The organism is Synechococcus sp. A15-44, from assembly GCF_014280115.1.
In the GTDB taxonomy this organism is placed as follows: domain Bacteria; phylum Cyanobacteriota; class Cyanobacteriia; order PCC-6307; family Cyanobiaceae; genus Parasynechococcus.
Window position 1 is genome coordinate 820599 of record NZ_CP047938.1, and the last position, 55500, is coordinate 876098.

Consider the following 55500-nt stretch of genomic DNA (forward strand, 5'->3'; position numbering starts at 1 on the left):
TCAAGGTGCTTCAGACCAGCCACTTCGGTGATTCCTTTGGCGGAGAGGCCAGCCAGCACCATGGCAGCGGCTGCACGGAGGTCGGTGCCGGTGACGGGCGCCGCGCTCAGCTGAGCCACGCCTTCAACGATGGCTGTGCTGCCCTTGAGCCGAATCGATGCCCCCATGCGCTGCAGCTCGGCCACATGTTGCAGCCGGTTTTCGTAGATCTCCTCGCTGATCACGCTGGTGCCCTTCGCGGTGCACATCAGGGCCATGAACGGTGCCTGAAGATCGGTTGGAAACCCGGGAAACGGTTGGGTGGTGATGTCCACGGCCGTGATCTCGCCGGGGGTGATCGTCACGGCTCCCCCCTTGATCTCGATGGAGCAGCCGCAATCGCGAAGCTTTTGGATCACAGCGCTGAGATGCTCGGGAATCACGGGCTCCACCACCAGTGGTGAGCGGGTGATGGCGGCCGCCATCAGGAACGTTCCGGCTTCGATGCGATCCGGGATCACCGGATAATTGGTGCAACCACGGAGCCGCTCCACCCCTTGAACGGTGATCACCGGGCCGCCAGCGCCGCTCACCTGGGCGCCCATGCTGTTGAGCAGGTTGGCCAGGTCCTGCACTTCAGGTTCCTGAGCAGCGTTTTCGATGGTGGAGACCCCATCGGCCAGCACCGCTGCCATCAGAATGGTTTCGGTGGCGCCAACGCTGGGGCAGTCGAGCACGATCTGAGCGCCTGTCAGGCGTTTTTTGCTGCCGGGCACTGAGGCCGTGACAATTCCATGCTCCACGTTGACGATGGCGCCGAGGGCTTTCAGGCCGCGGATGTGTTCGACAACGGGACGAGCCCCGATGCGGCATCCCCCTGGAAGGGGGACTCGCGCGTGTCCCAGGCGTCCGAGCAGGGGGCCAATGCTGAAAAAACTGGCGCGAAGGCTGTTGACCAGCTCGTAGGGAGGGGCCGAGCCATTGAGCTCGGCGGCGGTGAGGCGAATGCGATCTGCGCCTCGGCTCACCTGAACCCCCAAAGCTTCAAGGATGGCGCTCATGCCATCGATGTCTGTGAGGGAGGGAATGTTGGTCAGTTCAATGGTCTCCTCACTCAGGAGGCTGGCTGTCATCAGCACCAGGGCAGAGTTTTTCGCGCCGCTGACGCGAAGCGTTCCCTTCAAGGCGTGTCCGCCGCTGACATTGAGGCGTTGCTTGAGACTCTCCTGAGACGCTTCTGCAACGGCCATCATCGATGAGCTGATCCCTTATGTCCGGATTTTGGCAACAGTCTTTGAGACCGTCTAGACGGCCGGCGTCCAAACTGGACAGTTTGTTTCGGGGCCGGGGCAGCCACGGATCGGCGATGCCCTATGTTCATTCGGTCGAACACGACACGCCAGCGGATGTGGCGGAATTGGTAGACGCGCTAGTTTCAGGTACTAGTGGTGGCAACATCGTGGGAGTTCAAGTCTCCCCATCCGCACTAACTTTGTCGGGTACCAGCTCTCGACAACCATGATCGTTCTCAAGATCTCCAACGCTTCGGAAGTCGTTGCTTCCAAGGTTGGGAAGTTTCTTGAGTTTCTCACCCCTGATTCCATCGACCATGCCACCGTCGAGGACCAGGTGATCAAAAAGATGATTGAAAATCTGGCAGCGGAAGGAATTAAAGGCGAAATCGCAGCCATCAATGGCCTCGAGCTCGACGGCGAAAATCTGAGCGTTCACAAGGGCCTGAACGTGCGCAAACACGCAGCGTTCTGAGTCGTTCTCTGGATTCCTCCTCTCCACTGATCAGCAGCCGACGCAATCCACTGGTCAAACGGTTGCGAACCCTGGCCACCCGTGCGGGGCGAGAGGTTGAGGGGCTGTTGCTTCTTGAGGGCACCCACCTGTTGCAGGAAGTTCTCAGGCAGGGCAACGCGCCCGAGGAAATCATCGCGACCGAAGCCTGGTTGCAAGGTCATTCGGCCCTGTCTGCACGTTGTTCTCAGGCGCGATGGCGGATCGTCACCGATGAGGTGTTGCGGGCTGCGCTCACAACGGTCACACCCGATGGTGTTGCCTGCCTGAGCCCCCTGGATCGACTGCCCACCGTCCCTCCAGAGCTGGATTTTCTCCTTGTGCTGGATCGGATTCAGGATCCTGGAAATCTGGGCACATTGCTGCGCACAGCCCTCGCGGCTGACGTCAACGCGGTTTGGATGGGGGCTGGTGTTGATCCCCTCGGCACGAAGGTGTTGCGGGCCTCTGCCGGTGCTCTGCTTCAGCTGCCGCATCAACGCTTTGGCCCGAGCGAAGCGATGGCGATTTCACAGCTTCAGCAGGAACTGAAGCAGCTGGTGGCCTTGGGTGTTCAAGTGGTGGCCACCCTTGTGCCCGATGCGAACAAGGCTGACCCCCCTGTTCCCTACTGGGATCTCGACTGGACGCTGCCGACGGCGCTGGTGCTGGGAACCGAGGGTGCAGGTCTGCATCCGGACCTGCAGGCCTGCTGCACCCATGCCGTCACGCTCCCCCACAGCGCACGGGTGGAATCCCTGAATGTGGCGTCTGCCGCTGTTCCTCTCCTTCTGGAGCGGCGAAGGGCGACAATGACCGCCACATCGCAGCAGTTCGGGTGAGCGACGCCAGCTTCGACTTCGACGTCATTGTTATTGGAGCCGGCTACGGCGGCTTCGACGCTGCCAAACATGCCGCCGAACACGGCCTGAAGACGGCGATCGTTGAATCCCGCGATATGGGTGGCACCTGTGTGAACAGGGGCTGTGTTCCCTCCAAGGCGCTGCTGGCCGCCAGTGGAAAAGTGCGGGAACTCGCGGACGACAAGCATCTCGCGAGCTTTGGAATTCATGCTGCTCCTGTGCGGTTCGAGCGGCAGAAGATCGCTGATCACGCCAATCAGCTGGTTCAGACCATTCGCACCAACCTCACCAAAACCCTTGAGCGGGCAGGGGTGACGATCCTCCGAGGCCACGGCCGTCTGGAGGGCAGCCAGAAGGTGGGGCTACGGGAGCCCAGTGGGCTGGACAGGGTGCTGACCGCCAAGGACGTGATCATCGCCACGGGGTCTGATCCCTTTGTGCCGCCAGGCATCGAAACCGATGGCCGCACGGTGTTCACCAGCGACGAAGCCATCAACCTGGAATGGCTGCCCCGTTGGATCGCCATCATCGGCAGCGGTTACATCGGCCTTGAATTCGCTGATGTGTACACCGCCCTCGGTTGCGAGGTGACGATGATCGAGGCCATGGACAAGGTGATGCCCACCTTTGATCCCGACATCGCCAAGATCGCTGGGCGCCATCTGATTGATGGTCGCGATATCGATGCGCGTTCCGGTCTGCTGGCTCGCAAGGTCACCCCGGGCTGTCCCGTGCAGATCGAACTGGCTGATTTCAACAGCCGTGAACTGGTGGAGACCCTTGAGGTGGATGCCGTTCTGGTGGCCACAGGGCGTGTTCCCAGCAGCAAGGGCCTCAACCTGGAGTCACTCAATGTGGAGACGAACCGTGGCTTCGTCCCGATCGACGACGCCATGCGCGTTCTGGTCAACGGCCAACCTGTTCCCCATCTCTGGGCCGTCGGCGATGTGACCGGCAAGCTGATGCTGGCCCACACGGCTGCTGCCCAAGGCACCGTTGCGGTGGACAACATCCTTGGCCATGGGCGCGAGATCGATTACCGCAGCATTCCGGCAGCCACCTTCACCCATCCCGAGATCAGCTCTGTTGGCCTGACCGAGGCGGATGCCAAAGCTTTGGCGGAGAAGGATGGCTTCCAGCTTGGTTCCGTTCGCAGCTACTTCAAGGCCAATTCCAAAGCTCTGGCTGAGCTGGACAGCGATGGCCTGATGAAGCTGCTGTTCAACAAAACCAGTGGTGAAGTGCTTGGAGCCCACATCTATGGACTTCACGCCGCCGACCTGATCCAGGAGGTGGCCAATGCCGTTGCCCGGCGCCAGAGCGTGCGTCAGCTCGCCACCGAAGTGCACACCCACCCGACCCTCAGCGAAGTGGTGGAGGTCGCTTACAAGCAAGCTGCTGCCCAGCTGGCCGCCTGATCCCGTCCCGCTTTTTTCATTCCAGTCTTTTCCCTTTTCCATGGAGATCCGCCGTCGTCCCCCCAACCCCAAGGTGCGGGTGGCCCATCTCGAATATGCAGTGCCCCACGAGGACGAGGAACCGCGTCACATCCTTGAGAAGATTGTCTGGGAAAAAGATCGTGAGATCGATGCCGCCCGCGACAAGGTTCCCCTCGACAACCTGAAGCAGCAGATTGCCAAGCTTCCCCCCACCAAGGATTTCCTGGGGGCGCTTCAAGCGGCCGCCACGAAACCTGCGGTGATCGCTGAGGTGAAAAAAGCGAGCCCCAGCAAAGGGGTGATCCGTGAGGATTTCGACCCGGTGGCGATCGCCAAGGCCTATGCCGCTGGCGGTGCAAGCTGCCTCTCGGTGCTCACCGACAAGACCTTCTTCCAGGGCGGCTTTGATGTTTTGGTGCAGGTGCGTGAGGCCGTTGACCTGCCTCTGCTCTGCAAGGAGTTTGTGCTGAGCCCCTACCAGCTGTTCCAGGCCAGGGCCGCCGGAGCCGATGCAGCCTTATTGATCGCAGCCATCCTCAGTGATCAGGATCTTCGTTATCTGCGCAAGGTGGCCGCAGCTCTGGGGCTCACCGTGCTGGTGGAAGTTCACGACGCGAAGGAAATGGAGCGAGTGCTTCAGCTCGGTGGATTTCCCTTGATCGGCATCAATAATCGCGACCTCACCACGTTTGAGACCAACCTGGCAACAACGGAAAAGCTGACGACAGAGTTTGCTGATCGACTCCAGGAGCAGAATGTGCTCCTCGTGAGTGAATCGGGGTTGTTTGAGCGCTCCGATCTCGATCGGGTTCAGAGTGCAGGAGCGGCTGCTGTGTTGGTGGGAGAGGCGTTGATGCGACAGGCCGACGTGGAAGCCGGCCTGCGCACGCTGCTTCAGGGCTGAGACAAGCTCAGCTCTTGCTCTCTCATGCGGCGGCGAGATTGGCGGCCACGAAATCCCAGTTCACCAACTTGTCGAGGTAGGTGCTGATGTAATCGGGGCGGCGATTCTGGTAGTCGAGGTAGTAAGCGTGCTCCCACACATCCATGGTGAGCAGGGCCTTCTGACCATGGGCCAGGGGCAGGTCGGCATTAGCGGTTTTCGTGATCTTCAGGCTGCCGTTGTCGAGCACCAGCCAGGCCCAGCCGCTGCCGAACTGCGTGGCACCAGCGGCCTTGAACTGCTCCACAAAAGCGTCGTAGCTGCCGAAGTCGGCATTGATCTTCTCAAGCAGGTCGCCACTGGGCTGGCCACCGCCACCGGGCTTCATGCACTGCCAGTAGAAGCTGTGGTTCCACACCTGGGCGGCATTGTTGAACACACCGGCTTTGCTGGCATCACCGGCAACGGCGCAGATGACCTCCTCCAGGCTCTTGCCGTCAAGATCGGTGCCTTCAATCGCCTTGTTCAGGTTGGTGACATAGGCGTTGTGGTGTTTGCCGTGATGGAACTCCAGCGTCGAGCTGGAGATGTGCGGCTCGAGGGCATCGAGGGCGTAAGGCAGGGCGGAAAGAGTATGGGCCATGGGAAGGTCATCCGGCGGCGGGATCCTAACGGCCCTTCACCTCCAGCAGCTCCACCTCGAAGATCAGGGTTGCATTGGGGGGAATCACACCACCGGCGCCACGGGTTCCGTAGGCCAGGTCGGAGGGGATTACCAATTTGCGCTTGCCGCCCACTTTCATGCCGGCAACACCTTCATCCCAACCCTTGATCACCCGACCAGCCCCGAGGGGGAAGCTGAAGGGGGTGTCCCGGTCGTAGCTGGCATCGAACTGCAATCCGTCCTCCAGGGTGCCGCGGTAGTGAACCACCACTGTTTGGCCAGGTGTGGCTTCTTCTCCGCTGCCCAGCTCGAGCTCGGTGATTTTCAGGCCACTGGCGGTGATGGTGGTGTCAGGGGCATCGAGGGGGCCGCCGAGGGCTGAGGCGTCGGCGAGAGTGGAATCGTTGGCCATGGCGAAAAGAGTCGGGTTCGGGTCGTCAGGGTCGAGTTCGAAGCTCGACGCCTTCTGGGGTTGCGAAGCCTCGCTGCGAACGGCAGCAGGCTGCGCCGGGGCTGCGGAAACGGTCGAGGGGGCCACGATCTGGCTGACCAGTGCGAGGAGCAGGCAGGCCACGCAGACCGTTGTGCTGATGATGATGTCGCGCACGGGAGGGCTTCTGTTGCGTCGATTCTGACCTCCGGTCCGCGGCGGCGGCGTTCATTCAGGCCGGTTCATCTGCCGCAGCTGTTGCTCGATCCGATCAATGCGGCCGCGCAGCTCATCCACTTCCTTCTGGCTGGGAACGCCGAAGTCCTGGAGCAGGTTGTCGCGGTTGCGTTCCAGGTTGCGCCCCATCTGCTGTTCCAGTTCAGGGGTTTCACCGCGGAGGGCCTTAAGCACGTCGTCCACCAGAGCCGACGCTTCATTCGGATCCAGCCGGCCACTGCTCACCCAGTTCTGGGTGACGCCGCGCAGACGGTCAGCAACGAGGGTGGTCGTGCCCAGGCCGCGGAGCAGCAGTTGCTGAAGAGGATTTGCGGCATCCATGGCGACAGGTGGGCGGGTCCGATCCAGGATGCCTTTGGCCGGGACTGCTGACCATGGGCAATCACCAACTGCAGGCCGGATCGCGGGCCCTGTTGGGCGGCGTCCTGGCTGGCGTGGCTCCATCCCTCGGCGGCCCCCTGCTGATGGTCCCCGCCCTGGCGCTGCTCTGGTCCGTGGTTGAGCGTCCCCGCTGGTCAGCGGTCTGGGGACTGCTGGCCGTTTTGATCAGCCACCGCTGGTTGCTGGCCCTGCATCCACTCACCTGGATGGGCGTTCCTGCCTGGCTCAGCCTGCCTGTGGCACTGGCCCTCTGGTTGGCCTGCGGGAGCCTTGCCGCTCTGCTCCTGGCCGGATGGTCTGTGCTTTCGCGGCGTCTGCCTCGCCGTTGGCCGCGTCCAGTGCGGCTGATGCTGCTGGCCGGGATCTGGGCCCTGGCAGAACTGGTGCTGTCGGGGTCGCCGTTGTTCTGGATCGGCGTCGGCGGCACAACCCTTCCCTGGGACCGCCCCCTGGCGGGATTGGCCCGCTGGTTCGGTTCCGGAGGGCTGACCTGGCTGCAGTTGTGCTGGGGCTGCTGCCTGCTGGCGCTGTTCGAGCAACCAGCAGCCTGGCGTCGCTGGGGCTTGCTCGGATTGGCCAGTGTGCTTCTGGCCCATGGCTTGGGCAGCTGGCTGTTGTTGGCGCCGCCGCCGCCGGTCGGCTCCGTTGCTCTGGGGGTCTGGCAACCCGCTGTTCCCACGCGAGAAAAGTTCGATCTGGAGCGTCAACAGGCGCTTCCCCAAGCTCTGGTGGAGGCGATGCGTCAGCTGGAGCACAACAATCCGGCTGCTGTGGTGGCTCCGGAAGGAGCGCTGCCGGCGCGTTTTCAGCTGCCGGTTGAGGCTCCAGCCATTCCTCTGATCAGTGGCGGATTTCGTTGGGTTCGGGGTCAGCAACGCAGTTCTCTGTTGCTGTATGAGCCCCCCGACTGGTTTCCCGTTCCTCTGGCTGACAAGCACCGTCTGGTGCCGATCGGGGAATGGATCCCGCCCCTGCCCGCCGGGCTGACGGCAGGACTGTCTGCGGTCGGTGGGTTGACCCCCGGTCCGGCTTCGAGAACGATGGCGGTGGTTGAACCCCCTGCGGCCGTTGCGATCTGCTACGAGATCGCCGATGGCGTGGCTCTGGCCCGTGCCGCTGCCGATGGCGCCGCCTGGCTCCTGGCCATTGCCAACCTCGACCCCTATCCGCTCCAGCTGCAGAAGCAGTTTCTGGCCCTGGCGCAGTTACGGGCGATCGAGACAGGACGGGATCTGCTGAGCGTGGGCAACACGGGCCCCACGGCGCTGATTTCGGCCAACGGGTCGGTGCAGTGGTTGCTTGCGCCTGAGGCTCCAGGCGTCGCTGAGGCCCTCGTTCAGGTGCGCCAGCGCATCACGCCCTATTCCCGTTGGATCAGCCCCCCACCCAGAACGGTGTCACCGTCGTAGAAGACCGCCGCCTGGCCTGGCGTGATCGAGAACTGCTCCTCCTCAAAGCTGAGGCGGCAACGGTGGGGCCGCTCCCGCTGCTGATCTGCCTCGGTGGCCGGGAGGGGTGAAAGCTCCGCACGCACCGGCGTACTGCGATAGCGCACTTGCACCTCAACGGTTCGCGGCGCATCGATCGGGGCAATCGACACCCAGTTCACCGCACCCACCACGCAGCTGTCTCGGCCGGCTTCGGCCCGGGGTGCGACGACCACTCGATTCATCGCAGCATCAAGGCGGATGACGTGAAGCGGTTCGCGCCAGGCCACACCGAGCCCTTTGCGTTGGCCGATGGTGAAGTGTTCGATGCCGTCGTGCTCGCCCACAACTGTTCCGTCCGAAAGGACGATTTCCCCCTGCCGCGGGGGCAGATAGGCATCCAGGAACGCCCGCATCGATCCGTGGTGGTCGGCCAGGCAAAGATCCTGGCTTTCCGGTTTTTCTGCGGTGCGCAGACCGTGGCGGGCGGCTTCAAGCCTTGTGTCGGGTTTGGTCAGTTCCCCCAAGGGAAAAACGATGCGCCCCAGAACCTCCTGGGGAAGGTCATAGAGGAAATAGCTCTGGTCCTTGCGGGTATCGAGGCCCCGCAACAGCTGATGGCGCCCTTGCTCGCCGCCATGGCGGATCCGTGCGTAGTGGCCGGTGGCGATGCGGGGCAGTTTGCGCTCCTGCATGGCCCAATCAAGCATCGGTCCGAATTTCACCGATCGATTGCACTGGGAGCAGGGCAATGGCGTGATCCCATCGCGATAACCATCCACCAGTCGTTGCACGATCTCCTGCTGGAACGTCTCCCGCGTGTCCACCACGTGGTGGGGAATGCCGAGCTGCTCACAGATGCCGGCTGCATCCACCAGCCCCTCGGCGCAACAGGCCCCTTTCCCGCTCATCAGCCAGAGGGTCAGGCCTTCCACCTGCCAGCCCGCCTCCACCAGCAGTGCCGCCGTCAGGGAACTGTCGACGCCTCCAGAAAGACCAACGGCCACGCGGTGCTCCCCTGGCCATTGCCGGAGGCGCTCAAGAGCAGCCTCTCCAGCGCGGGTTGTGGTGGATCCAACGGCCATGGGCGGCGCAGGGAGTTCTCTCCATAGTGAGGTCCCGGCAACCGCAACTGGTGTGGCCTCCCGCTGATTCCGATCATCTGCTTGTGGATGCCGCGTCCATGGCCGCCTTCGAACAGAGGTTGTTCGACAGCGGCATGCCTGTTGCGGCCTTGATGGAGAAAGTGGGGCTGGCCATGGCGGCCTGGCTGCTGGCGCGCCGGGATCTGCTGCGCCAGGGCGTGGTTGTCCTGGTGGGCCCCGGTCACAACGGTGGCGATGGTCTCGTTGTGGCTCGGGAGTTGCACCTGGCTGGCGTTGAGGTGTCCTTGTGGTGTCCCCTGCCGATTCGCAAGCCCCTCACCGCTGAACATCTGCGCCATGGCGAGTGGCTTGGTCTGCAGCGCCTGGCTCACGAGCCCGACCCCGGCGGAGCCGCACTGTGGCTTGATGCGGTGTTCGGGCTCGGCCAGAGTCGGCCCCTGCCTGAGTCCTTGGCGGATTTGTTCCGGCGTCGGCAGCAGCTGCAGCCTGGGTCGTTGATCAGTCTGGATCTGCCGTCTGGCCTTTGTTCCGACCAAGGAACTGTGCTGGGCGAGCAGGCAGCCTGTGCCTCGGTCACCCTCAGCGTTGGCTGGATCAAGCGCGGGTTGTGTCTGGACCCGGCCCGCCCCTGGGTGGGTGCGCTGGTGCGGGTCGATCTGGGCTTGCCGCCAGCGGCGGTGGGCAATGCCGCTGCGGTCTTGCCGCGCCGCCTGCCGGTGAGAGAGGCAAGCTCGGCCCCGTTACCGCCGCTGCCGCCCACAGCGATGAAGTACGAACGCGGCCGCTGCCTGGTGGTGGCGGGCAGTGATCGCTACCCCGGCGCAGCACATCTGGCGCTGCGGGGGGCCATGGCCAGTGGCTGCGGCTGCGTTCAGGCCGTTGTGCCGCCCCGTCTTCAATCCAGCTTGTGGCAGGTGTTGCCGGAGGTGATGCAACTGGAGGACGGGGTGATTCCAGAGCGGCTGGATGCGGTTTTGGTCGGTCCCGGTCTGGGGGAGTCCAGCCATTGGTGGAACCAGTGGTCGGAGCAGATGCTCAGCGTCGCCGGTTTGCTGGTGCTCGATGCCGATGGCATCAACGGTCTGGCGGCCAGTCCGCAGGGGTGGCGTTGGTTGTTGAAGCGGCGGGGGCCCACCTGGCTCACGCCCCATGCGGCCGAGTTCGCGCGGTTGTTTCCAGACTATGGAGCAGGTGACGCGCTGGAAAAGGCGATTTCCGCAGCCCGCTGCAGCGGTTGCTGCATTTTGCTGAAGGGGGCGCATTCGGTGCTGGCGGATTCATCGGGTGCAGCCGTGGTGCTGACCGGCACGACCCCTCGGGTGGCCCGCACCGGCCTGGGTGACGTGCTGGCCGGTTTTGCCACCGGTTGGGGTGCCCAGGCGGTGGCGGCACAGCAGCAGCCTGGGCTGGAAAGCTTCACTGCCGCTGCGGCTTTGCATGGTTTGGCGGCCGCTCGTGCTCGCTCCAGTGATGCTTCTGCGATTGCGGATTGTTTGAAAATCAATACAGCGCGGTGTCAGAAAAAGCAAACAACGATGTTCAACGAAGTCTGAACAAATGATTCGTTTTGATTGCCTCGGCGTGCAGGTCCCAAAAGAGCTTTTCTTGATTTTTAAATCTTTCGCAAATCTGAAATATTGCGGTTTGCTGTTCTGAATCTGAAGGGTTGCTGAAAACACTTCGACATTCTTTCTGTTCGTAGGAAAGTCAACTCACTTCCGCAGCACACAAGGTGTCCACAGCTTCCAAGCCGCTGGAGACGCAACGTCGGCGCAGCAGCGACCCCGTCAGTTGGTATCTCGCCACCATCGGCAGAATTCCACTGCTGACCCCAGCTGAAGAAATCGAGCTGGGCAATCAGGTGCAAGCGATGATGGCGCTCACCGAAGACGGTTCCCGTGAGTTCGAGGATGGAGAACTCACCACGGCACAGCGCCGTCTTCTGAGGATCGGTCGCCGCGCCAAAGAGCGGATGATGAAGGCCAATCTTCGTCTTGTGGTCAGCGTCGCCAAGAAATATCAAGGCAAGGGTCTGGAATTGCTCGATCTGATTCAGGAGGGCTCCCTGGGCCTCGAGCGTGCTGTTGAGAAATTTGATCCCACCCGTGGTTACAAGTTTTCAACCTATGCCTTCTGGTGGATCCGCCAGAGCATGACCCGGGCCATTGCCTGCCAGTCGCGCACGATTCGTCTTCCCGTTCATCTCAGTGAGCGGCTCACCACGATTCGCAAGGTCAGTCTTGATCTGGCCCACAAGCTCGGCGCCATGCCCAGCCGTGTCGAGATCGCTGAAGCCATGGACATCCCCTTGGATGAGCTCGATTCGCTTCTGCGTCAGGCCCTGACCACCAGCAGCCTGGATGCTCCCGTCAACGGTGAGGAGGGTCGCAGCTTCCTCGGGGATCTGATTGCTGATTCATCCCTTGATGAACCGCTCGACATCGTTGAACAGCGGATTCATCACGAACAGCTGGGCCGCTGGCTGAGTCACCTGAGCGAACAGGAGCAGCATGTTCTGCGCATGCGTTTCGGGCTTGAGGGCAACGAACGCCACACGCTTGCTGAAATCGGACGCCTGATGGAGGTGTCTCGCGAGCGGGTGCGTCAGGTTGAACTCAAGGCGCTGCGGAAGTTGCGCAACCTCACCCGGCGACTCCCGAGCGGCATCTGAGCCTTCCCGGGAGACGATTGATTCAGTTGATCCAGGTCAGCTGAATCAGTCTTCCGCCCAGATGTAACGGGTGAGTTCAGCAGGGTCTGGCTCGGGTGCGGAGAGGGCGAAGTCAACGCAGTCCTGAACGATGCCGTCGATGTCCTTTTCGATCGCGCGCAGCTCATCGCTGCTAACAAGGCCAGCTTCGGTCAGGTCCCGCTCGAGGGCTTTGAGGGGATCACGCTTGGCCCAGAACTGCTTTTCTTCCTCCGCGCGCAGTTCGTCCGGGTCCGCCAGGGAATGACCGCGGAAGCGATAGGTCAGGCATTCCAGCAAGGTCGGACCCTCACCCGCTCGGGCCCGTTCCACGGCCCGTTGGGCTGCTGCCCGGACTGCAAGAACGTCCATGCCATCCACTTCCTCTCCGGCCATGCCGAAGGAACTGGCCTTGCGCCAGATCTCCGGGTCACTGGTGGCCCTGTCGTGGGCCATGCCGATGGCCCACTTGTTGTTCTCGACCACGAAGATGATCGGCAGCTTCCACAGCTGCGCCATGTTCATGCACTCGAAGAACTGACCGTTGTTGCAGGTCCCATCGCCAAAGAATGCTGCTGTCACGGCGTTGCTTGAGGCATCACCAAGGGCGTCGCGCTTGTAGCGGCTGGTGAAGGCAGATCCGAGTGCCACGGGAATGCCTTCGGCGATGAAGGCAAAGCCTCCAAGAAGGTGATGCTCCTTGGAGAACAGGTGCATTGAACCGCCACGGCCTTTGCTGCAACCGGTCACCTTGCCGAAGAGTTCGCTCATCACTTCGCGGGCCGGCACACCGGCGCTCAAGGCATGAACGTGGTCGCGATACGTGCTGCAGAACCAGTCGTGCTGACGCTTCATCGCACCGATCACGCCGGTGCTGACCGCTTCCTGACCGTTGTAGAGGTGCACGAAGCCGAACATTTTGCCCCGGTAGTACATCTCGGCGCACTTGTCCTCAAAGCGCCGGCCCAGGGTCATGTCCCGGTACAGCTCCAAGCCGGTGTCCCGGTCCACGGTGGCCCGTTGTGTTGTGACCAGCTTGGAGAGCCGTTCGGCATGGGGACCAGCAGTCGCAGTGCCAATCGGAGCGGAATCGACAGCGAGGTCCTGACCCATGTCCACCTGAGGGATTGCGTTCAACTTTAAGGGCCAACCGATGAGCGATGGGCAAAACCCCTGACACTGACTAAGATCCGCGTCTCCTCGCAGCGGCGCTGTTGGATCTGCCCATTGATCATTTCCGACTTCTGGGCGTCAGTCCATCGGCAGACCCTGAAGCAATTCTGCGCCGCTTGGAAACCCGCTGTGACAGTCCCCCGGATCAGGGCTTCACCCATGAAGCTCTGCTCCAGCGGGCGGATCTGCTGCGCCGCTCAGCTGATCTGCTGATCGATCCCGCCGACAGGGCCGAGTACGAAGCAGCCCTGTTGCGCCTCAGTGAATCCCATCCCAACGGCACGGTGGGCCTGGACCTTCCCACCAGCAGTGAGGTGGCGGGCCTGATGCTGCTCTGGGAGGCCCATGGCGCTGTTGAGGCCTTTCAGCTGGCCCGTCAGGGGCTCCAGCCTCCCCAGACTCCGGCTCTTGGCAGTGGCCGTGAAGCGGATCTGACGCTCCTGGCGGCCTTGGCTTGCCGCGATGCTGCCTTGGAGGAACAGGAGCAACGGCGCTACGAGTCGGCGGCCCAGCTTTTGATCGACGGCATTCAGCTGCAACAGCGGATGGGCAAGCTGCCCGACCAGCAGCGCCGGCTGGAAAACGATTTGCAGGGGCTCACCCCCTTCAGGATTCTCGATCTGCTGAGTCGTGATCTTGGCGATCAGGCCTCCCATCAACAGGGTTTGACGCTGTTGGATGAGTTGGTCGTTGCCCGGGGCGGCTTGGAGGCCGCTGATGTTGATGACGATCAGCCCGGCAGCCTCAGCCAGGAGGATTTCGAATCGTTCTTTCACCAGATACGTCGCTTCCTGACCGTTCAGGAGCAGATCGATCTGTTCAGCCGCTGGTTTGAGGCAGGCGCCGCTGATGCAGGTTTTCTCACGGTTCTGGCGCTGACTGCGGCGGGATTTTCGCGGCGCAAGCCCGAGTTCCTGGAGCAGGCGCGCGATCGGATGCAGACCCTTGCCAATGCCGAGCTCGACCCGATGCCGCTGCTGGGCTGTCTGGATCTGCTGTTGGGCAACGTCAAGGATGCGGATCGGCATTTCGCCGTCCTGCGGGATCCAGACCTGCAGGCCTGGTTCCTGAACCACCCCGGTGATCGTCTTGCAGCGCAATGCGAATACTGCAGAGCCTGGCTTGAACGCGATGTCTTGCCGGGATACCGCGACGTGGATGCCTCGGGTGCTGATCTGGATGCCTGGTTCGCCGATCGTGACGTGCAGGGCTTTGTCGATCGTCTCGATCGCAAGGCGTCGCGGCAGATCGGCGCTGAGGAGATGGCCCTGGCCTGGCCAACGGCAGGGAATGCATCAATGGAGTCCTCGCCCGACCTGGATGAATCGGTTGTGGATTCTGAGTCCGAAGACACAGACGCTCCGCCGCCGCTGTGGCAGCAACGCTGGGTTTGTCCAGCCGCTGCAGCCCTTGCGGTGGTCGGGATCGCTGTGGGAGGCATCGCCCTGGTTCGACGCAACCTGGATCCTGCGCCCCTGACGCTGGAGACGACTTCAGAAACAGCTGAGGTTGAAGCGATCGCAGACGTCGACGCTCCTTCACTGCCGCTTGCCGATGAGCCCGTCGCGAGCCTGAAGCCCGACCTTCAGCCCTCCGCTCCCTCGGAACCGCTTGTCAGTGATGCCCCGACGGAAGCAGAGCTGCAGGCCCTGGTTCAGGGATGGCTGGATGCCAAGGCTTTGGCACTCTCTGGCCAGCCGGCGGACCTTGCAGTCGTGGCCAGAGATCCTCTCGTGAAGCGCGTGGAGCGTGAACGGGCCGTCGACGCCGCTGCTGGGCGCTCCAAGGCGATTGATGCTTCGATCACCAGCATCGAGGTGGTCGACCGCAAGCCTCACAGGATTGAACTGCTGGCCCGGGTGGCCTACAGCGATCGCCTTCAGGCTGCTGATGGAACCGTCATTGATGAGACGGCACCGACTGATTTCAGCGTGACCTACGTGCTCGGCAGAGATGGAACCCAATGGCGTTTGCACGACTACATCCCGGGCTCCTGAGTTGCTTGCCCGGGTTGCTTGCCCGTCGCTTTTTACGATCACCCCATTGATCCAGGGGCGTAACGCCGATGTTCGACGAGCTTTCAGCCCGTTTTGAGGATGCGGTCAAGGGGCTGCGTGGCCAAGACAGCATCAGCGAAACCAACGTCGATGGAGCCCTGAAGGACGTCCGTCGGGCCTTGCTGGAAGCCGACGTCAGCCTGCCGGTGGTGAAGGAGTTCGTGGCTGAGGTCCGCGACAAAGCCGTTGGTGCGGAGGTGGTGCGCGGGATCAGCCCGGATCAGAAGTTCATCCAGGTGGTCCATGAACAGCTCGTGGAGGTCATGGGGGGCGACAACGCTCCTCTGGCCAAGGCAGCTGAAGCTCCCACCGTCGTGTTGATGGCCGGCCTTCAGGGTGCTGGTAAAACCACAGCAACGGCCAAGTTGGGCCTCCACCTCAAGGATCAGGGGCGACGAGCCCTGATGGTGGGGGCCGACGTCTACCGACCAGCGGCTATCGAGCAGTTGAAAACGCTCGGTGCTCAGATCGATGTGGAGGTGTTCAGCCTTGGTGCTGAAGCCAAACCGGAAGACATTGCAGCCGCTGGTCTGGCCAAGGCGAAAGAGGAAGGCTTCGACACGCTCCTGGTCGACACCGCCGGTCGCCTCCAGATCGACACCGAGATGATGGAGGAGATGGTGCGGATCCGCACTGCTGTGCAGCCCGATGAGGTGCTGCTGGTGGTGGATTCGATGATCGGTCAGGAAGCGGCCGAACTCACCCGCGCCTTCCACGACCAGGTGGGCATCACCGGAGCGGTACTCACCAAGCTTGATGGTGATTCCCGCGGTGGTGCCGCCCTTTCGATCCGCAAGGTGAGCGGTCAGCCGATCAAGTTCATCGGCACCGGAGAGAAGGTGGAGGCCCTGCAGCCGTTTCATCCCGAACGGATGGCCAGCCGCATCCTCGGCATGGGTGATGTGCTGACGCTGGTGGAGAAGGCCCAGAAGGAGGTCGAACTCGCCGACGTCGAAAAGATGCAGAAGAAGCTGCAGGAGGCGACGTTTGATTTCTCGGACTTCGTCAAGCAGATGCGCTTGATCAAGCGCATGGGCTCGCTGGGGGGTCTGATGAAAATGATCCCGGGCATGAACAAGATCGATGACGGCATGCTCAAGCAGGGGGAGCAGCAGCTCAAGCGCATCGAGGCCATGATCGGCTCGATGACCCAGCAGGAGCGGGAAAATCCCGACCTCCTGGCGAGTCAACCCTCAAGGCGTCGCCGGATTGCCAGCGGCAGCGGCCATCAGGCCGCAGATGTGGACAAGGTGCTGGCCGACTTCCAGAAAATGCGCGGCTTCATGCAGCAGATGAGCCAGGGCAACATGCCCGGTATGGGAGGCATGCCCGGAATGGGAGGCATGCCGGGCATGGGCGGAATGCCAGGAATGCCAGGAATGCCAGGAATGGGTGGAATGCCCGGAGGTGGAGGTCGTCCCGGTCGCGGTGGACCACCGAAGCGGCAGCGACCCGCCAAGAAGAAGAAGGGCTTCGGGGATCTGTGAGGGCGGAACGGTATGGTGGTTGTTTGGCGGGCCTTTGGGCGTCGCCGGACCACCTCTTTTCCTTCATTCCAGGGCCACGATGATCAAGCTCCGCCTGAAGCGGTTTGGCAAGAAGCGGGAAGCGAGCTTCCGCCTCGTGGCCTGCAACAGCACCTCCCGTCGGGACGGTCGTCCCCTGCAGGAGCTGGGCTTCTACAACCCGCGGACGAAGGAAACGCGCCTCGACACCGAGGCCATCCGTGAGCGTCTTGGTCAGGGTGCCCAACCCACCGATGTGGTTCGCACGCTGCTCGAGCGCGGCGGTCTTCTGGAAAAGACCGTGCGTCCTGCAGAAACCGTGGGCAAGGCCAAGCAAGCGGCCAAGCGTGAAGCTGATGCCAAGCAAGCCGCCAAGGAGGCTGCTGAGGCCAAGGCTGCAGCTGCTGAAGCTTCTGATTCCGCAGAATCCGAATCCACCGAGGGCTGATCATTCCGGTGTCTGACGACGGCGAACGCGGCCGTTTCGTTCTCGACCTGCCCGATCCCGATGCTGCACTTGCCCTCGCCGGTGAAGCGGAAACAACCCTGCATCGCCTGGAAGCTCTGACAGGAGCTTCCATGGTGTTGCGGGGTCTTCAACTGGTGATCACCGGGCGGCCAACGCAGATTGAAAGGGCTGCTGCGGTTGTTGAATTGGTGCGCCCAATCTGGCAGGACGGCCAGTCGGTGTCACCGGTGGACCTCCAGTCAGCGCTGGGAGCACTCAACACCGGCCGCGTTGATGATCATGCCGCCATGGGCGAGCAGGTGTTGGCGAAAAGCCAGAAGGGCAACCTGCTGCGCCCGCGCACCCTGCGCCAGAAGAAATACGTGGACGCCATGGAGCGCCACGACCTCACCTTTGCCCTCGGTCCTGCCGGCACCGGTAAAACCTTTCTCGCCACCGTTCTCGCGGTTCGGATGCTCACCGAACGCAAGGTGGAGCGTTTGATTCTCACCCGGCCGGCTGTTGAAGCCGGGGAGCGCCTGGGCTTCCTGCCGGGCGACCTGCAGCAGAAGGTGGACCCCTATCTGCGTCCGCTCTACGACGCTTTGCATTCCCTGCTCGGCGCGGAGAAAACCACTGTGCTGTTGGAGAAGGGCGTGATCGAGGTCGCTCCCCTGGCTTACATGCGAGGCCGCACCCTGAGCGATGCCTTTGTGATCCTGGATGAGGCTCAGAACACCACGCCGGCTCAGATGCGCATGGTGCTCACCCGCCTGGGGGAGCGTTCGCGAATGGTGGTGACCGGAGACATCACCCAGGTGGATCTTCCGTCCACCGTGCAGAGCGGTTTGGTGGAGGCGTCCGAGGTGTTGGAGGGCGTTGAAGGGGTTGCGGTCTGCCGCCTCACCGCTGCGGATGTGGTGCGCCATCCCCTCGTGCAGCGGGTGGTGGAGGCCTATGCCCGCCGGGACGAACGCAAAACGCCCAAAGTTCAGCGTCGATAGGGAGATCCACACCCCAATCCCTTGTCACCGCTGGCAGGATGTGATGAGTCTTTGGTGACCTGGTCGACATGCCAGCAAGCAGCAATTTCCAGGAGGCGATCCGCGAGGCGCAATCGAGCGCCCTCGTCGGCCCCAACGTCGTCAATAAAGCGCTGCCCTACGTCGGCGGCGGCATGGTGCTCACCTCAATCGGGGTGATTGGTGGTCTTTCGATGATGTCCACACCTCTGTTCATGCCCCTGTTCTGGGTGGCTGTGATCGGCAACCTGGTGCTGTTCTTCGTGGCGCAGAACGTCGCCTTGAAGGGCAACAACGCCACAGCCTTACCGCTGCTGTCGGTCTACAGCCTGATCACCGGTTTCACCCTGAGTGGTCTGGTGGCTTTGGCGGGAGCCGTTGCGGGTGTGGGTGCAGTCGGCACCGCCGCACTGGCCACCGGAATCACCTTCGTGATTGCCTCGATCGTTGGCCGTCGCATGAGCGATTCCGTTGGCCAGGCGCTCTCCGGAGTGGTGGGTCTTGGATTGATCGGCTTGATCCTGGCGATGGTCGTCCAGTTCATCGGCGGCATCTTTGCCCCTGCCATGTTCCATGGCACCAGCTTCGAGCTGATGATCGCCGGATTCGGCACCGTTCTCTTCGTGGGCGCCGCCTTCGTCGACTTCTACACGATGCCCCGCTCCTACCGGGATGACCAATACCTGGCAGGTGCCCTGAGCATGTACCTCACTTACATCAACCTGTTCATCTTCATCCTGCGCCTGATCATCGTGCTCAACGGTGGTGGTCGTCGCGACTGACCGTTACGGCTGATCGTCGCGACTGACGATGCCAACGCAATCGAATCCACATTCGCCCCGGCCTGTCTGGGGCTTTTTTGTGCCTGGCGATACGGTTTTGATTCCTTGCGGAGCAGCTGACAGCCACAGTTCGCATCGCTGCATTGTGGGTAGTGCTCTGGTGCATCTTTGGATCCTTCGGTCTCGGCCCCTGAGCTGAAGCGGCAACGGCGGCTGCTGCGCTTCATTCTTCAGATCGCCATCTCCGCGGCCCTTGGGGGGTTTCTGTTCGGTTACGACACCGCGGTGATCAATGGTGCTGTTGGCGCCATTGGTGAGGTGTTTCAGGTGTCATCCGGCGACCTGGGACGTGCGGTGGCATCGGCCCTGATCGGCTCGGCCATCGGTGCCCTGGCAGCAGGCTGGTTGTCCGACAGGATCGGTCGCCGCCACAGCATGGTGGTGGCCGCTGTGTTGTTCCTGGCCAGTGCCATCGGCTCCGCCTTGGCGCAGAGCCTCTCCGCTCTGATCGTCTGGCGGGTGATTGGAGGTTTGGGGGTCGGCTTTGCCAGCGTCTTGGCGCCGGCCTACATCGCTGAGGTGTCCCCTGCCGATCAGCGTGGCCGCTTGGGATCACTTCAGCAGCTGGCGATCGTGGTGGGGATTTTCCTGGCCCTGCTGTTCGACTACGCGATTGTGCTGTTCACCCCGGATCGCAATCCGGTGTCTGCCGTGGGTCCCCTGGCGGCATGGCGCTGGATGTTGTTGTCGGAGGTACTCCCCGCAACGCTCTATGGGCTGTTGGTGCTGGGGATTCCGGAGAGTCCCCGCTACCTCGTGCAGAAAGGGTTGCCGGAGCAGGCTCGCCTGGTGATTGAACGCACCCTTCATGAGCCGGCTCAGTAGGTGATTGCCCGGATCCAGCACAGTCTGGAGAACACCGATCACGGCCGCTGGACGGACCTTCTGGATCGGAAGAATCTGCTCGTACCCGTGGTCTGGACCGGCGTGATGCTGGCGATCTTCCAGCAGTTCGTCGGCATCAACGTCATCTTCTATTACTCCAGTGTTCTCTGGCGGGCGGTGGGCTTCAGCACCACCGACATCCTGATCGTCACGGTGATCACCTCACTCACCAATGTGGTGACCACCTTCGTGGCGATCCTGTTCATCGACCGCATCGGCCGCAAACCGCTGCTGCTGATCGGTTCTGTAGTGATGACCCTCACCCTGGGCTCGATGAGCTGGGTCTTTGCGGGTGCTGCTGTGGTGAACGGTGCCCCCCAGCTCGTCGGTATGGCGGCTGTTGTGGCGTTGTTGGCCGCCAATCTGTTCGTCTTTGCCTTCGGTTTCTCCTGGGGACCGGTGATGTGGGTGATGCTCGGCGAGATGTTCAACAACCGCATCCGCGCTGTGGCTCTGGGTCTTTGCGCGATGGTCAACTGGATCGCAAACTGGTTCATCGCCCGAACCTTTCCGCCCTTGCTGGAGGCATCAGGGCCTGCACTGGCCTATGGGCTCTATGCCACAGCGGCTGCCATCTCTTTTTTTCTGGTGCTGTTCTTCGTGCGCGAAACCAGTGGCAAGGAATTGGAGGACATGGCATGAGCTCCCGGCTCAGCCCTCAGCCACCGCATAGACGCTGTCTCCAATGGCTTGTTTCTGCTCGGCGTCGTACCCCCACTTCTCCAGGAAGGCGACGTCTTCACCGCGGTTGTCGAGGGCTGCGGCCAGCAGTTGCTCCAGACGCTCCTTCACCTCCGCTGGTTCCAGCAACCTGAGCAGTTCGATGCAGCGGCTGCTGACCCGCTCCGAGCCGGCCTGCTGCATCTCATCTCCTGTGCGCCGGTGATGCACGGCCATGGCAGTGCTCATGGCCAGATTGCGAACGCTCAGATCCACTACTCCAGCCCCGGCGCCGCGCAGCTGCCCGACGACGGCGTCGGGCAAGCGATCCATCAGCACGCTCTCGCCCGCCAGGCTCACCACGAAAAATCCCCGGGCCCCATCTCGGCTGGCCACCATCTCACCGATGCGGTCGGCCAGCACCTCATCGCTGATCTCCTCGTTGTCCCACTGCTGCAGCCAGGCCGCTGTGATCTCCATGGCCTGCTGGAAAGTGGGCTGCTGATCCGCCATGGACCTGTTCAATTCCTGCCCTAAGGCTATGGGTCGATTCAATGGCGGCGCAGACTTAGAGGATGCATGCAACTCCCCTGCCAGAGGATTACTGCTCTGGCTTCATCGCACTGATCGGTCGCCCGAACGTGGGCAAATCCACGCTGGTGAATCAGCTGGTGGGGGAGAAGGTGGCCATCACATCGCCCGTGGCCCAGACCACCCGCAATCGCCTGCGGGCCATCCTCACCACTGAGGTCGCCCAGATGGTGCTGGTGGACACGCCTGGCATCCACAAACCCCACCACTTGCTGGGGGAACGTCTGGTGAAGAGTGCCCGCAGCGCCATCGGTGAAGTGGACCTGGTGGTGTTGCTGCTGGAGGGGTGCGAGCGCCCGGGTCGCGGTGATGCCTTCATTGTGAATCTGCTGCAGCAACAGTCCCTGCCGGTGCTGGTGGCCCTGAACAAGTGGGACAAGCTGGCGGAGGAGCACCGCTCTGAAGCGGAAGAGGCCTATGCCGCCCTGCTGCAGGAGACGAACTGGCCGGTGCACCGCTGCAGCGCCCTCTCAGGCGATGGCTGCGCAGAGCTCACAGCAGCGATGGCGGCTCAGTTGCCCTTGGGGCCACAGCTGTATCCGCCCGAGATGGTGAGTGATCAACCGGAGCGGGTGCTGCTGGGTGAACTCATTCGCGAGCAGGTGCTTCTGCACACGCGGGAGGAGGTGCCCCATAGCGTTGCCGTCACCATTGATCGCGTTGAGGAGTTGCCGGCCAAGGGCAAAGGTGCGGGTCGGACGGCCGTCCTGGCCACGGTTCTGGTGGAACGGAAGAGTCAGAAGGGAATCCTGATCGGCAAAGGCGGAGCGATGCTCAAGACGATCGGCCAGGGGGCGCGGCTGCAGATGCAGGTGTTGATTGATGGCCCGGTGTATCTGGAGCTGTTCGTCAAGGTGGTGCCCGATTGGCGCAGCAAACCGGCCCGCTTGGCGGAGCTGGGTTACACGGGAGATCAATAACCGCCCTCTTGATGGCATCAGCGCGTAATGTCGCGCCCATGCTTTCGCTGCTGACGCGCACCAAGAGCTTTCGGGACCCCTGGGTCGGTCACCCGGATCTGAACCGACGCTGGCAGCTGCATCGACGCCGGGTTCAGCTGGCCGAGACGCTGTGCCTCTGGAGGCGCCTGCTGCGACCAGCTCAGCTGGCCAGTCTGGAGCGGGATGGTTTTGTGGTGCTGGAGAACTTTCTGGCGCAGCAGGAGTTTGAGGCCTTGCGCGATGAGGTGGAGGCCGTGGTTGCTCGCGCCTCACGCCTGCATCCGGCACCGGACAACAGCCGGCCTGGCTTTCGCCCAAAACAACCCTTCCCCGGGGGGTTTGACCGTTTCGACGGAGGAACCCTCAACCGCTTTCTGCACATCGATCCCGAGCAGATGCCTCGGGCCGCTGCCTTTTCCCATGACCAGCGGCTCAGTGCGGGATCGCGCAAGGTCATCGGCTTGCCGATGAATCCGCGCAAGCTGGACATCTACCTCACCGTGCATGGCGAGGAGACCCGCACGCCCGATCTGCAGAAGGTGCTGCATCGCGACACGTTCTTCCGTGCTCTGAAGTTCTGGTTCTTTCTGCGGCCGGTGCAACGTCAGGACGGTCCCTTCGAATACGTCCCGGGCAGCCATCGTCTCGATCCATCCCGCCTGCGGTGGGAGCAGACCACAGCCACTGCAGCTGCCGAAGAACGGCGCCAGCCCGATGTTTCGGGATCGTTCCGCATTCGCGAAGAGTCCCTGGCCGAACTGGGTCTGCCCAGGCCTGTTGCCCTCACCTGCCCCGCCAACACCCTGGTGCTGGCGGACGTGTTCGGCTTTCACCGGCGCGGAGCCGCCGCCCATGGGCAGCAGCGGTTGGCGCTCTACGGCTGGAACCGCCCCTATCCATTCCTCCCCATCAGCTGGTGATCCGGCTGAGAGGATGGGCGCATGAGTGAACAAGCCTTTCCCCCGGAAGACCCTGGCTCCTTCCTGAGCCTCTGCGACGGGGAGTGGATGAGCCTCCGCAGCTGCTTTGAGCTGGCAGCTGGTGGTGATGACGAGTGGCACAGCAGCGAACGGGGTGATCTCACCGTCCGCTGCGTGGCAGAGCAGGGGGCTCTCGGCCAATTGCAGGTGCAGGCCCCTGGTGGAACCAGCAGCACCCTCACCTTCGCCGCTGATGGAGAGCTGATCCTCGATGGTGATTCCCCAGGTAACTGGAGGTTCTGGCCTGACGGCAGCATGGAGCTCAACCTCAGCCGGCCTGACGGCGTGCAGGTTCAGGAGCGGATCTGGTTCACACGGGCCAACCTGCGCCTGCGCAGCACCACGGCGGTGGATGCGCAGGGAACACCGGTGCAGGGCAGTTTCTGCACGGACATCCGCAGGGTGTCCAAACCCGCAGCCTGAGGCGGCATGGCCCCCTACCGCCTTGATGTGGTGAGCCTGGCGCCGCAGGCGTTTGCTCCTCTGCTGGAGCTGGGGGTGATCGGTCGTGCCTTCAACGCGGGCATTGCCGAGTTGCATCTGCACAACCCCAGGGACTTCGCCACGGATCGCCATCGCAAGGTGGACGACGAGCCTTACGGGGGCGGTGCCGGCATGGTGCTCAAGCCCGAGCCGGTGTTCGCCGCGATGGAGGCGATTCCCCGCAGTCCCCGCAGCCGGGTGCTGTTGATGTCACCGCAGGGGCGCCCCCTGCAGCAGGCGGATCTGCAGCGTTGGTCCAGTGACCACGATCAACTGGTTTTCCTCTGCGGTCACTACGAGGGCTTCGACGAGCGGATTCGCGGCCTGGCCGATGAGGAGGTGTCGATGGGTGATTTCGTCCTCACCGGTGGTGAGCTGCCGGCGATGACGGTGATCAACGGTGTGGTGCGTCTGCTGCCCGGCACGGTGGGAACGGCCGATTCCCTGGTGGAGGAAAGCCACAGTGCGCTCCTCCTAGAACACCCGCACTACACCCGCCCCGCCGACTTCCGCGGCATGACCGTGCCGGATGTGCTGCGCAGTGGCGACCACGGTGCCATCGCCCGATGGCGCCAGGAGCAGCGGGAGCAGCGCACCCGCGAGCGGCGGCCCGATCTGTTTGCCCGCTGGCAGACCGCGACAATGAATGACCCTTCAGACCCCGGCATGGAGCTGCGCATCGGCAACGGATACGACATCCATCGGCTGGTGCCGGGACGGGCCCTCATCCTCGGGGGCGTGACCCTGGAGCATCCGGACGGTCTGGGCCTGGATGGGCACAGCGATGCCGATGTGCTGGTGCATGCCGTGATGGATGCCCTACTCGGGGCCCTCGCCCTCGGTGATATCGGCAAGTACTTCCCCCCCACCGATCCCCAATGGAAAGGGGCCGACAGCTTGAAGCTGCTGGATCAGGTGGTGAAGCTGGTGAAGGAGCGCGGCTGGTCGGTGGTGAACATCGATGCGGTGGTGATTGCCGAGCGCCCCAAGCTCAAGCCGCATATTGCGGAGATGAGCAGCCGGATGGCGTCAGCGATCGGCATTGCCCCCGATGCCGTGGGTGTGAAGGCCACCACCAACGAAGGCTTGGGTCCGGAGGGACGGGAAGAGGGCATCAGTTGCCAGGCTGTGGCCCTGCTGCAGCGGAGCTGATTGAGAGACTGTGATCCTTCTTTTGGACCAGCAATGTCTATGGAAGGTTGAAAATAATCTGAGGATTTCGCTTGTCCAGTGTAGTCGTTTTGGTTGTTACTTGTTGATAGCCTTTAATTCTCAATGTGTAATGAATTGTGTGCACGGTCCGTTTCGATGTTTGGAAGAAATGGGTCTGGGATAGTAGCTCTCAGGCTTTATTGACCTCAGAGGCTATTTTATATGGCGCTCAATTGCGACTCGTTGATGCTCTAATTTGGCGGCATAACGCTTAACATTGGTTGATGCCGGCTTCTGATCCTGATTGCGGCTGACTTGTCGCCAGAGTTGACTTAGTGGTGTGTACGGCTGAGCTAAAAAAATTATTGGCGATGTTGCATGTCAAGTTCTAGGAATTTATGTAATGCCCCAAACTTGATCGGCTTCAAAGTAATCAAATTGATTTGAATTAAGAAGCTCTGAAATCAAGGAGTGGCTTTCAGTTGCAGAATTCAATTCAAATGTGAACAAGTTGTTGGTTAACTGTTCCCAGCCAAAGCTGTGCGAATTGATGGCATATTCGTCTCCCCACGAGCTGGACGATGGACTATTGCAGGAAAGGCGTCCAATCCAAGTTCCTGTTAAATCGTCACAACTAAAGGAGCCAATCGTATCCGAAGTCAAATATCTTGAGTAGTTCGTTAATGCGTCGTAGTTGCTTGAATTAAGAGGATCTTGAGATCCGGAGGAAGCGCTTGTGTCATTGTTACTAGCAGTACCTGTTAGTAAATCCTCAATGGTTTCAGCCGATAGATTTGAATCATGCCCAATCAGCAATGCTGCTGCGCCTGCTACGTGAGGCGTAGCCATTGAAGTTCCATTGTATGAATCGTAGTTGTTATCTGGAATTGTAGAATAGATGTTGACACCTGGAGCAGTTACATAATCCAGTGCTGTGTCTCCAGCTAGATTTGAAAAATAAGCCATCTCTCCACTTTGATCCACAGCCCCAACAGCTAATCCATAGCTAACGGCATGAGCTGCAGGATAATCGGGGCTTGATCCACCGGAATTACCTGCTGCCATAACAACCACCGAGCCGAGTCTTGTGGCATTTGCAATGGCATCATTCATTGCTTGACTATATCCACCACCTCCAAGAGATAAGTTAATTACATTGGCCCCATTCTCTGCTGCCCAAGTTATTCCATTGATAACGTCAATCGTAGTCCCTGAGCCATTATCATTTAGCACTCGGATGGGCATAATTTGTGCATCGAAAGCGACGCCAGTTATGCCAAAGCCGTCATTGGCTCCTGCAATTGTGCCGGCTACATGTGTGCCATGGCCATTGCCATCATCGGCGACTGAGTCATTACTGACAAAATCGTATCCTTGAACAATTCTTCCGGAGAATTCTGGGTGGTCGAGGTCAACTCCCGTATCGACAACAGCAACTACAGTTCCATTACCTGTGGCACCCGAAAATCCGCCACTTGGAGTCCAGACTTCAGGTGCATAAATATTGTCTAGTGACCATAGATTGCCTCCCAAATCTGCAACTGAATCAAGGGTAATTCCAAGTATTTCTTCGAATGCTGCTTGAATGTTGATTTGTCCATAGCCATTTTGGGGGCTATAGCCCGGTGGGTACACTCCTGTTTCACTAGCAGATATTGAGTAACTACCTGTTCCTGCATCATTGTAGGCGCCAACCCCCAAGAAATATTTGCCAGTGGACGGCGCTAGGAAGTCATTAATTGCGCTATTAAGAGTGCCATTGTGATCGTCATTGAAGTCTATTAGTGCGCCACTGTTGTTGTAAAGCCTCAAGTAGGGATCACTAAGGCTTTGGCCGATAACTGCAAAGTTGTAGATACCGCCTGTTGTTAGATTAACTTCGAACCAATCGCGATCTCCAGCTTCTTCCAGTGTCCCGTTTGCCGTACTTTCAATGCCCAGAAGACCGCTTGTGCTGGGAGTGTCGCCAAAGTCGTCGTTAGTTTCTGGCGGAAGGGCAGGAAGACTGACCGGGTCTGAAAAAATTGTTTCAGTAAATCCATCTCCATCGACATAGCTTAGCCTTGCTCTAATTGATGACCCGGCGATGCCTGGGATAACTGTTAGTGTTTCTGAAGAGCCAAGTGAGCTCCAGTTCTGGCCATTATCAGTTGAATTCTCCCAAAGTGGGGATTGTGATCCAAGGTCACCATTTCCGTCTGGGTCGTCTGCCTCCAACTGAACTGAGAGGATTCCCTCTTGTTCAGTATCACCAGTAATTAGAATCGATGCCTCTCCATCATTGATGATTGGCTCTAATTTATTAGCAGTTACTAAATAGCTGCCTGTTCCTGCATCATTGTAGGCGCCAACCCCCAAGAAATATTTGCCAGTGGACGGCGCTAGGAAGTCATTGATTGCGCTATTAAGAGTGCCATTGTGCCTGTTCCTGCATCATTGTAGGCGCCAACCCCCAAGAAATATTTGCCAGTGGACGGCGCTAGGAAGTCATTAATTGCGCTATTAAGAGTGCCATTGTGATCGTCATTGAAGTCTATTAGTGCGCCACTGTTGTTGTAAAGCCTCAAGTAGGGATCACTAAGGCTTTGGCCGATAACTGCAAAGTTGTAGATACCGCCTGTTGTTAGATTAACTTCGAACCAATCGCGATCTCCAGCTTCTTCCAGTGTCCCGTTTGCCGTACTTTCAATGCCCAGAAGACCGCTTGTGCTGGGAGTGTCGCCAAAGTCGTCGTTAGTTTCTGGCGGAAGGGCAGGAAGACTGACCGGGTCTGAAAAAATTGTTTCAGTAAATCCATCTCCATCGACATAGCTTAGCCTTGCTCTAATTAATGAGCCGGCGATGCCTGGGATAACTGTTAGTGTTTCTGAAGAGCCAAGTGAGCTCCAGTTCTGGCCATTATCAGTTGAATTCTCCCAAAGTGGGGATTGTGATCCAAGGTCACCATTTCCGTCTGGGTCGTCTGCCTCCAACTGAACTGAGAGGATTCCCTCTTGTTCAGTATCACCAGTAATTAGAATCGATGCCTCTCCATCATTGATGATTGGCTCTAATTTATTAGCAGTTACTAAATAGCTGCCTGTTCCTGCATCATTGTAGGCGCCAACCCCCAAGAAATATTTGCCAGTGGACGGCGCTAGGAAGTCATTAATTGCGCTATTAAGAGTGCCATTGTGCCTGTTCCTGCATCATTGTAGGCGCCAACCCCCAAGAAATATTTGCCAGTGGACGGCGCTAGGAAGTCATTAATTGCGCTATTAAGAGTGCCATTGTGATCGTCATTGAAGTCTATTAGTGCGCCACTGTTGTTGTAAAGCCTCAAGTAGGGATCACTAAGGCTTTGGCCGATAACTGCAAAGTTGTAGATACCGCCTGTTGTTAGATTAACTTCGAACCAATCGCGATCTCCAGCTTCTTCCAGTGTCCCGTTTGCCGTACTTTCAATGCCCAGAAGACCGCTTGTGCTGGGAGTGTCGCCAAAGTCGTCGTTAGTTTCTGGCGGAAGGGCAGGAAGACTGACCGGGTCTGAAAAAATTGTTTCAGTAAATCCATCTCCATCGACATAGCTTAGCCTTGCTCTAATTAATGAGCCGGCGATGCCTGGGATAACTGTTAGTGTTTCTGAAGAGCCAAGTGAGCTCCAGTTCTGGCCATTATCAGTTGAATTCTCCCAAAGTGGGGATTGTGATCCAAGGTCACCATTTCCGTCTGGGTCGTCTGCCTCCAACTGAACTGAGAGGATTCCACCTTGTTGAGTATCACCAGTAATTAGAATTGATGCCTCGCCATCATTCTCACTTGGAGGTTCGGAGGGGTCTTCAATTTGTCCGTCATTGTTAAGGTCTATATTGAAAATCGATTCATAGCCTTGTTGCTGATAAAAGTCTCCTGATTCCCAGCCTGTTCCTGAATGTATTCTTCCTTCAGGAGTGGTAAACCAGAGTCGATATTGGCCTGATCTCCTGTTGCTGGTTCCTGATCTCAGAACTGCAAAGCCATCATTAACTTTGCCAGCGGCGATGACATCCCATTGTCTATTGCTGGCATCATTAAAAGTTCTCCCTCTCCTGTCGGTAATTGTAATCCCCTGCCCATCGCTATAAATCTGATATGCAAATTGTTCGCTGCCATCCACTATTCCATTGTCGTCGGCGTCAGCGATGACATTTTGTTCGATAAAAAGTGTGCTGATTGATTCTTCTCTCGTTAACCATTGAGATCTGTTCGTGATTTCTCCATTTTGATTGGTAAAAAATATCCGATATTGTCCTTCTCTTCTTGATGAGGTTCCGTGAGCTAAAAGGGCGTAGCCATCATCCGTTCTTGTTGCTAGCTCAATATCCCAATGTCTTGATGTTCTCGAGCTTATGGCTCTGCCTCGTCTCGAAGCAATGGTTATGAATTCACCGTCCTCAAAAGTGTATTGTGTGCGTCGTCCTGTTGGAACAGAATATACTTGGAATAAGTCCCTAGAGCTACTTGTCATTTTACTCTGCTCCGCTGATACTGTGAGTAGATTATTTCATTTATAGACGCTTTTGTCCTCGATGTCAACATTTCTAAGAGGTTTCTAAGTGCTTATTTATTTGATTGACATGATCCCAAGTTGTTGAGGGGAAGAGGGTCATGCAGTTGTTGATTTTTTGTTCATAGGTTTTTGTGGGCACCGCCTAAATCCGTGGCTTTAACTGCTGGCTCATGTTGCTACCTTAGCTATTGCTCTGGCATCCATCGCTCTTGAGGCAATCACTTGGCTCGTAGGTCAGTGATCACGTTTTCTCCGTTCAATATCTGGAAATTCCTGAGTTGTTAGGTTCCATTCTCGTTGTGACTCACTTGTTGCAGCAATAGGGCAGTGCCATCTGGCGTTGATCGCCCTTTCTCTGCTGGGATGAAAGCAGTGTTGCTCCTGCACGTTTTCCGAGAGATGGCTAGATCAAGCTGGATGATGAATTTTCTGCTCGAGACTGCATCTGTTTGCCCGCTGGCAGACCGCGACAATGGATGACCCTTCAGATCCCGGCATGGAGCTGCGCATCGGCACCGGATACGACATCCATCGGCTGGTGCCCGGACGGGCCCTCATCGTCGGGGGTGTGACCCTGGACCATCCCGATGGTCTTGGCCTGGATGGCCACAGCGATGCCGATGTGCTGGTGCATGCGGTGATGGATGCGCTGCTCGGGGCCCTCGCCCTCGGTGATATCGGCAAGTACTTCCCCCCCACCGATCCCCAATGGAAAGGGGCCGACAGCTTGAAGCTGCTGGATCAGGTGGTGAAGCTGGTGAAGGAGCGCGGCTGGTCGGTGGTGAACATCGATGCGGTGGTGATTGCCGAGCGCCCCAAGCTCAAGCCGCATATTGCGGAGATGAGCAGCCGGATGGCGTCAGCGATCGGCATTGCCCCCGATGCCGTGGGTGTGAAGGCCACCACCAACGAAGGCTTGGGTCCGGAGGGACGGGAAGAGGGCATCAGTTGCCAGGCTGTGGCCCTGCTGCAGCGGAGCTGAACCGTGCATCGCCTCAGGTCTGTTCTGCTTAGGGTCATTGCACCTTGTTTGGCGCTGGTTCTGTTGTTGGGCGGGCTTTCGGAGACAGAGGTTCGGGCAGAGTCCGACCCGACACGTGCTGACGTGGTGGCTGTGGTGGAGCACCTGCGGCTGCAGGTCCCCCGGGAGAGCCGTGAGCAGTGGATGGCGGCGGAACGCGGCAGCTGGGAGCCTTGGCTGAAGCAACAGCCAGGTTTTCTGGGCCGTGATCTGTTCTGGGATCCGGCCACCGAAGAGGGAACGTTGCTGATTCGTTGGAGCAGTCGTCAGGCATGGAAATCGATCTCCATGGCCGAGGTGCAGACGGTTCAGGAGCGCTTCGAGACCTTGGCCCGCGAGCAAACAGGACAGCGCCAGGGCAACCCGTTCCCGCTGGTGTTTGAAGGGGAACTGTTGCCGCAGTGACCACGCCGGATGCTCGCCTCGATCTGCGGCGCCGCCAGCGCTTGGGCATGGTCGAGGCCGTGTGGGGGGAACACAAGACAGCCGATCAGATCATCGCCATCCTTGAAAGCTTTGCCGCAGCAGGAGAACTGGGTCTGGTGACCCGGGTGGATCCCGAAAAGGCGGCTCGGGTGTGTGAGGCGTTGCCGGCGGTGGAGCTGCATGCCGACGCTCGCTGCCTCACCCTGGGTGCACTGCCTCCTGTGCCTGCGTCACCGGCTGCGGTGGCGGTGCTCAGTGGAGGCAGCAGTGATCGCACGGTGGTGGCGGAGGTCAGCTTGGCCCTGCGTTGCCACGGCATCGGCGTGGATCCTGTGGTGGATGTGGGGGTGGCTGGATTGCACCGCTTGCTGGATCAACTGCCCCGTCTGGCCACGGCGCGGATCCTGATCGCCTGCGCGGGAATGGAGGGTGCGTTGCCGACGGTGCTGGCTGGTCTGGTGCCGCAACCGGTGATCGGCGTCCCGGTTTCGGTTGGCTATGGAATCAGCGCAGGGGGACGAACCGCTTTGGAAGGTATGCTCGCCAGCTGTGCCCCAGGCTTGACGGTGGTGAATATCGACAACGGCTACGGTGCAGCCATGGCTGCATTGCGGATGCTCAGGGGCTGTGCCCCGGGTGCTTCAAGCTGAGGCTTCAAGCCGCAGCGGAGGATCGATCTGGCCGAGACGCTGCAGCTCAGCACTGTTGTGATCGCACTCCACCTGCTGAAGCGCATGCACAAGAGCATCGAGATCAGCCCGCGCCAGCTCACCGTCCTGTTGCCATTGCATTGAGCGGGGGTCGGGAGCCAACGCTGGAGGTGCGCAATCGGATCAAGTCAAGCTAGGCCTGATTGCTGGGGAGAAATACTCAGAAAACCTGTAGATGAGCCACGAATGGCTCTGGCATCTCAGAGGTGTTGGAGGTTGGGGTAAGCCGTCACCAGGTCGTTGGCGCTCAGCACATCTCCGCGACCTTCCGGTTGCCAGATCACTTCGAGGGCCATGAGTTCACTGGAGGCTGTGGAACCAAGAATGCGCAGGGTCTGGCGCAGATCTTCTCCGGTGTCGGCTCCTGCGAGCTTGGCCGATGCCGTGGAGGCCACCAGCAAGGTCACAACGATAAATTCATTGGTGGCATCAGCGTCTCCAGTGCTGTTGCTCGTGTCCGTGGTCCGCTGTCCGCCGACGTTGCTGGTGAGCTCAGCGTCCAGCTTGCTGCGCTCGTTCATCGAGAGGCGATTGAACGTCGATTCAGCCGAACTGAAGGGAACACTGCCGCTCTCGGCATTGGCGTAAACCCAGAGGTCCGGTTGGCGCAGCAGGGCCAAGGTTGTCTCCTGCAGCAGTCTTTGCAGACCAGCGGAACTGCTGGTGTCCGAAGAGGCGGCCAAGGAGCGCAGATCGTCCTGCAGGGATTTGGCGCTGGCCAGCAGGCCCACCTGCACCTGAATCATGTTCACGTTGCGCGGCATGGCCGGCGCTGCAGCAGCACCACCGATCGAGGGGGCATTGCCAACGCCACGAAGGGCGTTCACCAGCACGCCTGCGACCGCCATCAGGATCAGCAGACCAAACAGCCCGCCCCCACCGAAGCCGAAGATGGGGATGAGGAAGGGGAAGCCCATCCCGCCGCCGCGGTAGCCACCGCCGTAGCTGCCACCCCGGTAACTCCCACCGGATCGCGGCATCGAAGGAGCGCGGAAACTGCCCCCTCCCATGCGCCCACCGCGGGCGGCATCAGCCGGCTGTGCCTGGAACAGGCAGAGCCCCACAATCACCAGCGGCAACAGGAGCGATGCGAGCAGTCGTCGGGATCGAGTCAACAGTCGGGGAGTGGCCACAGCAGCGCCCACAGCATTGATCCGGCGACTCTAGGAACCACCACCAACAATGGTGACGATCTCAAGGGTGTCGTCATCCTTCACCACGATGCTGTCCCAGCGGCTGCGGGGTGCGATCACACCGTTGTGCTCGGCCACCACCAGCTGGGGGTTGTTGGCCAGCAAGGCAACAACCGCCGCCAGGCTGGCGGGATCCGGTGCTGGATCCAGTACGCGGGTTTCACCGTTGACCATCAGGTTGAGAGGCATGGCTCAGAACGTGGCGTGGTCCAGCTGCTGGAGCAGGTGCCGAGTGGCCAGACCGCTGTCATCTGCGTGCATGATCGCGCCGATCACGGCCGCGCGCTGGCCACCTGCCGTGAGCAGGGCCGGCAGGTTGGCCGAGGTGATTCCACCGATGGCGAAGACGGGGCGTTGGCTGATCGCAGTGGCCTGCGCCAGGAGCTCCACACCAACAGGCTTCCGCTCGGGTTTGACGGCCGTGCAATGGATCGGGCCAAATCCGAGATAGTCGATTGGCTCCTGCTGAGCCTGATGAACCTGATCGATGCTGTGGGTGCTGCGGCCCAGCAGACGATCAACGCCCAACAGATCGCGGGCCACCTCGCTGGGCATGTCGTCCTGGCCCAGGTGCACCCCATCCGCATCCACCGCCAGGGCCAGGTCCACACGGTCATTGATGAACAACAGCGCCCCGAAGCGGTTGCAGAGCTGCCTGAGCTGCTGAGCTTCCCGCAGGCGTTCGCGGTCGTTCCCCGCTTTGCAGCGGTACTGCACCATCCCCACGCCGTTCCGCAGGGCGGCCTCCACCCGATCGCTCAGGTCATCGCAGGGGGTTGTGATCAGGCAAAGGCGAGCGTCCTTGAGTTTGTTGCGTCGCCGTGCTCCCAGGGTGGCGTTGAGGCAGGTCACCTCCAGGTCGTAAAGCCCGTAGCGGATCGCTGCGGCTTCAGCGGCCAGCGCAGGATCGATGGAGCGGCCGTACTCCTCCAGCACCCGCAACGCCTCCTGCACCCGGGCGCAGTTGGCCGCCACCACGTGGTCGGGGCTGTGGCGATCGAGTTGGGCCGGATGCTCCAGTCCGGCGCCGGTGTCGGTGCTGGTGGAGCGGGCCTGCTTGTAGCTGTCGTGATGGAGTCGACCCAGGCGTTGACGCCAGTCCTTGAGGCGCACCACCAGATCCTGTTGCTCCAGCCCGAAGCGGCACCAGTCCTCAACCACCCTCAGGCCTTCCCGGGCACGGTCGAGGTTGGCGTCGATCAGGCGTGCCACCCGTGGATCCAGGGATGCCTCGCTTGGGGTTGGATTCATGGCACCCTGTGGGCAACGGTTTCGGCGTCGGTCATGGAGAACGGTGGTTCTGAGAGCACCATGCACGTTCTGGTCTGGGGAATCGTCCTTCTCGGTGGCATCGGCGTGTTCATCGTCTGGGGGCTGGTGAATGCCTATCCGACCGTGGCCTGAGAGCCGGTCTGAAGAATCTCGCGGGCCTGGCCTGCGTCGCGGCCGATCTGGCTGCTGAGCTCCTCGAGGCCGCTGAATTTGGTCTGGCCGCGCAAGCGCTGCACCGGCTCCACGCCCAGCTGCCGGCCTTCCAGTTCCAGGCTCTGATCCAGAAGGTGCACCTCCACGGCGGAGGGAGATGTGGGATCGATCGTGGGTTGGGGCCCGAGGTTCATCACGGCTGGCAGCCGATCGCCATCCCCATCCAGTTGGGCCCAGGCGGCGTAGACGCCAAGCCCTGGCAAGGCCTTACGGCCATCCACCTGGAGATTGGCGGTGGGCCAGCCCAGTTCACGGCCCAGGCCTCGGCCCCGCACCACCCGTCCCTGAAAGCGGTAGGCCCGGCCCAGCAAGGCTTTGGCGGTCGCTAGATCCCCTTGATCGAGAGCCGCGCGGATGCGGCTGCTGCTCATCCGACCCCCTTGGTCTTCAACGATCGGCACCACCTTCACCTCAACGCCGTTGCGAGCCGCCAGCCGTTCCAGCATCTCGGCGTCACCGCGCCGCTGATGACCGAAGCGGAAGTTGGTGCCCACGGCAATGCGCCTGGCTTGAAGTGTGTTCAGCAGCACGCTGCTGACGAAGTCTTCGGCACTCAGCTGAGCGAGCTCGCGGGTGAAGGGCACCAGCACGAGCTGCTGGATCCCCAGGGGTTCGAGCAGAGCGAGTTTTTCGCTGGGTAGATCTAGCCTCAGGCGTGCCTCCCCGAACAGCACCTCACGGGGATGGGGCCAGAAGCTCACCACCGAGGTAACGGCCTCCTTCGGGCTGTCCTGAATGGCCTCGGCGATCACGCGGCGGTGGCCGGCATGCAGGCCATCGAAGCTTCCCAGCGCCAGGGCAGTGGGCCGACGGGCCTCCTCTGGAGAACAGAGCGGGATCAAGGAGGTGCAGAAGGTGCGCTTTGGTGGCAAGTTTGAACGACAGAGCACCAGGGCATGCCAGACCGCCTCGATTTCCAGAAGTTGTCGTTCGGCGTGCGTCGGATGGGATGGATCCGGTTCTGGATCCAGGTGGTCCTCGGCATCGTTGTGGTGGGCGTTCTGCTGTTCAACAACATCGGCGGCAGCCTGGCTCGAAATTCCGAACGTGCTGTGGGCCTGGGGCCTGGCTTGTCGCTCACGTCCCTGGCCTTTCTCGTGCTGCTGTTCAGCCTCTGGCAGGGTTGGCTGATCGTGCGGACCGGTCGGGCGATCGATAGTGCGGCCCGTCCCAGTCGGGGCGAGGTGGCGCGGCTGATCAAACGGGGGCTGTTGGCGGATCTCCTGGGCCTCACCTTCGCCACCATCGGCTATCAGGCCCTCGCCGGCAGCCTGTTCGTGCAGGCCTCGATGCAGACTCCCGGCATTGCCATCGGCGGCCGTGGCATGGCCGACAACCTGGCGATCACCTCCCTGGAAATGCTGTCTGTGCTCAGCAACACCCAGGTGCTGTTCGCCCACCTGATCGGGGTGTTGTTCTCCCTCTGGTTGCTGCAGCGGGTTTATCGCACCAGTTGATCCTTGAGCTTGAGCTGCGGCAGTCCGCTGAGGGGGCCCCGCCAGAACAGGTCGGGCTGGATCGGTGTGAGTGAGGGGGAATTGGCGTGGATCTGGGCCACATCACTGGGCCAATCCCTTGGGCCTTCTCCGGCTGATTCCAGATCCTGCACGGCTTCTCCGGCCAGCCAGTAGTAGGCGCGGCCACGGGGGTCTTCCCGACGGCTGAATTGCTCGTCGTAGCGCCGGATCGAGAGACGGGTCCAGCGCAGTGCTCCCATCTCCTCCCGGGCACAGGGGGGGATGTTGAGGTTGAGCAGCAGGTTGTCGGGCCACTGGTCGACGATGGCCTGTTCACTCACCTCCAGGGCAAGATCGGCGGCCGCCTGGAACTGACGCCACTGGAAGCAGGCGCTGCTCACCGCCAGGGAACGAATGCCCTCAAGGGTGCCTTCCATCGCCGCGGCAACGGTGCCGGAGCAAAACACATCTGTTCCCAGGTTGGGGCCGTGATTGATGCCGGAGAGCACCAGGTCTGGCTTCTCCTTCACCAGTTCGAACAGGGCCAGCTTCATGCAGTCGGCGGGGGTGCCACTGCAGGCCCAGGCGGTGACCCCTGGGGCGAACAGTTCATCGGCCCGCTCGGCGCGGATGGGGGTCTGCAGGGTGAGGCCATGGCCTGTGGCCGACCGTTCCTGATCCGGGCAGACCACCGTCACCTGATGGCCGCGGGCTGCCGCTGCGGCGGCCAGGGTTCGGATGCCGTCGGCGAAGACCCCATCGTCATTGCTGATCAGGATCCGCAGCGGGGCCATGGGGTCATTTGCACTCAGGTAAACCTAAGCGGCACGGCTGCTTACAGTCGGCAGCTGTCTGTTCCATCCCTGTGAGCGCACCGGTCACCCTGCAGCAGCTCACCGATCAACTCGATGCCCTCGAGCAGCAGGCCGCGGCGGAGATCGCCGAGGCGGCCGATGCCGCTGCGCTGGAGCAACTGCGGGTTGGGCTGCTGGGCAAGAAGGGCCGCATCTCTGGCGTGCTGGGGGCCATGGGCAAGTTGCCCGGTCAGGAGCGTCCCCTTGTGGGTCAGCGCGCCAACGTGCTGAAAACGCAGGTGCAGTCGCTGTTGGGAGAGCGGCTGCAGGCCGTGAAGCAGGCGGCCATGGCGGAGCGCATCGCCAGGGAAAGCCTCGATGTCACCGCCCCGGCTTCCGGGGTGCCGATGGGGCATCGCCATCCCCTGATCACCACCACTGAAGAGATCGTCGATCTGTTCCTGGGCCTCGGCTACAGCGTGGCCGAGGGGCCTGAGGTGGAACGGGACCACTACAACTTCACTGCGCTGAACATCCCCGAGGACCATCCGGCCCGGGACATGCAGGACACCTTCTATTTGGGTGGTGACCTGCTGATGCGGACCCACACCTCCCCGGTGCAGATCCGTCACCTCGAAGAGAACCCGCCTCCGGTGCGGATCGTGGCTCCCGGTCGGGTCTATCGCCGTGATGCCGTTGATGCCACCCACTCGCCGGTGTTCCACCAGGTGGAGGTGCTGGCCATTGATGAAGGCCTCGATTTCAGCCACCTGCGCGGCACGGTGATGGCCTTCCTCAAGGCCTTCTTCGGTGATCTGCCGGTGCGCTTCCGGGCCAGTTATTTCCCCTTCACCGAGCCCTCCGCCGAGGTGGATGTTCAGTGGCGCGGCCGCTGGCTTGAGGTGATGGGCTGCGGCATGGTGGATCCTGCCGTGTTGGAAGGGCTGGGCCTCGATCCCGAGCGCTACAGCGGTTTCGCCGCGGGCCTTGGGGTGGAGCGCTTCTGCATGGTGCGCCATGGCATTGACGACATCCGGCGGCTGTACACCAGCGATCTGCGCTTCCTCGAGCAGTTCTGATCAGGAACCTTCGTTACTTCGTTACTGAGCGTCGTTCAGTTCTCGCGCGTCCCATAGGGTGAGGTTGCCCTCTACCCGTCGTGGATCAGTGCCCCGGATCGGACTGATCGTCAATGACGGCAAGCCGCTGGCGGTGCAGACGGCGGACGCGATTCAGCAGCGCCTGGAGGCAGCCGGCCATGCCGTGGAGCGGGCCAGCAGTGCCGGGGGCATGGTGGGCTTTGCCAACCCTGATCAGCACCTGCGGCTGCGGGGGTACAGCGCCTGTGTGCCCAAGGGCTTTGATCAATCGATGGTGTTGGCCATCGTGCTGGGGGGTGATGGCACGGTGCTCTCCGCCGCGCGGCAGACCGCCCCTGTGGGGATTCCGATTCTCACGATCAACACCGGCCATCTGGGGTTCCTGGCCGAGGCCTATCTCGATGATCTGGACCGGGCCCTCGATGTTGTGCTCACCCAGCAATGGACGATCGAGGAACGCAGCAACCTCGTGGTGAGTGTGATGCGAGGCGATCAGCGCCGCTGGGAGGCGCTGTCCCTCAACGAAATGGCCCTGCACCGTGAGCCGCTCACGAGCATGTGTCACTTCGAGATCGCCATCGGCCGCCACGCCCCGGTGGATATTGCCGCCGATGGTGTGATCCTCTCCACGCCGACGGGATCCACGGCCTACGCCCTCAGCTCCGGTGGGCCGGTGATCACGCCGGATTGTCCGGTGCTGCAACTCACCCCGATCGCGCCCCATTCCCTGGCCTCCCGCGCCCTGGTGTTCAGCGACCGTGAACCCGTCACGATTTTTCCAGCCACGCCGGAGCGGCTGATGATGGTGGTGGACGGCAGTGCCGGTTGCTATGTCTGGCCCGAGGATCGGGTGCTGATCCGCCGCAGCGATCACCCGGTGCGCTTTGTGCGCCTCGCCGACCATGAGTTCTTCCAGGTGCTGCGCAACAAATTGGGTTGGGGCCTGCCCCACATCGCCAAGCCCGAGCGGGAATGAACGCTGGTCCCCTGTTGCTGTTGGCAGGCCCTTCGGCGGTGTCGCTGGCGCCCCGTCTGGCTGCATCGGGCTACGCCACCCTCGACTGGCTCAGTGCCGGGCCCTCGGCCCATGCCCCTGAACCGGGTGAATCTCCAGTGGCCGCTGTGCTGGCGGCCGATCAGGCCGAATTGATTCAAGACCTGCGCAGCCGTTTCGGGGCCACGCCGATCCTGTTGGATCTGGAACGCGACAGCGTTGAGGCTCGCGCCGCCTGCCTGGGAAGCGGTGCCGATGATTTCTGGCTCTCGGAGATCGGGCCCAGCGATCTGTTGTTGCGTCTGCGCCTGCACCGCACGATTCAACAGCGCTCGGGGCAGCGACCGGCGCTGCTTGAGCTGGACGATCTCAGTGTCGATCCCACCAACCGAACGGTGCGGCGGGGAGACCGTGTGGTGGCGTTGACGGCCCGGGAATTCATGCTGTTGCAGGTGCTCTTGCGGCGGCGCGGCCAGGTGTTGAGCCGCGAGCTGCTGCTTCAGGAGGTGTGGCAGGGGGAGCGTTCCAGCAGCAATGTTGTGGAGGTGTACGTGCGCTATCTCCGCCAGAAGCTGGAGGCTGGTGGTGAGCGTCGTTTGCTGCACACCGTGCGCGGCCGGGGCTATTGCCTCGGGCAGGTGTTGCCGGAGGCTTGAGCGGCCATGGATGCTCTGCCCCCTGAGTCACCGCCGCAGTGGCTGTCAATTGGGGCCCGCTGGTGCGTGGCCCAGCAGCGTTGCATTGATCTCGAGGTGGCCCGCAGTCCGGAACAGCAGCGGCTGGGGTTGATGCAGAGGCCGGCTCTGCCGCCCTTGCGCGGGATGTGGTTCCCCTTCTCCACCCCGCAGCCGGTGAGCTTTTGGATGTTCAACACCCTTGCGCCACTGGACATGATCTTTGTGCGCGATGGGCGGGTGCTTGATCTGGTGCCTGCCGTTCCCACCTGCTCTGCCCTGCCCTGTCGCTCCTACGCCGCCGATGCCGACGGCAATGGACGGGCTGATTTTGTTGATGCGGTGATTGAGATCGGTGCCGGTGAGGCGCAGCGGCTTGGGATTGGCATCGGCGATCCGGTTCGGATCACCCCGCTCAAGTCTTCCCCTTGAAGCCGGCTTGAGCCGGCTTCGTTCCCGTCACGATCAAGATGGGGTTCATCGGAGCCAGGCGGGTGCCATCCCCCAGCGGTTGTCCCCGCCAGGCCTGCAGTTGCTGCACGCGCACGGCCAATCCAGCGTTCTCGAGCAGTGGCCGAACGCTGGCCAAGGCCTCGATGCTCGCCAGGGGAATCACCACAACACCTCCAGGCCGCAACCGGGCGAGCACGTCCTGCAGCAAGCGCTCCCGTTGGGCGCCCCCGCCCCCGAGCAGAACCCGGTCAGGCTGGCTGAGCTGGCTCGGGAGCTCGCCGTTCAGCACCGTGGTGGCGTCAGCCTCCAGTACCGCCGCAGGGCTGACGCTGAGCCGTTGTGCATTGCGTTGGATCAGTTTCGCGCCACCGGCGCGGCGTTCCACCGCCAGCAGTTGCAGCCCTGGGCGCAGGCGCAGAGCTTCCAGGCCGACACTGCCGGTACCGGCCCCCAGATCCCAGAGCACGCCCAGCTGAGGCAGGGCGAGCTCCGCCAACAGTTGGATGCGCACCTCCCGCTTGGTCATCAGCCCGGGGTGATCGCTGTGCTGCAGGTAGAGCCCGTCGTCGAGTCCGAACAACGGCAGGTCATGCGGCTCCGGTACTGCTGGTTCCCTGGCGATCAGCAGCGCAATCAGCAGGGGATGCAGGTCCGCCGGCAACGCGCTGCCGGGGGTGATCAGCTGCACCCGCTCGTCGGGATGTCCGAGGTTTTCACAGAGCCACAGGTCCGTGCTCGCTTCCAGGCCACTGCTGCGCAACATCCGCTGCACAGTGCTGGCGCCCCCTTGACTCGGATCCGTGAGCACCGCCAGAGCTGGTGGTCGTTTCTGCAAGGCGCTGGCCAGGATGTCCGGGTCCCGTCCGTGCAGGCTCACCCAGTCGGCGTCCTGCCAGGGGCGACCGATGCGAGCGAAGGCCAGCTGCAGCGATGTGGGGGCCGGATGAAACCGCAGCCGCTCTGCCCCGATGCGGTCGCAAAGGATGCGCCCCAGGCCGAACCAGAGCGGATCGCCGCTGGCCAGCACCACTACAGGCTTTTCCGCAGGCCGTGATTGCAGGCTGTCCACCAGAGCCCGCGGGTCATCGCTGCTGATCAGCTCCGGCAATGCCTCCCCCAGCCAGTCCTTGAGAGCAGCCTGCAACCGCCGCGGCGCTGCAATCACGGCGGCAGCCCGCAGCAGCGACTGCTGTGGAGCGGGCAAGGAGGCAGGCGCCCCGGCGTCGGTGCCGATCACGTCGATCATCCCGTCATTCTGGTGTCAGGGTTTGTGGGGCCATGGCATGGGCTGACCTGCTGTCGAATCGCTTGGTGGCTGGCGGCTTCGTGCGTCCTGCGGTGCTGCTTCGTGGCTTGCAGCTGCGCCGCCCGGCCCTCTCCTGCTGGAGGGTGAGCCTGGCCATGAGCCTCAGTGGACTGGTGGTGGAGCCCATGGCTTGGCTGCAGTCCTGTCTGTTCGCCCGTCGGTTGCACAAGGCTGAACTTCCCGATGATCCGATCGTGGTGATTGGCCACTGGCGCAGTGGCACCACCTATCTGCATCAATTGCTCGCCTCTGACCCCACGCTGGCGACGGCGCGCAATTCGCTCACCATGGCGCCGCAGGTGGCGTTGTTGCTCAAACCCCTGATTCGGTTAGCACTCAAGGCGTGGATGACGCGGCAGCGGCCGATCGATGCGGTGCCTTGGGGGCCGAATGATCCCCAGGAGGATGAGGTCGGTCTGGCCCGACTCACCATGGACACCAACATGGCGGGGATGGCCTTCCCTCGGTCCTATTCCTGGTTTTTCCGCCGCAATGTTCTTGGCTTGTCCCGCGCCTTTGAGCGGCAGTGGCTGCATTTCACCAAGCTCACCTGGCTCCACGACGGTCAGGGGAAGACGGGGTTGTTGATCAAGAACAGCGCTCATTCCGCCCGGGTGGAACTGGTGTTGCGCCACTTTCCCAGGGCGCGCTTTGTGCTGCTGTGCCGTGATCGACAGGATTCGATCCGCTCGCTGGTTCAGGTGAAGCAGCGGTTGGGTGCCTTGGTTGGGCTCCAGCCCGTGCCCGATGCCGTGACCCAGGTGGAGGAAACGGTGGCGGCCCATGGCCAGCTGCTCAAGGCCTTTGAGGCGTCTCGCCATCGGATTCCTGCGGGGCAGTTGGTTGAATTGCCTTATGAGGACTTGATCCGCCAACCCTTCGCTGCGCTGAAACGGATCTATGACGAACTCGGGCTCAGCAGCTGGTCAGTGGCGCAGGCCTCGCTGCAGGCTCGGATTGCCCTGGCCCGCAGCTACACCGCTGATCCGGTGACGTTGCCCCTGGCGGCGGAACAGCGCCTGAACGACCTGATGGAGGAGGCATGACCCCAGCCCACGATCGTCGCCAACGCTTGCACGAGCTTGTGATTGCCTTGATTGCTCAGCAGGACGATCTGCCCCTGCTCGATCCCGATCAGCCCGACCTGGAGGGGACGGCCCCTGGCCGTTGGCTGGATCAGAACCGCCGCAGCCTGCATCGCTATCAAGCCTTGGTCCGCACGGCGGTCACCTTGGATGCCCTGCTGGATGCCGAAGACAATCCCTCACCACTGTCTGCAGGTTGATGTCTGCGGGCTGATGTCTGCAGGCTGATCGCAACGGCTGGCTGATCGCGTCAAACCTGGCAATCTGGGGCGACTCTCGGCCCCTGCATGGCTTCGTTCGGTTGGTCCGCTCTGAACTCCCTGCTGGGTCGCGGCAAGCAAGCCAAGGGCTGGCAGCCACCGGAGGCCTCCTGGAGCCGACCCTTTGGCCTGGGCTGGGACAAGCCATACACGGTTCGCTATGCCAGCAACCTCGACGACGGCCCCAACCACGGCATGCCGCTGGGGGGCTTCGGAGCCGGTTGTTTTGGGCGGGCGCCCGACGGCAACATCAACCTTTGGCACCTCGATGGCGGCGAGCACTGGTTTGGGGTGCTGCCCGATTGCCAGTTCGCTCTGTTTGAAGGGAATGGCCGCGGCAAGCGTGCCCACGCCCTGGCGGTTCAGCCGGATCGGGATGCCTCGCGGCCGGAGGCTGGCCAGCCGCTAAAGGCCTGGGAGTGGTACCCGGCCAGCACGCCGGATCGCAGCACCGGCACCTATTCCGCCCGTTATCCCCTCAGCTGGACCAGCTATGAGGGCGTTTATGACGCCGAGGTGCGTTGTGAGGCCTTCAGCCCGATCCTGCCGGGTGATTACCAGCGCACCAGCTACCCGGTGGCGGTGTTCGTCTGGACGCTGCGCAATCCCACGGATCAGCCTCTTGATTTGTCGTTGCTGCTGAGTTGGCGCAACACCACCGGCTGGTTCACCAACACCGATGCCTCGGCGGAGGTTCACTTCCGCGATGACGGCAGCCCCGAGCACAACTACGCCCCGGCCATCGGCAGCACCACCGGCCAGCGCAACCGTTGCATTGACGATGGCTCCCTCAAGGGAGTGGTGCTGGAGGGCAACGTCTCCAACCCCGTTGCCGAAGGTGAGGGCCAGTGGTGCATTGCCACAGCCGAGCCGCCCGGTGTGACGATCCAGCGCTGCAGTCGCTGGAATCCCAGCGGTGATGGGCGTGAGCTGTGGGACAGCTTCAGTGCAGATGGCTCCATCCCTGAAAGCAACAACGACCGACGCAGTGGATCCGACGATCCCCTCAGTGCTGCGCTGGCGGTGCAGTGTCAGCTGGCCCCCGGGCAGAGCATTGAGATTCCGCTGGTGATCAGCTGGGATCTGCCTGTGACGGCTTTTGCCACCGGTAGCCAGGCGCTGCGCCGCTACACCGATTTCTTCGCTGCGGATGCCAACCAGGCGGTTGCCATTGCCGCTGAAGCGCTGCGTGACTGGCGCAGTTGGCGACAGCAGATCGAGGCCTGGCAGCAGCCGGTGCTGCAACGCCAGGACCTGCCGGAACCGCTGCGGATGGCTCTGTTCAATGAGCTCTACGACCTCTGCAGTGGCGGCAGTCTCTGGAGTGCGGCATCACCGGAGGATCCCTACGGTCGTTTCGGCATTCTCGAGTGCCTCGACTACGCCTGGTACGAAAGTCTTGACGTTCGTCTCTACGGATCCCTGGCCCTGCTGCAGCTCTGGCCGGAACTCGACAAGGCCGTGCTGCGCAGCTTTGCCCGGGCGATTCCGGCCGCAGATGCCACCCAGCGCCCGATCGGTTGGTACTTCACCCAGGGCAAGGGCCGGGTGGAGGCTGACCGCAAGGTAAGAGGAGCCACCCCCCACGACCTGGGGGCTCCCAACGAGATCCCCTGGGATGCGACCAACTACACCGCTTATCAGGACTGCAACCTCTGGAAGGACCTCGGCAGTGATTTTGTGCTGCAGGTGTGGCGCACGTTCAAGCTCGCCCCCAGTGGTGAAGACATCCGCTTCCTCGCCGATTGCTGGCCGGCGGCCGTGGAGGCGCTGCGCTACCTGAAGACGTTCGACGTGAACAACGACGGCCTGCCCGACAACGGCGGAGCTCCGGATCAGACCTTCGACGACTGGCCCCTCAAAGGGGTGAGTGCCTACTGCGGTGCCCTCTGGATTGCAGCTCTCGAGGCTGCTCTGGCCATTGCCCAGACCCTTCAGCTCAGCACTGGGCTGAACACCTCCGCTGAGCAAAGGGAATTCAGTGGTTGGCTGGAGCAATCCCGAGGCAATTTCGACAAGCTGCTCTGGAACGGCGAGTACTACGACATTGATGCCGAGAGCGGCACGCCGGTGGTGATGGCCGATCAACTCTGCGGCGATTTCTATGCACGGCTTTTGGGTCTGCCGCCGGTGGTGAGTGATGCCAACAGCCGCAGCACGTTGAAGGCCGTGAAGGAGGCCTGCTTCGAGGCTTTTGATGGCGGTTCCCTCGGTGTGGCCAACGGCCTGCGCCGCGATGGCACGCCCTTGGATCCCAATGGCACCCACCCGCTCGAGGTGTGGACGGGGATCAACTTCGGCATCGCCAGTTATTACCGCTTGATGGGAGACAAGCAGACGGCACAAGCGATCTGCTCAGCGGTTGTCGAGCAGGTGTATTCCGGTGGTTTGCAGTTCCGCACCCCTGAGGCGATCACTGCGGTGAACACCTACAGGGCCTGCCACTACCTCAGGGCCATGGCCATCTGGGGGGTCTGGGCCACGGAGACCGATTGGACGCTCATCCCCGGAGCGGATGCCCGTTGAAGCGTGGCGCTGGGGGATTCACCGAACTGGTTGCGGTAATCCCTGGCGAAGTGGTTGCGGCTCTGGAAGCCGTAATGGCAGGCAATCTCATGCACGGTGTTGCCGCCGATGGTCTGCTGCACCTCCGGGGAGCTGAGGGCGTGATGCACCTGGCTGAGCCGGATCTGTTTCAGCAGCGCCATGGGGCCAGTGCCGAAGCTCTGGCGGCAGTGGTGAACGATGGAAGAACGTGAGGCGAAGATTGTGGCGCTTAAGTCGTTGAGCGTGATCGCTTGGCCGGTGTTCTTGAACCCCCAAGCCACCAGATCTTTCATCAGTCCCGCCCTTACACCGAGTTCACCACTGGTTGTTCCCTGCAGCTGATGGGGTGACAACGCCTCCAGCGCCGCCACTTCCACCAGATCGTCCTGATCCCCTCCCATCAGCTGGGTCTGGATCAAGGCGCTGATCTCGTCAAACCGCTGGGGGTGGAGGTTGGCGGAGTTGGCTCGTTGGATCACCTCGAGCGTTTGGTGATCACCGGTGGCGGTAGCGAGCTGTTCAAAACGTGTTTCACAGACGAGGGCAACCTGGATGTGGGCCCCTGCCGGAAGCTGAAAAAAAGCTTCGCTCAGGCTGGTTTGAAAACCGTGCAGGGAGCCGGGTTGTGTTGCCTTGCCGCGAACCACCGGATGTTGATCGTTGGTGTTCAAGCCGAGGGGCATCACCCCAGGGCGTCGGTTGCCCTGAAGCAGCAGGTCTTGATTGGTCTGGATGGACAACACCGGCAGCTGCCCTGAACCACCCAGCCGAAAGACTCCATTGAGAGCGCCCTGGCTTAATTGGGCCACATCCATCTCGAACCCGACCGCCTGCAGGCTCGTGCTGAGGCTCGGAGCAGAGTGGAATGCAATCTCCATGGGTTGATTCTTGGCGTGAATCGCCTTCTGCGCAGGTTTGTTGTGAGAATTCACTCACTCACCTCCTCCCCATGCGCCGTTTGCTCTGCTGTTTGTTGGCCGCTCTGGGGCTGCTGCTGCTCACGCCGGGTCTGGCCTGGGCCCAGGTTCATCAGCATGAGAACGAGGCCGGTGTTGCCATGGTCCGATCTCTGGAGAGCCTCAGGGACCTCGATTACGACAGCTGGCAGGCGGTGGCCTACCGCGAGGGCCCTCCGGGCCAGCCTGTGGTGCTGCGCGTGGTGGGCTATCCCGGGAAACTGCGGCTCGATCATCCGGTGAGCCTCCAGGTGTTGGCGGGTCGGCGCGAATGGCAGCTGGACGACATCACCCTGGCCAATCCGGTGCTGGCCACCGATGGCCGTGACGCAGCGGCTGAATTTGCCCTCGATCCTCTGCTGGACGATCTCAGCAACAACCGACCGCTGCGTTTGGCGTTGCCGGGTGTCTTCACCGAGTTGCCGATCCCTCCCTACGTTGTTGGTGAATGGCGGTCCCTGCAGGAGCTGCCCCTCAGCTGATGTGGGAGCTCTGGATGCGGCGGGCCCTGGCCCTGGCCGCCCTTGCTGAGGGCCACACCAGCCCCAACCCTCTCGTGGGGGCCCTGGTTCTTGATCGCGAAGGGCGCCTTGTTGGCGAAGGCTTTCATGCGCGCGCTGGAGATGCCCATGCTGAGGTGGGTGCGTTGCGGCAGGCCGGGGACGCGGCCCGGGGCGGAACCCTCGTGGTCACCCTTGAACCCTGCTGCCACCACGGCCGCACGCCCCCCTGCAGTGAGGCGGTGCTGCGCGCGGGCATTGGCCGCGTTGTGATCGCCCTGGAGGATCCCGATCCCCGGGTGGATGGGGGCGGCATCCTGCAGCTGAGGCAGGCGGGGCTGGAGGTGATCAGTGGTGTGCTGCGCGAGGAGGCTCGCCAGCAGAACCGGGCCTTTCTGCACCGCGTTCGCACCGGCCGCCCGTTCGGGGTTCTGAAATGGGCCATGAGCCTGGATGGCCGCACTGCTTTGCCCAATGGCGCCAGCCAATGGATCAGCGGTCCACCCGCCCGCGACTGGGTGCATCAGCTGCGCAGCGGCATGGATGCCGTGGTGGTTGGGGGCGGCACGGTGCGCGGCGATGATCCGCTGCTCACCAGCAGGGGCCGGCGTTCACCGGAACCGCTGCGGGTGGTGCTGAGCCGCAGTTTGGATCTGCCGGATCAGGCCCAGCTCTGGGACACCGCGGTGGCACCGACCCTCGTGGCCCATGGCCCCGATGCCGACCTCCGGCGTTTGCCATCCGGGCCTGAGGCACATCGGCTTTCGGCCTGTGAACCGCAGCAGCTGATGGAGGCCCTGGCGGAACGGGGGTGCAACCAGGTGCTTTGGGAGTGCGGCCCTGAGCTGGCGGCCGCGGCGATCCGGCAGGGCTGCGTGCAGGAGATTGCAGCGGTGGTGGCTCCGAAGTTGATGGGGGGCATGGCGGCCCGCACTCCCCTTGGAGATCTGAACTTCAGCGCCATGGATCAGGTGCTGCAGGGGCAGTGGCATCAGAGCGAGCCCATGGGCAACGACTGGTTGCTGCGTTGGCGCAGCGGCAGCTGAGCTCAGCGCTCCCGGCTTTGCCGATCGAGGCTGCTGGCGAAGCGGCCGATCAGCACCCCCATCACGGCAGCGAGGTAGAGCGGTCCGGCAACGCTGGTGGCCACACTCACCATCCGTGACAGGGGGAGCATCGGGCTGATGTCCCCGAAGCCGACGGTGGTGAGGCAGACGAAGGCGTAGTAGTTGATTGCCGAAAAAAGGCGGGCGCTGGCCAGAACGCTCGAATCGCCGACGTTGGCCATCTCCAGGGGTTGAAAGCTGCCCGGCTGGATGGTTTCCAGAGCACTCATCACCAGGCCGGCGGCGAGTCCGATGTGCAGGTACCCCGCAGTGGCACCCATCAGCAGCGCCTCGGTGACGCGCTTGGTGCTGGCGAAGCGAGTTACCAGGCGGATCACGCTCCAGCCCACCAGCACGCTCCAGCTCAGGGCCAGCGGCATGCCGCTGTAAATCAGCTCCAGGGGCGTGAGCAGCCAGAGCCACATGGTCACCACGGCCATCAGCCCCAGACCCCGATACAGCACATCACTCCAGTTCGGAGCGTTGCTGCTCCCCACCATCACCTGGGTGAGCAGCAAGGCAATCAGGCTATAGCCGATGTAGGTCGCCCACACCAGGCGGGGAAAGGCGAAGCCCACGGTGGCAATCACAGTGCAAAGCAACAGCAGCTTCAGCTGGGTGTCATCACGCCGCAGGAGCCGCTGAACCAGTCCCACCAGCACTTTGACCACTGTCGCTGCCCCCAGGTTCGGCAGTGAGCTGCGGCTGTCAAGCCTTGCTCAATCGAGCAAGGAGAGCTGCTGGTGCTTGTTGGCGGGGGCCGCCGGCTTGAGTGCTCTGCAGTCCCATGGCTCCACTGGCGCTGGCGTGAGTATCGGCTCGAGGGCGCGTCGGTGGGCTCCATCACCCGGTTCCAGCCAGATGCTCTCCAACCCCTCGGGAATGATCACCGGCATCCGATCGTGCAATGGGGCCACCAGGCTGTTGGGCTGCGTCGTGATCACGCAGCAGGTCTCCACTTCACTGCCATCGGGGCCGATCCAGCGGTCCCAGACACCGGCCAGCCAGAACATCTGCCGATCTTTGCGCTGGATCAGATGTCCCTTTTCAAAAAAGCCGGTGCTGGGCAGAAGGCAGCGGTGATGACGCCATGGCCCGCGAAAGGAGGCTTTCTCCGCGATGGTTTCGGCGCGGGCGTTGATCGGTCGCGGCGCCTGCAGCGGGTCCTTGACCCAGCCCGGTAGGAGGCCCCAGAGCATGTGGGAGAGATGGTCTTCACCGTGCTCACGCCGCACAGCCAGCACCGGTTCGTGGGGGCGGATCAGCTCGCGGGGGGCGTAATGCTCCAGCCAGGCGCTGTCCTCCGGCCGCAACCAGCTGCGCAGCAGCTGCTGCAATTCCGCGCGAGGCGTGTCGAGGCAGTAGCGACCACACATGGGCAGAAGCTAGGCGCCGTTCGGTTCTCACACCCGTTGATTGCCAGAGATCCCTCGTAGCGTGTCGGAACTCACAGGCCATCCATGCCGATCCGCCAGGACGACAACCAGCCGAACCGTCGCTTCGGGATCATCAACCTGGTGCTGATTGGCTTCGGGGTGTTGCTGCTGGCCAGCAGCTTCCTTCCCAGCAATGGCATGCAGCAGGTGCCGCGGGTGCCCTACTCCCTGTTCATCGACCAGGTGAATGACGGTGCGGTGAAGCGGGCCTTCATCACGCAAGACCAGATTCGCTACGAGCTGAGTGATCCCGAAGAGGGCACGCCTCCGGTGCTGGCCACTACGCCGATCTTCGACATGGATCTGCCCCAACGCCTCGAGACCAAGGGCGTTGAGTTCGCGGCAGCTCCCCCGAAGAAGCCGAACATCTTCACCACCATCCTCAGCTGGGTGGTGCCGCCCCTGATCTTCATCCTGGTGCTGCAGTTCTTTGCTCGCCGCTCGATGGGCGGTGGTGCTCAGGGGGCGTTGAGCTTCACCAAGAGCAAGGCCAAGGTGTACGTGCCCGATGAAGAGTCGCGCATTACCTTCGCCGACGTGGCGGGCGTGGATGAGGCGAAGCAGGAACTCACGGAGATCGTCGACTTCCTCAAGCGCCCTGAGCGCTATGCCGAGATCGGTGCGCGCATTCCTAAAGGTGTGCTGCTCGTCGGCCCTCCCGGCACGGGCAAGACCCTGCTGTCCAAGGCGGTGGCTGGCGAAGCCGAAGTGCCGTTCTTCATTATTTCCGGCTCCGAGTTCGTGGAGCTCTTCGTCGGCGCCGGTGCAGCACGTGTTCGCGACCTTTTTGAAGAAGCGAAGAAGAAGGCGCCCTGCATCATTTTCATCGACGAACTCGATGCCATTGGCAAGAGCCGCTCGGGCTCCATGGGCGTTGTTGGTGGCAACGACGAACGGGAGCAAACCCTCAACCAGCTGCTCACAGAGATGGATGGTTTCACCGCCCAGGACAAGCCGGTGATCGTTCTGGCGGCCACCAACCAGCCCGAGGTGCTCGATGCAGCCTTGCTGCGCCCGGGTCGTTTCGACCGGCAAGTGCTGGTGGACCGTCCGGACCTCTCCGGCCGCAAGACCATCCTCGAGATCTACGCCAAGAAGGTGAAGCTGGCTGCAGGTGTTGACCTCGACAGCGTCGCCCAGGCCACCAGTGGTTTTGCCGGCGCTGATCTCGCCAACCTGGTGAATGAAGCTGCCTTGCTGGCAGCACGGGCACAGCGCACCCGTGTTGAGCAACAGGATTTGGGTGAAGCGATCGAGCGGGTCGTGGCTGGTCTGGAGAAGAAGAGCCGCGTCCTTCAGGACGATGAAAAGAAGGTGGTGGCGTATCACGAGGTGGGCCACGCGATCGTGGGCCACCTCATGCCTGGCGGCAGCAAGGTGGCCAAGATCTCGATCGTGCCCCGTGGCATGAGCGCCCTGGGCTACACCCTGCAGCTGCCCACCGAAGAGCGCTTCCTCAATTCCAAGGAGGAACTCCAGGGCCAGATCGCCACGCTTCTCGGTGGTCGCTCGGCTGAGGAGATCGTCTTCGGCAAGATCACCACAGGCGCTGCCAACGACCTGCAGCGGGCCACCGATCTGGCTGAGCAGATGGTGGGCACCTATGGCATGAGCGACACCCTGGGGCCCTTGGCCTACGACAAGCAGGGCGGTGGCCGTTTCCTTGGTGGAGGCAACAACCCCCGCCGCTCGGTGAGTGATGCCACGGCTCAGGCCATTGATAAGGAGGTGCGCGGGCTGGTGGACCAGGCCCACGACGACGCCCTCGCAATCCTGCGGGAGAACATGGCGCTGCTCGAGACGATCGCCCAGAAGATCCTCGAAAAAGAGGTGATCGAGGGGGATGACCTCAAGCAGATGCTCGAAGCGAGTGTGCTGCCCTCCGGTGTGACCGCTTGACGGCAGCGGGCCTCATCCCCGATAACAGTCCTTTGAACCGTCGCGATGGCTACCGCTTCTGCGGGCGTTGCTGCTGTCCTGTCTCCGCTTTGCGGACGTGACTTTCTTTCCTCAGCGGATTGCTCCGCCGGCGAAACAGCAGCGTTGCTGGATCTGGCTGCACAACTGAAGAGCGGCGATCGTCGGATCGATCTCGGCAACCGTGTGCTGGGCCTGATCTTCAGCAAGGCCTCCACCCGAACCCGTGTGAGTTTTCAGGTGGCCATGGCCCGCCTCGGCGGCCAGACGGTGGATCTCAATCCTTCCGTCTCCCAGCTGGGCCGCGGCGAGCCGTTGGAAGACACGGCTCGGGTTCTCAGCCGTTACTGCGATGTGCTGGCGATTCGCACCTTCGCCCAGCAGGAACTGGTGGAGTACGCCCACTGGGCCTCTGTGCCGGTGATCAATGCCCTCACCGATCTGGAGCATCCCTGTCAGGCCCTGGCCGACTTCCTCACCATGCAGGAAGCCCATGGCGCCCTTTCTGGTCAGACCCTGGCCTATGTGGGCGACGGCAACAACGTGGCCCATTCCCTGATGCTCTGCGGCGCGTTGCTGGGGGTGAATGTGCGGATCGGTTGCCCCGAGGGCTTCGAGCCCTTGCCGGGTGTGCTTAAGCAGGCCCAATCCCTGGCACAGCACGGTGCCTCGATTGAGGTGGTGACTGACCCCCGTGAGGCGGTGGCGGGAGCCCAGGCCGTTTACACCGACGTTTGGGCCTCCATGGGCCAGGAAGCCGAACAGGCCCAGCGGGAGCAGGCCTTTGCGGGATTCTGCGTGGATCAAGCCCTGATGGAGCAGGCGGCAGCCGATGCGATCGTTCTGCACTGCCTGCCGGCCCACCGCGGTGAGGAGATCAGCGCCGAGGTGATGGAGGGCAAGGCAAGCCGCATCTTTGATCAGGCCGAAAACCGCCTGCATGCGCAGCAGGCTCTGTTGGCGGTGTTGATGGGTGGTCTATGACGGTGATCCACCGCTGGTTGGTGCCGTTGATCGTCACCGCCCATGCGGTGGCAGCGTCAGCGGATCAGGCCACCGACAAACAACAGCAGAGCACCATCGCCCGATGGACGGCCGAGAAAATCTGTGAAATGGGTGTGGATGCTTTTTACGCCTTGCCGGATCCTGAGCTCAAAACCATGTTTGAGCGCGACACCTCGATGCGTTACGAGGATGTTCCCAACGCACCAACCGATCAGGAAAAGTCCCGTATTACCGGGCAGTTGATGGGATATCTGATGGCGGCCTGTCCGCAACAGCTTGAGTCCTACAAAAACCGCTGAAGAGCATCGCGATGCGCAAGGAACGCTGCTGGGTTTGGTTCAAAGGTGGCCTCTCGGAGGAGGGGCACTGGATGTCGGGCTGGGTGGCCAGCACAACCGAGCAGCCGGGGCTGCTGATTGAGCATCCCGGCTATGTCTCTTGCCGGGTTCCGGAATGGCGTGTGGTGTTTAAGGAGCCCAAAGACCTAAACCTGGCGCCGAGCATTCCCGAGGCTGCGGTGTGGAAGCTGGTTTGAACTGAGCCTGCGCTTGCGGCACACGGCAAGGAACGGTACAAATGTATTGCCCGAACCTTTTCTTGCGGTGACCCGTGCCCCCCAGGAGCCCCTCACCACTGCTCAGCAAGAGCTTTACGACTGGCTGGCGGACTACATCGGCACCCATCGCCACAGCCCTTCGATTCGCCAGATGATGCAGGCGATGGGACTCCGCTCTCCTGCGCCGATCCAGAGCCGGTTGCGCCATCTTCAGCAGAAGGGATGGATCACCTGGCAGGAAGGCCAGGCGCGCACGCTGCAACTCTTGGGCGACATGGTGGGTGCCGCCGGGATTCCCGTGCTGGGCGCCGTTGCCGCTGGTGGCCTTGTGACGGCTTTTGATGACGTGCAGGAGCATCTCGATCTGGCGCCCGTGCTGGAGACCCGTGGTCTGTTTGCCCTGACGGTGAATGGTGACTCGATGGTCGACTCCCACATCGCCGATGGGGATGTGGTGTTGATGGAGCCGGTGCAGGATCCGCAGCGGCTGCGCAACGGCACCGTGGTGAGTGCTCTGGTGGCTGGCAGTGGCACCACGCTGAAGCATTTCCATCGCCAGGGGGCGACGGTGGTGCTGGAAGCTGCCAACCCTGCCTATCAACCGATTGAGCTCCCCGCCGAACAGGTGGAGGTGCAGGGTCGCTTGGTTGCTGTCTGGCGCCAGGTCTGAGGCTCCCGCGGTGTAAGCTATGACACGACGACGGCGGCTCTGAAGCCACCACGTCGACATGGGGCCATAGCTCAGCTGGTAGAGCACCTGCATGGCATGCAGGGGGTCAGGAGTTCGAGTCTCCTTGGCTCCATTCTTTGAAGCCCAGTCTCTGACTGGGTTTTCTTGTGTCTGGGGTGACTTGGGTAGTGGTGTGATTCCGCTCGTTGGTGTGATTTTTGGAGTCTCTGTCTCGGCTCTCTCTAGTGCCAGATTTTCTGCTTGCGCTTAGTTGCCGCTACATGTAGCGTTTTACAAATCGATCGAACCGGACTCAAACCCTAGTAAGCCCAAAAAATTTGGTTCAGGCGGCGCTACGAGCCTGACCTCCCCGACGGATATATCCGTTGGCTTCTGAAATGGCTGAACTGGTTCCGGCGACCGATTTGTTCACAACCAATACCTCTCCATGTCCAACTGGATGCGGACTTCGCTTGCTGCTCTTCAGCTAGGCGTCAGTCCTGACACGCTTCAGCGTCGTCGTGAAAACAACGGCGGCTTTCTAGAAAACGGCACGCACTATGTGCTCGGTCCACATAGGAACAGTCCGGTTGTTTGGGAGGTTGACCGCGTCAGGGCAGCAATGAATAGGCGCGGGATTCAGGTCCGTAAAGAGAAGCAAGGGCGATAAACGAGCGCCGTCGATCGCGCATGAAAAAACCCCGGCGCGCCAACGCCAGGGCAAAGAAAATTGCTTGACCCCATTATGAAATCTCCGAAGCCGCAACTCAAGCGGTTGCAGCCTTTTTTCAGTAGTGGCTGCTGCTTGCTGCCCTGTGGCAGCCATAAAAATCCACTCCTGAAGTCCTGGCCCTCATCCCCAGGGCTGTCATTGGTGGAACTTGCCAACTTCCCCGGCTGCAAAGCCGTTGGCCTCCGTACTGGTCCAGAAGACGGTCAGATCCTCTCAATTGACTTGGACGGCCAATCAGCCATCGACAGGCTCTGGAAGGACAGCCTTGATCCGTTTATGTCCGGCACGTTCATCGTCGGGCGATCCGGTGATCCATGGCGGCTGAAACTTCAGTTCCGGCTGACCCCAGAACAGGCAGCGGAGATCAGCAGCTTCCAGACGACGATCCACACCAAGCCCGCATGCAACGGCGCCAAAGCCGAAGCCGTCGAGGTCCTCTACAGCAGGCGTCGCCAAGTGATCATTGGCGGTCGGCATCCATCAGGAGATAGCTACATCTGGTTCGATGGTGCAGGGCCTGAGCAACTGGAAGCACCCGATTCGAAGTGGTGGGCGTTCATCAAGGAGTGCCACGCCAGAGCACAGCAACCGCCGCAAAAACACCGGCCAACTGACCGGAAGCGCAGCAACACCCGCCGCGCAAACCCCTGCCCCGTCTGCGGTCGTCATGACGGCCCTGGTGGTTCAAACCTCTGGTGTGAATACAGCAGCAGTGGCCTGCTCTTCTGCATGCCCGGGACGACGTTCTCGGCCCCAGCAGGGCTGCGCATTGGTTATGTCGTCAACGGCTGGGCACTGAAAAAAATCACGCAAACCCAAGACGGCCCTGTGCATGTCTTCGGCCAACACGACCCCGAAAAACTGAAGAGGCAGAGCGATGTCGAATGACAAAAACCCGACTGCTGATCAGCTCTTCTTTGCTGCTGTCAATGAGTTAGCCGTCAGGCTGCATCGCCAAGAGCAGCCAATACGGCTACGGCACGCTTCTATTCGGTCTTTTGCCTACGGCGAAAATTTCAGCCTTAAGGACAACGAGATCCGCTTCATCGACAAACAAGCGGAGCGTCAACTCCACGATTGGAAGGATGGCTACGACGCGACTGAGGCGATCCGTGTTCCCAGAATGGAATGGTTTTGGGAAGGGATTTTTCTCCGTGATCGCGTCAACCTGCTGATTGCTCGCGAGAAGGTCGGCAAGACTGCCCTGGTCCTCTACTTGCTCCGCAGTTGGTTGAGCGGTTGCCCGTCATTCATGGGTCTGGAGTTGGCAAAGCTGCCAGATCGACCAGCAATCTTGATTGTTGGTCCCGATCAAGGGCTGGCGGATTGGTCTTGGTATCTCTCCAAAGCTGGATTGGCGACCGAAACGGTCATTGATGACGACACTGCCGACATTCGTTTGGTGCCTGAGATCAAAAAAATCTGGCCGCAGGACGCTCCCGTCTTCCTTGATGAAGAAGGCATCGCCAACATCGCTCAGCACTGCGCCGATCATCCCGGTGCCCTGTATCTGCGATTCACTCGCAGCCCACAATGGGCCGCTTGGACTCAAGGAAAACGACGCCGACTTCGCTGAACCGATGCGTGCACTCGCTCGCGCATTAGCTCCGCACAAAGTCACCACAATCCTGATTTACCACGCTGGCAAGGGGAATGAGGACGAGCGTGCATCCACTGCATCCAGGGGAAGTACCGCGATCACTGCCGCGGCTAGTCGGGTCATTCAGCTGGCCTGGCTCAATGAGAAGGACAAAACCGACCAGCGCATTGCCCTAACTACCCAAGGCAGAGCTGCCAAACCTGTTGGGCTTGTGATCGAGCAGCAAGAGGCATGCCGGTTCATCAAGGTTGGCGACCTTGAGGAGATTGCTAAAGATGAGGCCCGTCAAAAGGCTGAGCACAACCTCACCGATCGTCAGGGTTCCGCCTTGGCTGAGGTCAGAGCTGCCTGGGATGAGTGTCGGCA

56 protein-coding genes, 2 tRNA genes and 1 pseudogene (1 of these 59 cut by a window edge) are annotated in these 55500 nt (G+C 61.6%); 39 read left to right on the top strand and 20 right to left on the bottom strand.

Annotation, left to right across the window (positions count from 1 at the left end; genetic code table 11):
- Window positions 1-1232: the 5' portion of a UDP-N-acetylglucosamine 1-carboxyvinyltransferase gene (gene murA, locus SynA1544_RS04520; protein ID WP_186514971.1), read on the bottom strand. Its footprint begins 70 nt before the window's first position; 1232 of the gene's 1302 nt are visible here — the first part of the coding sequence; it begins with the start codon at window positions 1230-1232; its stop codon lies off the left edge, out of view.
- A gap of 149 nt (window positions 1233-1381) precedes the next feature.
- On the opposite strand from murA, the gene SynA1544_RS04525 reads away from it, so the two are divergent.
- The 5 genes from SynA1544_RS04525 to trpC all read left to right on the top strand — a co-directional run bounded on the left by SynA1544_RS04525 (window position 1382) and on the right by trpC (window position 4970).
- Window positions 1382-1465 (top strand) — tRNA-Leu (locus SynA1544_RS04525).
- 32 nt (window positions 1466-1497) lie between these two features.
- Window positions 1498-1746 carry a hypothetical protein gene (locus SynA1544_RS04530; RefSeq protein ID WP_186514972.1) on the top strand — a complete coding sequence of 83 codons (249 nt, stop codon included), beginning with the start codon at window positions 1498-1500 and terminating at the stop codon, window positions 1744-1746.
- A gap of 62 nt (window positions 1747-1808) precedes the next feature.
- On the top strand, window positions 1809-2606 hold the full coding sequence (locus tag SynA1544_RS04535; RefSeq protein ID WP_255477721.1) for an RNA methyltransferase: 798 nt from the start codon (window positions 1809-1811) through the stop codon (window positions 2604-2606).
- Complete coding sequence (lpdA, locus tag SynA1544_RS04540; protein ID WP_186514973.1) at window positions 2603-4045, top strand: dihydrolipoyl dehydrogenase; 1443 nt, start codon at window positions 2603-2605, stop codon at window positions 4043-4045. Before SynA1544_RS04535 ends, lpdA begins: the two co-directional genes overlap by 4 nt.
- A 40-nt stretch (window positions 4046-4085) precedes the next feature.
- Window positions 4086-4970 carry an indole-3-glycerol phosphate synthase TrpC gene (gene trpC, locus SynA1544_RS04545; protein ID WP_186514974.1) on the top strand — a complete coding sequence of 295 codons (885 nt, stop codon included), beginning with the start codon at window positions 4086-4088 and terminating at the stop codon, window positions 4968-4970.
- Between the two features lie 22 nt (window positions 4971-4992).
- Here the strand turns inward: trpC and SynA1544_RS04550 are convergent, their stop codons facing one another.
- Genes SynA1544_RS04550 through SynA1544_RS04560 form a run of 3 tightly spaced genes read right to left on the bottom strand, consistent with a single transcriptional unit; the run spans window position 4993 to window position 6601 of the window.
- Window positions 4993-5592, bottom strand: a complete 600-nt coding sequence (locus SynA1544_RS04550; RefSeq protein ID WP_186514975.1) for a superoxide dismutase — start codon at window positions 5590-5592, stop codon at window positions 4993-4995.
- A gap of 25 nt (window positions 5593-5617) precedes the next feature.
- Window positions 5618-6220, bottom strand: a complete 603-nt coding sequence (locus tag SynA1544_RS04555; protein WP_186514976.1) for an FKBP-type peptidyl-prolyl cis-trans isomerase — start codon at window positions 6218-6220, stop codon at window positions 5618-5620.
- Window positions 6221-6271: 51 nt separating this feature from the next.
- Window positions 6272-6601, bottom strand: coding sequence for a phasin family protein (locus SynA1544_RS04560; protein WP_186514977.1), 330 nt, complete (start codon window positions 6599-6601; stop codon window positions 6272-6274).
- Window positions 6602-6654: 53 nt separating this feature from the next.
- On the opposite strand from SynA1544_RS04560, the gene SynA1544_RS04565 reads away from it, so the two are divergent.
- Window positions 6655-8070, top strand: coding sequence for an apolipoprotein N-acyltransferase (locus SynA1544_RS04565; RefSeq protein ID WP_186514978.1), 1416 nt, complete (start codon window positions 6655-6657; stop codon window positions 8068-8070).
- Here SynA1544_RS04565 and mnmA read toward each other — a convergent pair.
- Window positions 8022-9173, bottom strand: a complete 1152-nt coding sequence (gene mnmA, locus SynA1544_RS04570; RefSeq protein WP_186514979.1) for a tRNA 2-thiouridine(34) synthase MnmA — start codon at window positions 9171-9173, stop codon at window positions 8022-8024. The genes SynA1544_RS04565 and mnmA overlap by 49 nt on opposite strands.
- A 98-nt stretch (window positions 9174-9271) precedes the next feature.
- Here mnmA and SynA1544_RS04575 point away from each other — a divergent pair, with 98 nt between their 5' ends.
- Together SynA1544_RS04575 and SynA1544_RS04580 are read left to right on the top strand one after the other, a co-directional pair.
- The gene (locus tag SynA1544_RS04575) at window positions 9272-10747 is read left to right on the top strand and encodes an NAD(P)H-hydrate dehydratase (protein WP_255477722.1); all 1476 of its coding nucleotides are present in this window, start codon (window positions 9272-9274) and stop codon (window positions 10745-10747) included.
- 179 nt (window positions 10748-10926) lie between these two features.
- Entirely contained in the window at window positions 10927-11865 is a 939-nt protein-coding gene (locus SynA1544_RS04580; RefSeq protein ID WP_186494887.1) for an RpoD/SigA family RNA polymerase sigma factor, read from the top strand.
- A 45-nt stretch (window positions 11866-11910) separates the two neighbouring features.
- Here SynA1544_RS04580 and pdhA read toward each other — a convergent pair whose 3' ends face one another.
- Entirely contained in the window at window positions 11911-12996 is a 1086-nt protein-coding gene (gene pdhA / locus SynA1544_RS04585) for a pyruvate dehydrogenase (acetyl-transferring) E1 component subunit alpha (protein WP_186514981.1), read from the bottom strand.
- Window positions 12997-13097: 101 nt separating this feature from the next.
- Here pdhA and SynA1544_RS04590 point away from each other — a divergent pair, with 101 nt between their 5' ends.
- The 6 genes and pseudogenes from SynA1544_RS04590 (at window position 13098) to SynA1544_RS04615 (ending at window position 20457) form a co-directional block, all read left to right on the top strand.
- Complete coding sequence (locus tag SynA1544_RS04590) at window positions 13098-15053, top strand: ARC6/PARC6 family protein (protein ID WP_186514982.1); 1956 nt, start codon at window positions 13098-13100, stop codon at window positions 15051-15053.
- 68 nt (window positions 15054-15121) lie between these two features.
- The gene (gene ffh, locus SynA1544_RS04595; protein WP_186514983.1) at window positions 15122-16600 is read left to right on the top strand and encodes a signal recognition particle protein; all 1479 of its coding nucleotides are present in this window, start codon (window positions 15122-15124) and stop codon (window positions 16598-16600) included.
- A 79-nt stretch (window positions 16601-16679) separates the two neighbouring features.
- A complete protein-coding gene (gene rpsP / locus SynA1544_RS04600) occupies window positions 16680-17066 on the top strand; it encodes a 30S ribosomal protein S16 (protein WP_186514984.1) in 387 nt (128 codons plus the stop codon).
- 8 nt (window positions 17067-17074) lie between these two features.
- Entirely contained in the window at window positions 17075-18070 is a 996-nt protein-coding gene (locus tag SynA1544_RS04605; RefSeq protein ID WP_186514985.1) for a PhoH family protein, read from the top strand.
- Window positions 18071-18138: 68 nt separating this feature from the next.
- Window positions 18139-18870: a Bax inhibitor-1 family protein gene (locus SynA1544_RS04610; RefSeq protein ID WP_186514986.1), complete on the top strand. Its 732-nt coding sequence runs from the start codon at window positions 18139-18141 to the stop codon at window positions 18868-18870.
- A gap of 168 nt (window positions 18871-19038) precedes the next feature.
- Window positions 19039-20457: pseudogene (locus SynA1544_RS04615) on the top strand (sugar porter family MFS transporter).
- A 9-nt stretch (window positions 20458-20466) separates the two neighbouring features.
- On the opposite strand, the gene SynA1544_RS04620 reads toward SynA1544_RS04615, so the two are convergent.
- Window positions 20467-20988, bottom strand: a complete 522-nt coding sequence (locus SynA1544_RS04620) for a hypothetical protein (protein WP_186514987.1) — start codon at window positions 20986-20988, stop codon at window positions 20467-20469.
- Window positions 20989-21050: 62 nt separating this feature from the next.
- Between SynA1544_RS04620 and era the strand changes: the two genes are divergently transcribed.
- The 4 genes from era to trmD are packed head-to-tail and all read left to right on the top strand — an operon-like array spanning window position 21051 to window position 24622.
- Window positions 21051-21986, top strand: a complete 936-nt coding sequence (gene era, locus SynA1544_RS04625; protein ID WP_186514988.1) for a GTPase Era — start codon at window positions 21051-21053, stop codon at window positions 21984-21986.
- Window positions 21987-22024: 38 nt separating this feature from the next.
- Window positions 22025-22927, top strand: coding sequence for a phytanoyl-CoA dioxygenase family protein (locus tag SynA1544_RS04630; RefSeq protein ID WP_186514989.1), 903 nt, complete (start codon window positions 22025-22027; stop codon window positions 22925-22927).
- 21 nt (window positions 22928-22948) lie between these two features.
- Window positions 22949-23410 carry a phycobiliprotein lyase gene (locus tag SynA1544_RS04635; RefSeq protein WP_186514990.1) on the top strand — a complete coding sequence of 154 codons (462 nt, stop codon included), beginning with the start codon at window positions 22949-22951 and terminating at the stop codon, window positions 23408-23410.
- A gap of 6 nt (window positions 23411-23416) precedes the next feature.
- On the top strand, window positions 23417-24622 hold the full coding sequence (trmD, locus tag SynA1544_RS04640) for a tRNA (guanosine(37)-N1)-methyltransferase TrmD (RefSeq protein ID WP_186514991.1): 1206 nt from the start codon (window positions 23417-23419) through the stop codon (window positions 24620-24622).
- Between the two features lie 396 nt (window positions 24623-25018).
- Here the strand turns inward: trmD and SynA1544_RS04645 are convergent, their stop codons facing one another.
- From SynA1544_RS04645 to SynA1544_RS04655, 3 genes are read right to left on the bottom strand one after another with little or no spacing between them, the layout of a single operon-like run.
- Window positions 25019-26980: a S8 family peptidase gene (locus tag SynA1544_RS04645; RefSeq protein WP_186514992.1), complete on the bottom strand. Its 1962-nt coding sequence runs from the start codon at window positions 26978-26980 to the stop codon at window positions 25019-25021.
- Window positions 26981-27003: 23 nt separating this feature from the next.
- Window positions 27004-27735 (bottom strand): pre-peptidase C-terminal domain-containing protein, encoded by a 732-nt coding sequence (locus SynA1544_RS04650; RefSeq protein WP_186514993.1) that lies wholly within the window; start codon window positions 27733-27735, stop codon window positions 27004-27006.
- Between the two features lie 23 nt (window positions 27736-27758).
- Entirely contained in the window at window positions 27759-29108 is a 1350-nt protein-coding gene (locus SynA1544_RS04655) for a pre-peptidase C-terminal domain-containing protein (RefSeq protein WP_186514994.1), read from the bottom strand.
- A gap of 538 nt (window positions 29109-29646) precedes the next feature.
- Between SynA1544_RS04655 and ispF the strand changes: the two genes are divergently transcribed.
- The 3 genes from ispF to larB are packed head-to-tail and all read left to right on the top strand — an operon-like array spanning window position 29647 to window position 31247.
- Window positions 29647-30132 (top strand): 2-C-methyl-D-erythritol 2,4-cyclodiphosphate synthase, encoded by a 486-nt coding sequence (ispF, locus tag SynA1544_RS04660; RefSeq protein WP_186515459.1) that lies wholly within the window; start codon window positions 29647-29649, stop codon window positions 30130-30132.
- A 48-nt stretch (window positions 30133-30180) separates the two neighbouring features.
- The gene (locus SynA1544_RS04665) at window positions 30181-30576 is read left to right on the top strand and encodes a TIGR03792 family protein (protein ID WP_255477723.1); all 396 of its coding nucleotides are present in this window, start codon (window positions 30181-30183) and stop codon (window positions 30574-30576) included.
- Window positions 30573-31247 carry a nickel pincer cofactor biosynthesis protein LarB gene (gene larB, locus SynA1544_RS04670; RefSeq protein WP_186514996.1) on the top strand — a complete coding sequence of 225 codons (675 nt, stop codon included), beginning with the start codon at window positions 30573-30575 and terminating at the stop codon, window positions 31245-31247. The genes SynA1544_RS04665 and larB overlap by 4 nt, the downstream gene beginning before the upstream one ends.
- On the opposite strand, the gene SynA1544_RS04675 is transcribed toward larB, so the two are convergent.
- The 5 genes from SynA1544_RS04675 to SynA1544_RS04695 all read right to left on the bottom strand — a co-directional run bounded on the left by SynA1544_RS04675 (window position 31239) and on the right by SynA1544_RS04695 (window position 34827).
- A complete protein-coding gene (locus tag SynA1544_RS04675; RefSeq protein ID WP_186515621.1) occupies window positions 31239-31409 on the bottom strand; it encodes a hypothetical protein in 171 nt (56 codons plus the stop codon). The genes larB and SynA1544_RS04675 overlap by 9 nt on opposite strands.
- Before the next feature lie 98 nt (window positions 31410-31507).
- Entirely contained in the window at window positions 31508-32452 is a 945-nt protein-coding gene (locus SynA1544_RS04680; protein WP_186514997.1) for a DUF1517 domain-containing protein, read from the bottom strand.
- An 18-nt stretch (window positions 32453-32470) separates the two neighbouring features.
- A complete protein-coding gene (gene thiS / locus SynA1544_RS04685; protein ID WP_186514998.1) occupies window positions 32471-32689 on the bottom strand; it encodes a sulfur carrier protein ThiS in 219 nt (72 codons plus the stop codon).
- Window positions 32690-32692: 3 nt separating this feature from the next.
- Window positions 32693-33751: a thiamine phosphate synthase gene (locus SynA1544_RS04690; protein ID WP_186514999.1), complete on the bottom strand. Its 1059-nt coding sequence runs from the start codon at window positions 33749-33751 to the stop codon at window positions 32693-32695.
- Between the two features lie 134 nt (window positions 33752-33885).
- Window positions 33886-34827 carry a bifunctional riboflavin kinase/FAD synthetase gene (locus SynA1544_RS04695; protein ID WP_186515460.1) on the bottom strand — a complete coding sequence of 314 codons (942 nt, stop codon included), beginning with the start codon at window positions 34825-34827 and terminating at the stop codon, window positions 33886-33888.
- 54 nt (window positions 34828-34881) lie between these two features.
- On the opposite strand from SynA1544_RS04695, the gene SynA1544_RS04700 reads away from it, so the two are divergent.
- A complete protein-coding gene (locus tag SynA1544_RS04700; protein WP_006849623.1) occupies window positions 34882-35442 on the top strand; it encodes a DUF3611 family protein in 561 nt (186 codons plus the stop codon).
- Here SynA1544_RS04700 and surE read toward each other — a convergent pair.
- Complete coding sequence (gene surE / locus SynA1544_RS04705) at window positions 35427-36236, bottom strand: 5'/3'-nucleotidase SurE (RefSeq protein ID WP_186515000.1); 810 nt, start codon at window positions 36234-36236, stop codon at window positions 35427-35429. The two genes, SynA1544_RS04700 and surE, sit on opposite strands and share 16 nt — an antisense overlap.
- 71 nt (window positions 36237-36307) lie before the next feature.
- Between surE and pheS the strand changes: the two genes are divergently transcribed.
- The 4 genes from pheS (at window position 36308) to SynA1544_RS04725 (ending at window position 39436) form a co-directional block, all read left to right on the top strand.
- Window positions 36308-37315, top strand: coding sequence for a phenylalanine--tRNA ligase subunit alpha (gene pheS / locus SynA1544_RS04710; RefSeq protein WP_186495688.1), 1008 nt, complete (start codon window positions 36308-36310; stop codon window positions 37313-37315).
- An 88-nt stretch (window positions 37316-37403) separates the two neighbouring features.
- Entirely contained in the window at window positions 37404-38312 is a 909-nt protein-coding gene (locus SynA1544_RS04715) for an NAD(+) kinase (protein WP_186515001.1), read from the top strand.
- Window positions 38309-38986 carry a winged helix-turn-helix domain-containing protein gene (locus SynA1544_RS04720; RefSeq protein WP_186515002.1) on the top strand — a complete coding sequence of 226 codons (678 nt, stop codon included), beginning with the start codon at window positions 38309-38311 and terminating at the stop codon, window positions 38984-38986. Before SynA1544_RS04715 ends, SynA1544_RS04720 begins: the two co-directional genes overlap by 4 nt.
- 6 nt (window positions 38987-38992) lie before the next feature.
- Window positions 38993-39436 (top strand): DUF192 domain-containing protein, encoded by a 444-nt coding sequence (locus SynA1544_RS04725; RefSeq protein WP_186515003.1) that lies wholly within the window; start codon window positions 38993-38995, stop codon window positions 39434-39436.
- Here the strand turns inward: SynA1544_RS04725 and cbiE are convergent.
- Complete coding sequence (gene cbiE, locus SynA1544_RS04730; protein WP_186515004.1) at window positions 39420-40703, bottom strand: precorrin-6y C5,15-methyltransferase (decarboxylating) subunit CbiE; 1284 nt, start codon at window positions 40701-40703, stop codon at window positions 39420-39422. The two genes, SynA1544_RS04725 and cbiE, sit on opposite strands and share 17 nt — an antisense overlap.
- 32 nt (window positions 40704-40735) lie before the next feature.
- Between cbiE and SynA1544_RS04735 the strand changes: the two genes are divergently transcribed.
- The 3 genes from SynA1544_RS04735 (at window position 40736) to SynA1544_RS04745 (ending at window position 44634) form a co-directional block, all read left to right on the top strand.
- Complete coding sequence (locus SynA1544_RS04735; protein ID WP_186515005.1) at window positions 40736-41809, top strand: sulfotransferase; 1074 nt, start codon at window positions 40736-40738, stop codon at window positions 41807-41809.
- Window positions 41806-42048 (top strand): hypothetical protein, encoded by a 243-nt coding sequence (locus SynA1544_RS04740; protein ID WP_114988399.1) that lies wholly within the window; start codon window positions 41806-41808, stop codon window positions 42046-42048. The genes SynA1544_RS04735 and SynA1544_RS04740 overlap by 4 nt, the downstream gene beginning before the upstream one ends.
- Window positions 42049-42135: 87 nt before the next feature.
- Complete coding sequence (locus SynA1544_RS04745) at window positions 42136-44634, top strand: GH116 family glycosyl hydrolase (RefSeq protein ID WP_186515006.1); 2499 nt, start codon at window positions 42136-42138, stop codon at window positions 44632-44634.
- Here SynA1544_RS04745 and SynA1544_RS04750 read toward each other — a convergent pair.
- Window positions 44553-45533, bottom strand: a complete 981-nt coding sequence (locus SynA1544_RS04750; RefSeq protein ID WP_186515007.1) for a helix-turn-helix transcriptional regulator — start codon at window positions 45531-45533, stop codon at window positions 44553-44555. The genes SynA1544_RS04745 and SynA1544_RS04750 overlap by 82 nt on opposite strands.
- Window positions 45534-45604: 71 nt before the next feature.
- Between SynA1544_RS04750 and SynA1544_RS04755 the strand changes: the two genes are divergently transcribed.
- A complete protein-coding gene (locus SynA1544_RS04755; protein ID WP_186515008.1) occupies window positions 45605-46093 on the top strand; it encodes a DUF3122 domain-containing protein in 489 nt (162 codons plus the stop codon).
- On the top strand, window positions 46093-47157 hold the full coding sequence (ribD, locus tag SynA1544_RS04760; protein ID WP_186515461.1) for a bifunctional diaminohydroxyphosphoribosylaminopyrimidine deaminase/5-amino-6-(5-phosphoribosylamino)uracil reductase RibD: 1065 nt from the start codon (window positions 46093-46095) through the stop codon (window positions 47155-47157). Before SynA1544_RS04755 ends, ribD begins: the two co-directional genes overlap by 1 nt.
- 2 nt (window positions 47158-47159) lie before the next feature.
- Here ribD and SynA1544_RS04765 read toward each other — a convergent pair whose 3' ends face one another.
- Both SynA1544_RS04765 and SynA1544_RS04770 read right to left on the bottom strand, forming a co-directional pair.
- Complete coding sequence (locus tag SynA1544_RS04765) at window positions 47160-47873, bottom strand: potassium channel family protein (protein WP_255477724.1); 714 nt, start codon at window positions 47871-47873, stop codon at window positions 47160-47162.
- A gap of 63 nt (window positions 47874-47936) precedes the next feature.
- Window positions 47937-48593 (bottom strand): SOS response-associated peptidase, encoded by a 657-nt coding sequence (locus tag SynA1544_RS04770; RefSeq protein ID WP_186515010.1) that lies wholly within the window; start codon window positions 48591-48593, stop codon window positions 47937-47939.
- An 84-nt stretch (window positions 48594-48677) separates the two neighbouring features.
- Between SynA1544_RS04770 and ftsH the strand changes: the two genes are divergently transcribed.
- From ftsH to SynA1544_RS04810, 8 genes are all read left to right on the top strand, one after another.
- Window positions 48678-50552 (top strand): ATP-dependent zinc metalloprotease FtsH, encoded by a 1875-nt coding sequence (ftsH, locus tag SynA1544_RS04775; protein WP_186515011.1) that lies wholly within the window; start codon window positions 48678-48680, stop codon window positions 50550-50552.
- A gap of 45 nt (window positions 50553-50597) precedes the next feature.
- Entirely contained in the window at window positions 50598-51554 is a 957-nt protein-coding gene (argF, locus tag SynA1544_RS04780) for an ornithine carbamoyltransferase (RefSeq protein WP_186515012.1), read from the top strand.
- Entirely contained in the window at window positions 51551-51874 is a 324-nt protein-coding gene (locus tag SynA1544_RS04785; RefSeq protein ID WP_115161460.1) for a hypothetical protein, read from the top strand. Before argF ends, SynA1544_RS04785 begins: the two co-directional genes overlap by 4 nt.
- Before the next feature lie 11 nt (window positions 51875-51885).
- A complete protein-coding gene (locus SynA1544_RS04790; RefSeq protein ID WP_011363914.1) occupies window positions 51886-52110 on the top strand; it encodes a hypothetical protein in 225 nt (74 codons plus the stop codon).
- 67 nt (window positions 52111-52177) lie between these two features.
- Window positions 52178-52801: a transcriptional repressor LexA gene (gene lexA, locus SynA1544_RS04795; RefSeq protein ID WP_186494920.1), complete on the top strand. Its 624-nt coding sequence runs from the start codon at window positions 52178-52180 to the stop codon at window positions 52799-52801.
- A gap of 60 nt (window positions 52802-52861) precedes the next feature.
- A tRNA-Ala gene (locus tag SynA1544_RS04800) sits at window positions 52862-52934 on the top strand.
- Window positions 52935-53675: 741 nt separating this feature from the next.
- Window positions 53676-54422, top strand: coding sequence for a hypothetical protein (locus SynA1544_RS04805; RefSeq protein ID WP_370594098.1), 747 nt, complete (start codon window positions 53676-53678; stop codon window positions 54420-54422).
- Window positions 54412-55110 carry an AAA family ATPase gene (locus SynA1544_RS04810; RefSeq protein WP_186515014.1) on the top strand — a complete coding sequence of 233 codons (699 nt, stop codon included), beginning with the start codon at window positions 54412-54414 and terminating at the stop codon, window positions 55108-55110. Before SynA1544_RS04805 ends, SynA1544_RS04810 begins: the two co-directional genes overlap by 11 nt.
- The last annotated feature ends 390 nt before the right edge of the window (window positions 55111-55500 follow it).

Bases quoted from the DNA above. Each gene is read 5' to 3' on its own strand.
- SynA1544_RS04530 (WP_186514972.1), top strand. From the start codon at position 1,498: ATGATCGTTCTCAAGATCTCCAACGCTTCGGAAGTCGTTGCTTCCAAG.
- trpC (WP_186514974.1), top strand. From the start codon at position 4,086: ATGGAGATCCGCCGTCGTCCCCCCAACCCCAAGGTGCGGGTGGCCCAT.
- SynA1544_RS04550 (WP_186514975.1), bottom strand. From the start codon at position 5,592: ATGGCCCATACTCTTTCCGCCCTGCCTTACGCCCTCGATGCCCTCGAG.
- SynA1544_RS04560 (WP_186514977.1), bottom strand. From the start codon at position 6,601: ATGGATGCCGCAAATCCTCTTCAGCAACTGCTGCTCCGCGGCCTGGGC.
- SynA1544_RS04565 (WP_186514978.1), top strand. From the start codon at position 6,655: ATGGGCAATCACCAACTGCAGGCCGGATCGCGGGCCCTGTTGGGCGGC.
- mnmA (WP_186514979.1), bottom strand. From the start codon at position 9,173: ATGGCCGTTGGATCCACCACAACCCGCGCTGGAGAGGCTGCTCTTGAG.
- SynA1544_RS04575 (WP_255477722.1), top strand. From the start codon at position 9,272: ATGGCCGCCTTCGAACAGAGGTTGTTCGACAGCGGCATGCCTGTTGCG.
- pdhA (WP_186514981.1), bottom strand. From the start codon at position 12,996: ATGGGTCAGGACCTCGCTGTCGATTCCGCTCCGATTGGCACTGCGACT.
- ffh (WP_186514983.1), top strand. From the start codon at position 15,122: ATGTTCGACGAGCTTTCAGCCCGTTTTGAGGATGCGGTCAAGGGGCTG.
- rpsP (WP_186514984.1), top strand. From the start codon at position 16,680: ATGATCAAGCTCCGCCTGAAGCGGTTTGGCAAGAAGCGGGAAGCGAGC.
- SynA1544_RS04610 (WP_186514986.1), top strand. From the start codon at position 18,139: ATGCCAGCAAGCAGCAATTTCCAGGAGGCGATCCGCGAGGCGCAATCG.
- SynA1544_RS04620 (WP_186514987.1), bottom strand. From the start codon at position 20,988: ATGGCGGATCAGCAGCCCACTTTCCAGCAGGCCATGGAGATCACAGCG.
- era (WP_186514988.1), top strand. From the start codon at position 21,051: ATGCATGCAACTCCCCTGCCAGAGGATTACTGCTCTGGCTTCATCGCA.
- SynA1544_RS04630 (WP_186514989.1), top strand. From the start codon at position 22,025: ATGCTTTCGCTGCTGACGCGCACCAAGAGCTTTCGGGACCCCTGGGTC.
- SynA1544_RS04635 (WP_186514990.1), top strand. From the start codon at position 22,949: ATGAGTGAACAAGCCTTTCCCCCGGAAGACCCTGGCTCCTTCCTGAGC.
- trmD (WP_186514991.1), top strand. From the start codon at position 23,417: ATGGCCCCCTACCGCCTTGATGTGGTGAGCCTGGCGCCGCAGGCGTTT.
- SynA1544_RS04655 (WP_186514994.1), bottom strand. From the start codon at position 29,108: ATGACAAGTAGCTCTAGGGACTTATTCCAAGTATATTCTGTTCCAACA.
- ispF (WP_186515459.1), top strand. From the start codon at position 29,647: ATGGAGCTGCGCATCGGCACCGGATACGACATCCATCGGCTGGTGCCC.
- thiS (WP_186514998.1), bottom strand. From the start codon at position 32,689: ATGCCTCTCAACCTGATGGTCAACGGTGAAACCCGCGTACTGGATCCA.
- SynA1544_RS04690 (WP_186514999.1), bottom strand. From the start codon at position 33,751: ATGAATCCAACCCCAAGCGAGGCATCCCTGGATCCACGGGTGGCACGC.
- SynA1544_RS04700 (WP_006849623.1), top strand. From the start codon at position 34,882: ATGCCAGACCGCCTCGATTTCCAGAAGTTGTCGTTCGGCGTGCGTCGG.
- surE (WP_186515000.1), bottom strand. From the start codon at position 36,236: ATGGCCCCGCTGCGGATCCTGATCAGCAATGACGATGGGGTCTTCGCC.
- SynA1544_RS04720 (WP_186515002.1), top strand. From the start codon at position 38,309: ATGAACGCTGGTCCCCTGTTGCTGTTGGCAGGCCCTTCGGCGGTGTCG.
- SynA1544_RS04725 (WP_186515003.1), top strand. From the start codon at position 38,993: ATGGATGCTCTGCCCCCTGAGTCACCGCCGCAGTGGCTGTCAATTGGG.
- cbiE (WP_186515004.1), bottom strand. From the start codon at position 40,703: ATGATCGACGTGATCGGCACCGACGCCGGGGCGCCTGCCTCCTTGCCC.
- SynA1544_RS04735 (WP_186515005.1), top strand. From the start codon at position 40,736: ATGGCATGGGCTGACCTGCTGTCGAATCGCTTGGTGGCTGGCGGCTTC.
- SynA1544_RS04740 (WP_114988399.1), top strand. From the start codon at position 41,806: ATGACCCCAGCCCACGATCGTCGCCAACGCTTGCACGAGCTTGTGATT.
- SynA1544_RS04745 (WP_186515006.1), top strand. From the start codon at position 42,136: ATGGCTTCGTTCGGTTGGTCCGCTCTGAACTCCCTGCTGGGTCGCGGC.
- SynA1544_RS04750 (WP_186515007.1), bottom strand. From the start codon at position 45,533: ATGGAGATTGCATTCCACTCTGCTCCGAGCCTCAGCACGAGCCTGCAG.
- SynA1544_RS04755 (WP_186515008.1), top strand. From the start codon at position 45,605: ATGCGCCGTTTGCTCTGCTGTTTGTTGGCCGCTCTGGGGCTGCTGCTG.
- ribD (WP_186515461.1), top strand. From the start codon at position 46,093: ATGTGGGAGCTCTGGATGCGGCGGGCCCTGGCCCTGGCCGCCCTTGCT.
- SynA1544_RS04770 (WP_186515010.1), bottom strand. From the start codon at position 48,593: ATGTGTGGTCGCTACTGCCTCGACACGCCTCGCGCGGAATTGCAGCAG.
- ftsH (WP_186515011.1), top strand. From the start codon at position 48,678: ATGCCGATCCGCCAGGACGACAACCAGCCGAACCGTCGCTTCGGGATC.
- argF (WP_186515012.1), top strand. From the start codon at position 50,598: ATGGCTACCGCTTCTGCGGGCGTTGCTGCTGTCCTGTCTCCGCTTTGC.
- SynA1544_RS04785 (WP_115161460.1), top strand. From the start codon at position 51,551: ATGACGGTGATCCACCGCTGGTTGGTGCCGTTGATCGTCACCGCCCAT.
- SynA1544_RS04790 (WP_011363914.1), top strand. From the start codon at position 51,886: ATGCGCAAGGAACGCTGCTGGGTTTGGTTCAAAGGTGGCCTCTCGGAG.
- SynA1544_RS04810 (WP_186515014.1), top strand. From the start codon at position 54,412: ATGTCGAATGACAAAAACCCGACTGCTGATCAGCTCTTCTTTGCTGCT.